General features: G+C 66.9%; 43 protein-coding genes and 3 tRNA genes (2 of these 46 running past the window's edge). 29 read left to right on the forward strand and 17 right to left on the reverse strand.

What is annotated here, in order from left to right:
* The 9 genes from folC to H165_RS0107940 all read left to right on the forward strand — a co-directional run.
* Window positions 1–836, forward strand: the 3' portion of a protein-coding gene (folC, locus tag H165_RS0107900; protein ID WP_017938384.1) for a bifunctional tetrahydrofolate synthase/dihydrofolate synthase. It extends 454 nt beyond the left edge of the window; 836 of the gene's 1,290 nt are visible here — the last part of the coding sequence; the start codon falls outside the window, past its left edge; it ends in the stop codon at window positions 834–836.
* 45 nt (window positions 837–881) lie between these two features.
* Window positions 882–1,511: an SPOR domain-containing protein gene (locus tag H165_RS0107905; protein ID WP_026146455.1), complete on the forward strand. Its 630-nt coding sequence runs from the start codon at window positions 882–884 to the stop codon at window positions 1,509–1,511.
* Between the two features lie 76 nt (window positions 1,512–1,587).
* Complete coding sequence (locus tag H165_RS0107910; protein WP_017938386.1) at window positions 1,588–2,100, forward strand: CvpA family protein; 513 nt, start codon at window positions 1,588–1,590, stop codon at window positions 2,098–2,100.
* Window positions 2,101–2,180: 80 nt separating this feature from the next.
* A complete protein-coding gene (purF, locus tag H165_RS0107915; protein ID WP_026146456.1) occupies window positions 2,181–3,689 on the forward strand; it encodes an amidophosphoribosyltransferase in 1,509 nt (502 codons plus the stop codon).
* 37 nt (window positions 3,690–3,726) lie between these two features.
* Window positions 3,727–4,938 (forward strand): O-succinylhomoserine sulfhydrylase, encoded by a 1,212-nt coding sequence (locus H165_RS0107920; RefSeq protein ID WP_017938389.1) that lies wholly within the window; start codon window positions 3,727–3,729, stop codon window positions 4,936–4,938.
* Entirely contained in the window at window positions 4,938–5,726 is a 789-nt protein-coding gene (locus H165_RS0107925) for an SDR family oxidoreductase (RefSeq protein WP_017938390.1), read from the forward strand. The genes H165_RS0107920 and H165_RS0107925 overlap by 1 nt, the downstream gene beginning before the upstream one ends.
* A 267-nt stretch (window positions 5,727–5,993) precedes the next feature.
* Window positions 5,994–6,069, forward strand: a tRNA-Val gene (locus H165_RS0107930).
* Window positions 6,070–6,103: 34 nt separating this feature from the next.
* Window positions 6,104–6,180 (forward strand) — tRNA-Asp (locus tag H165_RS0107935).
* 91 nt (window positions 6,181–6,271) lie between these two features.
* Window positions 6,272–6,348 (forward strand) — tRNA-Asp (locus tag H165_RS0107940).
* A gap of 72 nt (window positions 6,349–6,420) precedes the next feature.
* Here H165_RS0107940 and H165_RS0107945 read toward each other — a convergent pair.
* Both H165_RS0107945 and H165_RS0107950 read right to left on the reverse strand, forming a co-directional pair.
* The gene (locus tag H165_RS0107945; RefSeq protein WP_017938391.1) at window positions 6,421–7,458 is read right to left on the reverse strand and encodes an AraC family transcriptional regulator; all 1,038 of its coding nucleotides are present in this window, start codon (window positions 7,456–7,458) and stop codon (window positions 6,421–6,423) included.
* Window positions 7,458–8,507: a nitrilase-related carbon-nitrogen hydrolase gene (locus H165_RS0107950; protein WP_026146458.1), complete on the reverse strand. Its 1,050-nt coding sequence runs from the start codon at window positions 8,505–8,507 to the stop codon at window positions 7,458–7,460. The genes H165_RS0107945 and H165_RS0107950 overlap by 1 nt, the downstream gene beginning before the upstream one ends.
* A gap of 244 nt (window positions 8,508–8,751) precedes the next feature.
* Between H165_RS0107950 and H165_RS0107955 the strand changes: the two genes are divergently transcribed.
* From H165_RS0107955 to H165_RS0107970, 4 genes are all read left to right on the forward strand, one after another.
* The gene (locus H165_RS0107955; protein WP_017938393.1) at window positions 8,752–10,785 is read left to right on the forward strand and encodes an NADPH-dependent 2,4-dienoyl-CoA reductase; all 2,034 of its coding nucleotides are present in this window, start codon (window positions 8,752–8,754) and stop codon (window positions 10,783–10,785) included.
* 69 nt (window positions 10,786–10,854) lie between these two features.
* Window positions 10,855–11,283, forward strand: coding sequence for a nuclear transport factor 2 family protein (locus H165_RS0107960; RefSeq protein WP_017938394.1), 429 nt, complete (start codon window positions 10,855–10,857; stop codon window positions 11,281–11,283).
* Between the two features lie 202 nt (window positions 11,284–11,485).
* The gene (locus H165_RS0107965) at window positions 11,486–12,844 is read left to right on the forward strand and encodes a hypothetical protein (RefSeq protein ID WP_017938395.1); all 1,359 of its coding nucleotides are present in this window, start codon (window positions 11,486–11,488) and stop codon (window positions 12,842–12,844) included.
* A gap of 39 nt (window positions 12,845–12,883) precedes the next feature.
* Window positions 12,884–13,822 (forward strand): 1-aminocyclopropane-1-carboxylate deaminase/D-cysteine desulfhydrase, encoded by a 939-nt coding sequence (locus H165_RS0107970; protein WP_017938396.1) that lies wholly within the window; start codon window positions 12,884–12,886, stop codon window positions 13,820–13,822.
* Between the two features lie 202 nt (window positions 13,823–14,024).
* Here the strand turns inward: H165_RS0107970 and H165_RS0107975 are convergent, their stop codons facing one another.
* Entirely contained in the window at window positions 14,025–14,963 is a 939-nt protein-coding gene (locus H165_RS0107975; protein ID WP_017938397.1) for a DUF1853 family protein, read from the reverse strand.
* Window positions 14,964–15,084: 121 nt separating this feature from the next.
* On the opposite strand from H165_RS0107975, the gene H165_RS0107980 reads away from it, so the two are divergent.
* The 10 genes from H165_RS0107980 (at window position 15,085) to H165_RS0108025 (ending at window position 29,400) form a co-directional block, all read left to right on the forward strand.
* Window positions 15,085–15,975, forward strand: a complete 891-nt coding sequence (locus H165_RS0107980; protein ID WP_017938398.1) for an NAD(+) kinase — start codon at window positions 15,085–15,087, stop codon at window positions 15,973–15,975.
* Window positions 15,975–16,946 carry a metallophosphoesterase gene (locus tag H165_RS0107985; protein WP_017938399.1) on the forward strand — a complete coding sequence of 324 codons (972 nt, stop codon included), beginning with the start codon at window positions 15,975–15,977 and terminating at the stop codon, window positions 16,944–16,946. The genes H165_RS0107980 and H165_RS0107985 overlap by 1 nt, the downstream gene beginning before the upstream one ends.
* Window positions 16,943–17,809: a rhomboid family intramembrane serine protease gene (locus tag H165_RS0107990; protein WP_017938400.1), complete on the forward strand. Its 867-nt coding sequence runs from the start codon at window positions 16,943–16,945 to the stop codon at window positions 17,807–17,809. Before H165_RS0107985 ends, H165_RS0107990 begins: the two co-directional genes overlap by 4 nt.
* Before the next feature lie 72 nt (window positions 17,810–17,881).
* Window positions 17,882–18,142, forward strand: a complete 261-nt coding sequence (locus tag H165_RS0107995) for a YeaC family protein (RefSeq protein ID WP_017938401.1) — start codon at window positions 17,882–17,884, stop codon at window positions 18,140–18,142.
* Entirely contained in the window at window positions 18,142–18,975 is an 834-nt protein-coding gene (locus H165_RS0108000; RefSeq protein WP_017938402.1) for a DUF2797 domain-containing protein, read from the forward strand. Before H165_RS0107995 ends, H165_RS0108000 begins: the two co-directional genes overlap by 1 nt.
* Window positions 18,976–19,011: 36 nt before the next feature.
* Entirely contained in the window at window positions 19,012–21,681 is a 2,670-nt protein-coding gene (gene pepN, locus H165_RS0108005; RefSeq protein ID WP_017938403.1) for an aminopeptidase N, read from the forward strand.
* A gap of 567 nt (window positions 21,682–22,248) precedes the next feature.
* On the forward strand, window positions 22,249–24,228 hold the full coding sequence (locus H165_RS0108010) for a DUF1302 domain-containing protein (RefSeq protein ID WP_017938404.1): 1,980 nt from the start codon (window positions 22,249–22,251) through the stop codon (window positions 24,226–24,228).
* Between the two features lie 64 nt (window positions 24,229–24,292).
* Window positions 24,293–25,663: a DUF1329 domain-containing protein gene (locus tag H165_RS0108015; RefSeq protein WP_017938405.1), complete on the forward strand. Its 1,371-nt coding sequence runs from the start codon at window positions 24,293–24,295 to the stop codon at window positions 25,661–25,663.
* A 245-nt stretch (window positions 25,664–25,908) separates the two neighbouring features.
* A complete protein-coding gene (locus H165_RS0108020; RefSeq protein WP_026146459.1) occupies window positions 25,909–26,985 on the forward strand; it encodes a YCF48-related protein in 1,077 nt (358 codons plus the stop codon).
* A 33-nt stretch (window positions 26,986–27,018) separates the two neighbouring features.
* Window positions 27,019–29,400, forward strand: coding sequence for an efflux RND transporter permease subunit (locus tag H165_RS0108025; RefSeq protein WP_017938407.1), 2,382 nt, complete (start codon window positions 27,019–27,021; stop codon window positions 29,398–29,400).
* A 191-nt stretch (window positions 29,401–29,591) separates the two neighbouring features.
* On the opposite strand, the gene H165_RS0108030 is transcribed toward H165_RS0108025, so the two are convergent.
* From H165_RS0108030 to H165_RS0108055, 6 genes are all read right to left on the reverse strand, one after another.
* Window positions 29,592–31,232, reverse strand: coding sequence for a BatD family protein (locus H165_RS0108030; RefSeq protein WP_017938408.1), 1,641 nt, complete (start codon window positions 31,230–31,232; stop codon window positions 29,592–29,594).
* Entirely contained in the window at window positions 31,229–32,953 is a 1,725-nt protein-coding gene (locus H165_RS0108035; RefSeq protein WP_017938409.1) for a VWA domain-containing protein, read from the reverse strand. The genes H165_RS0108030 and H165_RS0108035 overlap by 4 nt, the downstream gene beginning before the upstream one ends.
* The gene (locus H165_RS0108040; protein ID WP_017938410.1) at window positions 32,950–33,969 is read right to left on the reverse strand and encodes a vWA domain-containing protein; all 1,020 of its coding nucleotides are present in this window, start codon (window positions 33,967–33,969) and stop codon (window positions 32,950–32,952) included. Before H165_RS0108040 ends, H165_RS0108035 begins: the two co-directional genes overlap by 4 nt.
* The gene (locus H165_RS0108045) at window positions 33,962–34,453 is read right to left on the reverse strand and encodes a DUF4381 domain-containing protein (protein ID WP_017938411.1); all 492 of its coding nucleotides are present in this window, start codon (window positions 34,451–34,453) and stop codon (window positions 33,962–33,964) included. The genes H165_RS0108040 and H165_RS0108045 overlap by 8 nt, the downstream gene beginning before the upstream one ends.
* A complete protein-coding gene (locus H165_RS0108050; RefSeq protein WP_026146460.1) occupies window positions 34,450–35,391 on the reverse strand; it encodes a DUF58 domain-containing protein in 942 nt (313 codons plus the stop codon). Before H165_RS0108050 ends, H165_RS0108045 begins: the two co-directional genes overlap by 4 nt.
* Before the next feature lie 80 nt (window positions 35,392–35,471).
* Window positions 35,472–36,431, reverse strand: a complete 960-nt coding sequence (locus tag H165_RS0108055; protein ID WP_017938413.1) for an AAA family ATPase — start codon at window positions 36,429–36,431, stop codon at window positions 35,472–35,474.
* Between the two features lie 335 nt (window positions 36,432–36,766).
* Between H165_RS0108055 and H165_RS0108060 the strand changes: the two genes are divergently transcribed.
* Window positions 36,767–41,626 (forward strand): NAD-glutamate dehydrogenase, encoded by a 4,860-nt coding sequence (locus tag H165_RS0108060; protein ID WP_017938414.1) that lies wholly within the window; start codon window positions 36,767–36,769, stop codon window positions 41,624–41,626.
* 83 nt (window positions 41,627–41,709) lie between these two features.
* Here H165_RS0108060 and fabI read toward each other — a convergent pair whose 3' ends face one another.
* The 8 genes from fabI to gloB form a co-directional block, all read right to left on the reverse strand.
* Window positions 41,710–42,507, reverse strand: coding sequence for an enoyl-ACP reductase FabI (fabI, locus tag H165_RS0108065; protein WP_017938415.1), 798 nt, complete (start codon window positions 42,505–42,507; stop codon window positions 41,710–41,712).
* An 18-nt stretch (window positions 42,508–42,525) separates the two neighbouring features.
* Window positions 42,526–44,133: an ABC transporter ATP-binding protein gene (locus H165_RS0108070; protein WP_017938416.1), complete on the reverse strand. Its 1,608-nt coding sequence runs from the start codon at window positions 44,131–44,133 to the stop codon at window positions 42,526–42,528.
* A gap of 4 nt (window positions 44,134–44,137) precedes the next feature.
* Complete coding sequence (locus H165_RS0108075; protein ID WP_017938417.1) at window positions 44,138–45,169, reverse strand: ABC transporter permease; 1,032 nt, start codon at window positions 45,167–45,169, stop codon at window positions 44,138–44,140.
* Between the two features lies 1 nt (window position 45,170).
* Window positions 45,171–46,256, reverse strand: coding sequence for a microcin C ABC transporter permease YejB (locus tag H165_RS0108080; protein WP_017938418.1), 1,086 nt, complete (start codon window positions 46,254–46,256; stop codon window positions 45,171–45,173).
* Window positions 46,257–48,098, reverse strand: coding sequence for an extracellular solute-binding protein (locus H165_RS0108085; protein ID WP_017938419.1), 1,842 nt, complete (start codon window positions 48,096–48,098; stop codon window positions 46,257–46,259).
* Window positions 48,095–49,924 carry an extracellular solute-binding protein gene (locus tag H165_RS0108090; protein WP_017938420.1) on the reverse strand — a complete coding sequence of 610 codons (1,830 nt, stop codon included), beginning with the start codon at window positions 49,922–49,924 and terminating at the stop codon, window positions 48,095–48,097. Before H165_RS0108090 ends, H165_RS0108085 begins: the two co-directional genes overlap by 4 nt.
* Before the next feature lie 115 nt (window positions 49,925–50,039).
* Window positions 50,040–51,629 carry a lytic transglycosylase gene (locus H165_RS0108095; protein ID WP_040640601.1) on the reverse strand — a complete coding sequence of 530 codons (1,590 nt, stop codon included), beginning with the start codon at window positions 51,627–51,629 and terminating at the stop codon, window positions 50,040–50,042.
* Between the two features lie 100 nt (window positions 51,630–51,729).
* Entirely contained in the window at window positions 51,730–52,509 is a 780-nt protein-coding gene (gloB, locus tag H165_RS0108100) for a hydroxyacylglutathione hydrolase (protein ID WP_017938422.1), read from the reverse strand.
* Between the two features lie 69 nt (window positions 52,510–52,578).
* Between gloB and H165_RS0108105 the strand changes: the two genes are divergently transcribed.
* The 5 genes from H165_RS0108105 to H165_RS0108125 all read left to right on the forward strand — a co-directional run.
* Window positions 52,579–53,334, forward strand: coding sequence for a class I SAM-dependent methyltransferase (locus H165_RS0108105; RefSeq protein WP_017938423.1), 756 nt, complete (start codon window positions 52,579–52,581; stop codon window positions 53,332–53,334).
* Window positions 53,335–53,351: 17 nt separating this feature from the next.
* Entirely contained in the window at window positions 53,352–53,804 is a 453-nt protein-coding gene (rnhA, locus tag H165_RS0108110) for a ribonuclease HI (RefSeq protein WP_017938424.1), read from the forward strand.
* Complete coding sequence (gene dnaQ, locus H165_RS0108115) at window positions 53,797–54,537, forward strand: DNA polymerase III subunit epsilon (RefSeq protein ID WP_017938425.1); 741 nt, start codon at window positions 53,797–53,799, stop codon at window positions 54,535–54,537. Before rnhA ends, dnaQ begins: the two co-directional genes overlap by 8 nt.
* A gap of 152 nt (window positions 54,538–54,689) precedes the next feature.
* On the forward strand, window positions 54,690–56,945 hold the full coding sequence (locus tag H165_RS0108120; RefSeq protein ID WP_017938426.1) for an Orn/Lys/Arg family decarboxylase: 2,256 nt from the start codon (window positions 54,690–54,692) through the stop codon (window positions 56,943–56,945).
* 254 nt (window positions 56,946–57,199) lie between these two features.
* Window positions 57,200–57,671, forward strand: partial view of a crotonase/enoyl-CoA hydratase family protein gene (locus H165_RS0108125; RefSeq protein ID WP_017938427.1) — the 5' portion only. 341 nt of this gene lie beyond the right edge of the window; only the first 472 of its 813 coding nucleotides appear in the window; it begins with the start codon at window positions 57,200–57,202; its stop codon lies beyond the right edge, outside the window.

Raw genomic sequence — 57,671 nt, forward strand, 5'->3', positions numbered from 1 at the left:
TCGACGCCGACCTGGCACTGATCACCAGCATCGGCCTGGATCATGCCGAGTGGCTGGGCGACAGTCGCGACTCGGTGGCCTACGAGAAGGCCGGCATCCTCCGTCCGGGACGCCCGGCGCTCTGTGGCGACCTGGAGCCGCCGCAGCCGCTGGTCGACCAGGTAGTGGCCCTGGCCGCGCCCTTCTTCCTGCGCGGGCGCGACTACGACCTGCGCATCGGCGATCAGGGCTGGAGCTGGCGCGGCCGCGACCTGCAGGGCCGGACGCTAGAGCTTGAGGGGCTGCCGCTGCTCGACCTGCCCATGGAGAACGCCGCGCTGGCCGTGCAGGCCTATGCGTTGCTGGATCTGCCGTGGAATGCCGCGGAGATCGCGGCGGCCCTGGCCGCTGCCCGGGTGACCGGCCGTCTGGAGCGGCGCCGGCTGAGCTGGAAGGGCAAGCCTCTGGACTTGCTGCTGGACGTCGGCCACAACCCCCATGCCGCCAACTACCTGGCCAGCCGGCTGCGCGAGCTGCCGGCCGGCCGCCGGCGCCGGGCGGTTTTCGGGCTGCTCGCGGACAAGGACCTGCCGGGTGTCTTGGCACCGCTGCTGGTTCAGGTGCAGGATTGGGCGGTGGCTCCATTGCCCACGCCGCGCAGTCGCCCGGCCGTCGAACTGGAAGCAGCCCTGCGCAATGTCGGGGCTTCCGTGACGGCCTATCCCGACGTGGCGGCGGCACTCATGGCACAATGCGAGCGTGCGGCGGCGGGAGACGAGATTTTGCTGTTCGGCTCCTTCTACTGTGTGGCAGAGGCCCTGGAATGGCTGGCAGGCCAGGCGGGGCAGGGTGGCTGAGGCTGGCGCGTACTGAGCGCGGGCAGGTTCGAAGTGGGGGACGGGATGGCTTTGCTAGATAGAGGACTCAAGCAGCGTATCGTGGGTGCCTTGGTCCTGGTGGCACTGGCGGTGATTTTCCTGCCGATGCTGCTGAGTCGCCAGGACGAGGTGCGCCACGTGGTGGTCGATGCTCCGCCCATGCCGCAGACGCCTGTCGTTCCCGAAATTCAGATGGATCCGGTGGCGGTGCCCGAGCCGCAGCAGCTGCCGGACGAGCCGGTGCCCGCCGACCCGGTCGAGGAGCCGATGGTCGAGCAGCCGGTTGCCGAGGCGCCGGCCCCGGCTGCTCAGCCTGCGCCCCAGCAGCCCGTCACTCCGCCGCCGGCCCGGGTGAGCGTGGCCAAGCCCGCCGCACCGGTAACCCCGCCGGTCCAGCGCCTGGATGCCAACAACCTGCCGGTCAGTTGGTCGGTGCAGTTGGCCAGTCTGTCCAATCGCGCCCGCGCCGAGGAGCTGCAGCGTTCCCTGCGCAGCCAGGGCTACAACGCCTACATCCGCACCGTGGACGGCATGAATCGGGTGTTCGTCGGTCCCGTGGTGGAGCGGGCCGAGGCCGATCGACTGCGCGACCAGCTCAATCGCCAGCAGAAGCTCAACGGCTTCGTGGTGCGCTTCCAGCCGGAGCGTGGATGAGCACGCCCACGGGCGGCTTACCGCGGGACCAGGCGTCTGCTAAAATATCGCGCCTTTCCCGTTCGTAGGCTGCACCGTGGTACTGACCTGGTTCGATTGGGCGATCATCGCCGTCATCGTGATTTCCAGTCTGATCAGCTTGAAGCGGGGCTTCGTCAAGGAAGCCCTGTCGCTGGTCACCTGGATCGTCGCCGGGGTGGTGGCCTGGATGTTCGGCGGTGCGCTGGCCGAACATCTCTCCGAATTCATCGCCACGCCGTCCGTGCGGGTGATCGCCGCCTGCGCGCTGCTGTTCATAGTCACCCTGCTGGTCGGGGGGCTGGTCAACTTCCTCATCGGCGAGCTGATTCGCGTCACCGGTCTGGACGGCACCGACCGGGTGCTCGGCATGGTTTTCGGCGCGGCGCGCGGCGCCCTGCTGGTGGTAGTGGCGGTCGGGCTGCTCAGCCTGGCGCCGGTGCAACAGGATTCCTGGTGGCAGCAGTCGGTGCTGCTGCCGCACTTCTTGATGGTTGCCGACTGGTCGAAATCCCTCATCCTGGGCTTCGCCAACCGGTGGTTTTCCAGTGGCCTGGCCACGCCTGGCTGAGCCGTCCTTGGTCAAGGAGCCGGCGCCGCGCGGCGGCCGGCTCGTCATTTAGCCTGAACTACTAGCAGGGGTTGCGTCACATGTGTGGCATCGTCGGTATCGTCGGTAAGTCGAACGTCAATCAGGCGCTGTATGACGCGCTAACCGTCCTTCAGCATCGCGGCCAGGACGCTGCCGGCATCGTCACCTGCCATGAGGGACGGCTCTATTTGCGTAAGGACAACGGTCTGGTTCGCGACGTCTTCCAGCAGCGCCACATGCAGCGCCTCATCGGGCATATGGGCATCGGTCACGTGCGCTATCCCACCGCCGGCTCCTCCAGCTCCGCCGAGGCGCAGCCGTTCTACGTCAACTCGCCCTACGGGATCACCCTGGCGCACAACGGCAACCTGACCAACGTGGAGCAGCTGGCCAAGGAGATCTACGAGTCCGATCTGCGCCACATCAACACCTCGTCCGACTCCGAGGTGCTGCTCAACGTGTTCGCCCACGAGCTGGCCCAGCGCGGCAAGCTGCAGCCCACCGAGGAGGACGTGTTCGCCGCGGTGAGCCACGTGCACCAGCGCTGCGTCGGCGGCTACGCGGTGGTGGCGATGATCACCGGCTATGGCATCGTCGGCTTCCGAGACCCCAACGGCATCCGCCCGATAGTCTTCGGCCAGCGACACACCGACGAGGGCGGCGTGGAGTACATGATCGCCTCGGAAAGCGTGGCCCTCGACGTGCTTGGCTTCACCCTGATCCGCGACCTGGCGCCGGGTGAGGCGGTGTACATCACCGACGACGGCAAACTGTATACCCGCCAGTGCGCCACCAACCCGAAATACTCGCCGTGCATCTTCGAGCACGTCTACCTGGCCCGCCCGGATTCCATCATGGATGGCGTGTCGGTCTACAAGGCGCGTCTGCGCATGGGCGAAAAGCTCGCCGAGAAGATCCTCCGCGAGCGCCCTGACCACGACATCGACGTTGTCATCCCGATCCCCGACACCAGCCGTACCGCCGCTCTGGAGCTGGCCAACCGCCTGGGTGTGAAGTTCCGTGAGGGCTTCGTGAAGAACCGCTACATCGGTCGCACCTTCATCATGCCCGGCCAGGCTGCCCGCAAGAAATCGGTGCGCCAGAAGCTCAATGCCATCGAGCTGGAGTTCCGTGGCAAGAACGTGATGCTGGTGGACGACTCCATCGTCCGCGGCACCACCTGCCGTCAGATCATCCAGATGGCCCGCGAGGCCGGCGCCAAGAAGGTCTACCTGAGCTCGGCGGCCCCGGCGGTGCGCTACCCGAACGTCTACGGCATCGACATGCCGAGTGCCCGCGAACTGATCGCCCACGGCCGCACCACCGAAGAGGTATGCGAGCTGATCGGCGCCGACTGGCTGGTCTACCAGGATCTGCCGGACCTGATCGAGGCGGTCGGCGGCGGCAAGGTGAAGATCGAGAACTTCGACTGTGCGGTCTTCGACGGCAACTATGTGACCGGCGACGTCAACGAGGCCTATCTGAACAAGATCGAACAGGCCCGCAACGACGCCAGCAAGGCCAAGGCTCAGGCGGTGAACGAGATCATCGACCTGTACAATAACTGAGCCCTGGCCAACCCGTAAGGCGATAGAGGATTGCACCATGACGATCGAATGGGATGCCGGCAGGCTGGACAGTGACCTCGAGGGTGCCTCCTTCGATACCCTGGCGGTACGTGCCGGCCAGCAGCGTACCCCGGAAGGCGAACACGGCGAGCCGCTGTTCTTCACCTCCAGCTATGTGTTCCGCACCGCTGCCGATGCCGCCGCGCGCTTCGCCGGCCAGGTGCCGGGCAACGTCTACTCCCGCTACACCAACCCCACGGTGCGCATGTTCGAAGAGCGCATCGCCGCCCTTGAGGGCGCCGAGCAGGCGGTGGCCACCGCCTCCGGCATGTCGGCGGTGCTCGCCACCGTGATGTCGCTGTGCAGCGCCGGCGACCACGTGCTGGTGTCGCGCAGCGTGTTCGGCTCGACCATCAGCCTGTTCGAGAAGTACTTCAAGCGCTTCGGCGTGCAGGTGGACTACCCGGCGCTGTCCGACGTCGACGGCTGGCGCGCGGCCTGCAAGCCCAACACCAAGTTGTTCTTCGTCGAGTCGCCGTCTAACCCGCTGGCCGAGCTGGTGGACATCGCCGCGCTGGCCGAGGTGGCCCACGCCAACGGTGCTCTGCTGGTGGTGGACAACTGCTTCTGCACCCCGGCGCTGCAGCAGCCGCTGAAGCTGGGCGCGGACATCGTAGTGCACTCGGCGACCAAGTACATCGACGGCCAGGGCCGCTGCCTGGGCGGTGTGGTGGCCGGGCGCAGCAAGGAGATGCAGGAGGTGGTCGGTTTCCTGCGCACCGCTGGGCCGACCCTCAGTCCCTTCAACGCCTGGGTGTTCCTCAAGGGCCTGGAGACCCTGCGCATCCGCATGCAGGCCCACAGTGCCAACGCCCTGGCCCTCGCCGAGTGGCTGGAGCAGCAGCCGGGCATCGAGCGCGTGCACTACGCCGGTCTGCCCAGCCATCCGCAGCACGAGCTGGCCAAGCGTCAGCAGTCGGCCTTCGGTGCGGTGGTCAGCTTCGAGGTCTCCGGTGGCAAGGAGGCGGCCTGGCGCTTTATCGACGCCACCCGGATGATTTCCATCACCACCAACCTGGGGGACACCAAGACCACCATCGCCCATCCGGCGACCACCTCCCACGGTCGCCTGTCTCCCGAGGAGCGCGCCAACGCCGGGATCGGCGACAACCTGATCCGCGTGGCGGTCGGCCTTGAGGACCTCGAGGACCTCAAGGCCGACCTGGCGCGCGGTCTGGCGGCGCTCTGATGACCGAGCCGACCCTCGACTGGCAGGCCGGGGACATCCTGGCCAGCAACGGCAAGGTGGCGTTGGTCACTGGCGCTGCCCGCGGCATCGGCCTGGGCATCGCTGCTTGGCTGATCGCCGAGGGCTGGCGGGTGGTACTCGCCGACGTGGACCGCGAGCGGGGGTCCCGGGTGGCCAAGGCGCTGGGCGGCAACGCCTGGTTCGTGGCCATGGACGTGGCCCAGGAAAGCCAGGTGATGGTCGGGGTGGCCGAAGTGCTCGGCCAGTTCGGTCGGCTGGATGCGCTGATCAACAATGCCGCCATTGCGGAGCCCCATGGCACGCCGCTGGAAAGCCTGGATCTGGCTCGCTGGCAGCGTACCCTTGCGGTCAACCTGACCGGGCCCATGCTGTTGGCCAAATACTGCGCGCCCTATCTGCGCGCCCACTGCGGCTCGATCGTCAACATCTGCTCGACTCGTGCCCACCAGTCCGAGCCGCACAGCGAGGCCTACGCGGCCAGCAAGGGTGGCCTGCTGGCGCTGACCCACGCCCTGGCCCTGAGCCTGGGACCGGACATCCGCGTCAACGCGGTGAGCCCCGGCTGGATCGATTCCCGCGATCCTCGCGAGCGCCGGGCCGAGCCGTTGAGCGAGGCGGATCACGTCCAGCACCCGGCCGGACGGGTCGGCACTGTGGAGGACGTGGCGGCGCTGGTCGGCTGGCTGCTGTCCGGCTGTGCCGGCTTCGTCACCGGCCAGGAGTTCGTGGTCGATGGCGGCATGACCCGCAAGATGATCTACGTCTAGTTTGCAGACCTTTTCCCCTATGCGGAGCCGGGGAGCATCCCGGTTCCGCGACGGCTGTTGTCTTGGTTCCCGAGCGTTTCGGCCGTTTCCGGGGGAGGCGGTTGCGTTCGCGACTTCCCGTCGCTTGTCGTCGGCACCCAGTAGCGGGCAGGCCCTCGCAGGTCTAGACGGCGCTGGCCGGAAACCTGATTTCAAGAAAATTTCCAGGCAGGGTATTGACTTAGCTTCAGGCTCTGCGTAAATTGCGCGCCTCGCAAGGCAAGCAATGGCTGATTAGCTCAGCTGGGAGAGCACCTGCATCACACGCAGGGGGTCGGCGGTTCGATCCCGTCATCAGCCACCAAACCTTGCCCTTTGGACATCAGTCCAGCCGACACGCAGCGGTAGTTCAGTCGGTTAGAATACCGGCCTGTCACGCCGGGGGTCGCGGGTTCGAGTCCCGTCCGCTGCGCCATCTTCCCATGCCCCACCTTTGGCATGAGGAGGCTTGGAAACGAGCCTCCAGACGTTGTGAATGCTTCACCGGACGCCAGTCCAGCCGACATGCAGCGGTAGTTCAGTCGGTTAGAATACCGGCCTGTCACGCCGGGGGTCGCGGGTTCGAGTCCCGTCCGCTGCGCCATACACCGAAAGCCCCGAGTCTCACGACTCGGGGCTTTTCGTTTAGGCTCCGCAGAGCCTGGCGTCGCCGCGCTCAGGTACCTTGCCGCTGGGTGCGGCGGTAGTCGCCCGGGGTCTGCTCGCTCCAGCGCTTGAAGGCACGCTGGAAGGCCTCGGCGGAGGCGAAGCCGAGCAGGTAGGCGATCTCCCCGAAGGTCAGGTCGGTGTCGCGGATGTAGGTCATCGCCAGGTCGCGGCGGGTATCGTTGAGGATGCTGCGAAAGCCCGTGCCTTCCTCGGCCAGCTTGCGGCGCAGGGTCCAGCTGGGCATCTGCAGGCGCGTGGCGACTTCCTCTAGGTCGGGCTCGCGGCCGTGCAACAGTGGGCCGAGCAGATGCACCACTCGCTCGCGCAGGCTGCGGGTGCGGGTCAGCCGCTCCAGCTCACGTTCGCAGATCTCCAGCAACTGCCGCCAGGTGCCCGGGCTGTGCTCGGGGTTGCGCAGGGCCAGGTTGGCCTGGTCGAGGCGCAACTGGTTGGTGGTGGCAGCGAATTCCACCGGGCAGCCGAAGACTTCCTGATAGCGCTCGCCGTAGCCGGGATCGGGGAACTCGATCTGGACCCGCTCCAAGCGCAGTTGGCCACCGCACAGGCGGTTAAGCTGGCAGAACCAGCCGGTCAGGACAGCATCCACCACGAAGCGGTTGTAGGCGTTGTAGGGACTGATCGAGTAAAAGCGCAGCCAGGCGCCGCGGCTGTCCTCCAGCAGGCTCGACTGGCCCCGGTAGTTCTGTGCGTAGAGCGGCTCGAAGCGGGTCAGCAGGCGTGCCGCCTCGCGTACCGTGGGCGCCTGCTGCGCGGTTACGCCAGCCAGTCCCAGGCGGTTGAGCAGGCCGAGCTGGCCCATGCGCAAGCCCAGGGCGGGGTCGCCAGTGAACTGGATGGCGGCGTGGCCGAGCCGCATGTAGCGGGGGATCGACAGGCGCGCGCGCGGTTCGGCACGGCGCGCGGCGTCCAGACCGTACTCTTCGAGCAGAGGGCAGGGGTCGAGGCCGTGGCTGCGCACGGCATCGGCCAGGTTGTCGACGAAGGCGACGCTGAGGTCGCCGAGACGCACGCGCTGGGAGTTCATCACAGCCACAGGTTGATCAGGCGGGCTCCGGAGCCGACCTCGGCGTGCTGTGCCTCCAGCGGAGTGACGACCAGGCTGCGTCCCCCGCAGCCCAGTTCCCAGAGCCGGCAGCCCATGAACACGGCGATCGCCGGCGCCGGGGCGTTTTCCGCCAGCCTCTCCAGCGTGCTGTCGTCCTGTGGAGGATGATGCGGATTGGCGGCCAGGAAGGCGGGCACCGCAAGCAGCTGCACGCCTTGCCGGCGGAGCAGGGCGTGCAGCTGCGGCTGATCGGCATCGGCACCGATCAGCACGCCCAGACGGCCGGCGGGGGTCTCCAGGGGCTGCAGCTCGTCATCCGCCGCGGCGGCGAGGAAGGGCCGTTCGGCATTCGTCGGGCGGTGTTTGCGCTGCGGCTGGCCGAGCGGTTCGCCGTCACTGCCGAACACCAGGCTGACGTTGTATAGCGGTCCCTGGCCGACCCGCAGCTGACCAGCCTCCAGGCGCGGCTCGGGAAGGATGATGGAGCCGGCCACCAAGGTCACTCCGAAGCGCCGGGCCAGGCCGCCGAACAGCGTCTGGTAGTCGTTGGCCATGCGCCTGGCCTTCATGCGCAGCAGGGCGTCGGTCAGGCGGTCGTCGCCTCGTGCGGCGAGCCAGGCGAGGCCGAGGCGCAGAGGGTTGCTGGCGGCCATCCAGGTCATCGCCTCGCGCAGACTGCTCGCCTGGTAGACCTCCGGCTTCTCGCCGCTGAGCAGCAGCCAGGTGCCGACGTGCTCGGGCAGCACCACCACCGTCCGGGCATTGAGCAGACCGGCAGCGCGGGCCTTCTCCAGGTAGGCGGCGAACTTCAGCTCCAGGCGGTCGCGGCTCTGGTAGTCGCCGGCGAACAGCTCCGGCTGGATACCCAGCAGGTTGCCCCTGGCGCCGGGCTCGCCACGGTCTAGGGCGAGCTCGCTGCGCAGGTCGGACAGGTAGTGGCCGCTCGGGCGCAACTGGGTCCACAGCAGATAGCTGCCGAGCAGGGCGAGGAACAGGACGAAGGTGAGTAGGCGAAGGAGTCTGCGCATCGGACGGGCCATGGCAAAAGAGGTATGCCGCGCCCGGCGAATCTGCAAGGTCGTGCGGCAGCTTGCGGGCACCCTAGCGTCGATCGGGCGTCTTGCCAAGCCGTGCTGTGCATTTCGATCAGTAACTAGTCATTTTCGATCATTGAGTGCCGAGCCTCGGCTCCTTATCGTCGGCGCCACAACCGACCGTGGCCCGAGGTGAGGCTGCGGCATTTCCGTGAATCAGCCTGCATGGAGTCATCCCATGAGCGCTCTTTACCCACACCTGCTGGCCCCTCTCGATTTGGGCTTCACCACGCTCAAGAACCGTACCCTGATGGGCTCGATGCACACCGGCCTGGAAGAGCGGCCGGGCGGCTTCGAGCGCATGGCGGCCTATTTCGCCGAGCGCGCCCGCGGTGGCGTCGGCCTGATGGTCACCGGCGGCATCGGTCCGAACGAGGAAGGCAGTGTCTACGCCGGGGCGGCCAAGCTGACCACCGAGGAAGAGGCCGAGAAGCACAGGATCGTCACCCGCGCGGTACACGAGGCGGATGGCAAGATCTGCATGCAGATCCTCCACGCCGGCCGCTACGCCTACAGCCCGAAGTCGGTGGCGCCGAGCGCTATCCAGGCGCCGATCAACCCCTTCAAACCGCGCGAGCTGGACGAGGAGGGCATCCAGAAGCAGATCGACGACTTCGTGAACTGCGCCCGTCTGGCCCAGCAGGCCGAGTACGACGGGGTGGAGATCATGGGGTCCGAGGGCTACTTCATCAACCAGTTCCTGGTCGCCCACACCAACCACCGCACCGACCGCTGGGGCGGCAGCTACGAGAACCGCATGCGCTTGCCGGTGGAGATCGTCCGCCGGGTGCGCGAGGCGGTGGGGCCGAACTTCATCATCATCTACCGCCTGTCGATGCTCGACCTGGTCGAGGGCGGCAGCACTTGGGACGAGATCGTCATGCTCGCCAAGGCCATCGAGCAGGCCGGCGCCACCATCATCAACACCGGTATTGGCTGGCACGAGGCACGCATCCCGACCATCGCCACCAAGGTGCCGCGCGCGGCCTTCACCAAGGTCACCGCCAAACTGCGCGGAGAGGTGGGCATCCCGCTGTGCACCACCAACCGCATCAACACTCCGGAAGTCGCCGAGCAGGTGCTGGCCGAGGGCGATGCCGACATGGTGTCCATGGCGCGTCCCTTCCTGGCCGACCCGGAGTTCGTCATCAAGGCCGCCGAGGGTCGCGCCGACGAGATCAACACCTGCATCGGCTGCAACCAGGCCTGCCTGGACCACACCTTCAGCGGCAAGCTGACCAGTTGCCTGGTCAACCCGCGCGCTTGCCACGAGACCGAGCTGAACTACATCCCGGTCCACCAGGCGAAGAGGATCGCCGTGGTCGGTGCCGGACCTGCCGGTCTGGCCGCCGCCACCGTGGCGGCCGAGCGCGGTCACCGGGTGACCCTGTTCGAGGCCGGCGGCGAGATCGGCGGCCAGTTCAACGTCGCCAAGCGGGTGCCGGGCAAGGAGGAGTTCCACGAAACCCTGCGCTATTTCCGCAAGAAGCTGGAGCGCAGCGGGGTGGAGCTGCGCTTGAACACCAGGGTCGGCGTCGACGAGCTGGTCTCGGGCGGTTTCGACGAAATCGTCCTGGCCACCGGCATCGTGCCGCGCACCCCGGACATCCCCGGTATCGATCATCCCAAGGTGATCGGCTACCTGGACGCCATCCTCGAGCGCAAGCCGGTGGGGCGGAAGGTGGCGGTAATCGGCGCGGGCGGCATTGGTTTCGACGTCTCCGAGTACATCACCCATGCCGGCCCCGCCACCAGCCTGGATCGCGAGGCGTTCTGGAAGGAGTGGGGCATCGACCCGAACCTCGAGGCCCGCGGCGGCATCGCCGGGATCCGGCCCGAGGTGCACCCGGCGGCCCGTGAGGTGTACCTGCTGCAGCGCAAGAAGACCAAGGTGGGCGACGGCCTCGGCAAGACCACCGGCTGGATCCATCGCACCAGCCTGAAGAACAAACAGGTGCAGATGCTCAACGCGGTGGAGTACCTGAAGATCGACGACGACGGCCTGCACATCCGCGTGGCCGACGGCGAGCCGCAGGTGCTGCCGGTGGACACGGTGATCATCTGCGCCGGTCAGGAGCCGCTGCGCGACCTCTACGACGGCCTGCTCGCCGCCGGCCAGAAGGTCCACCTGATCGGTGGCGCCGACGTGGCCGCCGAGCTGGATGCCAAGCGCGCCATTAACCAGGGTTCGCGGCTGGCCGCAGAGCTCTGAGGGACCGGTCTCCCTGCCGTGGCGGGGAGGCCGCTGCCCGGTTCGTGGACCTTCGAGGAGGAGCTTCCCATGTCCGCACTGCAACTGCACGCCAATGCCGCCGCTACCCTGGAACGCTGGCACCAACTGGTGGCCGCTCGCGATTTCGGCCCGCTGCCCGAGCTGCTGCACCCGGCGGCGGTGTTCCGCTCGCCAATGGCCTTCAGACCCTACGAGGGCGCGCCCATGGTCGCGCTGATCCTCAATACGGTGATCAAGGTCTTCGAGGACTTCGCCTACCACCGTCAGCTGGTTGCGGCCGACGGTCTCAACGTGGTGCTGGAGTTCAGCGCGCGGGTCGGTGACCGCCAGCTCAAGGGTATCGACATGATCCGCTTCGACGAAGCCGGCAGGATCATCGACTTCGAGGTGATGATCCGCCCGCTGAGCGGCCTGCAGGCCCTGGGCGAGGAAATGGGCCGGCGCCTGGCGCCATTCCTGACCGCCAAGTCACGCTGATTCCTTCGAGTCCGTCACAGTTCCCCGCCGTGGCCCGCCCAGCGGTTGGCCGCGGCCGGGTGACTGCCAACCCAGTCACATTGCCCGGCTTCCCTTTTCTCCTAGACTTAGCCGCACTACGGCGCGGCCCTCGTCCGCCAGGGCCGCGCCGCTGACAGCCTTGCACGCCTCGGTTCCAGAGGCGGCCTGAGAGGGGAAGCCGATGAGCCTGCACAACAAGCCGCAGATGGTGGAAGCCGTGATGTTCTACAACGAACGCGGCATCTGCAAGGAAATGCTCTTCCCCGAGTTCGAGGCCCTGCTCGACGGCGTGGTCAACATGCCCGAGTTCGCCGACCAACAGGTCCGCGCGGTCTATGCGCTGATCAATCCACGCCTGTTGGTGCGCGCGGCGGTGTTCTTCTACCTGGACTTCGACGAGAACGGCCGGCCCGACAGCGGCTGGAACATTCCCCTGCGCCATCTGGCCGAGCGCTCCGGGCGCGGCCCGGACCTGGGCGCTGGGCCGATCCGCCTGGCCTGCCGCAGCCAGTGTCCGGTGTCCTGGCACCAGATGCACCTCTGGGATCCCGGCCTGGCGCCGGGCAAGAACGACCTGGTGCTGCTGCGCGATGCGGTCAAGCGCAACCAGCTCGGCCTGCTGATCGAGGAGGAGGTCGCCCCGCTGGTCTCCCCGGAACGCCTGCAGGTGGTGCCTGAGGACAAGTGGTACGCCCCCGAGCCGGCCAAGGCACCGGAGAGGCCCTCGCGGATGGACCAGGAGGAACGCCTCAAGGCCGCCCAGCTGATCAAGCAGCAGCGCCTGCGCATCAGTAGCCTGACTCGCCAGCACGGGGAGGAACTGGCCCGCCTCAGGCTGGCTGCCGAGGAGCAGCAGAAGACCCTGCTGGGCGAAATCGAGCAACTGCGTCAGTCCCTGCGCCAGCAGCAGGAGCTGAACGCCAGCCTCAAGGCCCAACTGAACGAGCAGGTGGAGAACTTCCAGAAGATGCGTGCGGAGCTTGGCGAGCAGTTGCGTGCTCTGGAGCAGCACAGCCAGTCCGAGGCCGACGTGCTGCGCGCGCAGTTCGACAGCGAGCTGCAGGCGCGGGTAACCGCCGCGGTGGCGGAGTTCCGCGAGCAGATCGCTATCCGCGACGTGGAACTGGCCTACCGTAACGAGCTGGACCAGCAGCTGCAGCAGGAGATCCAGCAGCTCAAGCAGGAGCGCGAGACCCTGCTGGCCCAGTCCGGCGACCAGGTGCTGGAGCGCCTGGCGCGGCTCGGCATGGTCTTCGTGGTCTACCATCCGGGCGCCGGCCACCTGACCATTCCCTTGCAGGACATCGCCCGCTACCAGGACAATCCCCAGGCCTACGCGGCGGCCAAGTGCCTGGTTTCGGAAGAGCAGTACCGGCAGTGGCTGGCCCACTACCAGCAGCCGGTCTGCGAGGCCCTGCAGGCCAGCGGCGAGCGCTGCGGCATTCCCATCGACCGGGTGGAGACGCCGAGTCGCTTCGTTCCCGACGAATCCAACTGCTGCGCCCGCCACAAGGCTTCCAGTCGCCTGCGCACTGGCTGATGCCTGTGCGGGGCAGAACATGCTGACATTCCTCGTACCTTGCCACTCGTCATTCCCCATTGGGCGCCCGAGGCGCCCCTGCAAGCGCTACGGCTGGCCTGGCTGGAACGGGCCGGCGTCGAGGTAGCGGTCCTGCGCCTGGACCAGATCGACACGCTGGTCTCCGGCAACAAATGGTTCAAGCTGATCGGTCACCTGCAGGAAGCCGTGGCGCGGGGCGCCGAAGGGCTGATCAGCCTGGGAGGTGCCCATTCCAATCATCTGCACGCCTTGGCCGCGGCGGGACGGCGGTTCGGCTTCCCCACCGTAGGCCTGCTTCGCGGCCATGCCCGGGAGACGCCCACGGTGGTCGAGCTGCGGACCTTCGGCATGCAGCTGCACTGGCTCGGCTATGCCGGCTATCGGGCCCGTCACCAGGTGGACTTCTGGACGCCGTGGCGCGAGCGCTATCCCGCGCTGCACCCGGTGCCCGAGGGCGGCGGCGGTTTGCCCGGCACTCGCGGCTGTGCGGCGTTGGTGGCGATGGTGCGGGCCCAGTTGCCCAGACTGGGCTGGCGTGACTACCACGCCTGGTGGCTGGCCGTCGGCACGGGCACCACCCTGGCCGGACTGGTGCTGGCCGAGGACGCTGACGTTCCCGTGCATGGGGCCCTGGCGGTACCCGCCGACCATGGCGTGGCCGATCAGGTGCGAGCACTCCTCGCGCAAGCCGGGAACCGCGAAGCCGGCTACCGGCTGATCGAAGCCAGCCGGGGCGGTTTCGCCAGGATGGATGCGGAGCTGCTGACCTTCATGCAGGCCTCCGAGGAGGAGAGCGGCGTGCCGCTGGAGCCGCTGTATACCGCCAAGGCGCTGCTGGCTCTGCGCCGGGCTGTGGAGGCCGGCGAATTCGCTGCAGGCAGCCGGCTGATCTTCGTGCATACCGGCGGCTTGCAGGGACGGGCCGCGGCCATGGCGGCCTGCCGGGAGTCGGGATGAAGCGGCCGTTGTCTTTCCGCGCCTGCGCAGCCCAATATCCCTCAACCAGTTGGCCGAGCCTCAGTGGCGGCAGTTGCGCGACCAGCCGGTACCTCAGCCGCTGCTGGCCGGGCAGGTACTGGCGCGGGGCCGAGGATCCGGCGAAGGGGCTGACTACCTGCTGCATTCGGGCGGCCGCGTCTGCCCAGTCGCTGGGCCGTGCTCAGCGGGGCCAGCTGTCGCGTACCAGGAACAGCCGTTCGCGCTCCAGCCAGGCGCCGTCGCCGGCTTCTTCGAGGCGCACCAGCATCTGCGCCGGCGCCTGCTGATCCAGCTGCGTCAGCCAGGCGTCCAAGGCCTCGTCGTCCCACAGCTGCAGGTCGGTCAGACGTGCCGGGGCCAGCCAGGCATGACGGGGCAGGGGCTGCCAGATGCCGGTTCGTTGCTCGCGGTATGCCGGCCAGGCGGAGAGCGGCAGCCAGCGGCCCTGCAGATGCTCGGGGTGGGCACCGCGCGGCGCCTCGCAGGCGCCGGGCCAGGGATAGAACAGGTAGCCGCCCATCCAGAAGGCCGAGTGCACTTCGACTTCCTTCAGGCCCAGCTCCTCCAGGGCCTCACGGGCCTCCGGGCGGGCTGGCAGCGGCAGCTGGTGACCGCTCAGGTGGGCCAGCTTGAGGTCCAGGCGGTCGTGACTGCCGGGGCCCAGCCAGTGGCGCGGGTCGAGGCCGTCGCCGTCGCCTGGGCCCAGGTACAGCTTGATCGCCAGCTCCAGGTGGTGCACGCCCTCGGCATCGCGCAGCAGCAGGTCGAGTTCGCCCAGGGTATGGCCTTCCTGGCGGATCGGCAGGTTGGTGGCGAGCAGTTCGACGCCCGGTGCGGCCCGCAGTGCGAACTGCCAGAGGCGTTCGTAGTAGAGACCGAGGCGGCGTTCCAGGTGGCTGTTCAGCCAGCCCTCCAGCTCGCGGTCGTCGGCGGCCAGGGCGCGCAGCCAGTCGGCCAGGCGTTCCGGCTGGCGGGCCCAGTCGCTGGAGGCCAGGGGATGGCGCTGCGGCCAGGGGGCGTGTTCCAGCAGCGGCGGGGCGGTCAGCACCCAGGCTAGGTCGCGCACTCGCGGCTGGCGCAGTTGGCGGGGCAGGTCGGTTAGCTGGCTGAAGGGTGTCATGTTCCGAGCATAGTCTGCGGAGCCGTAGAGCGGGGTACCGGCCGGCCTCCGGTTTGCCGCTGCCGCCGGCTTTCCCCCATAATTTCTTTCCTTCCGTCCCAGATAGCCGTGCAGGGGTTCCATGGAGCAGTTTCGTAATATTGGCATCATCGGCCGTCTGGGCAGTTCCCAGGCGCTCGATACCATCCGGCGTCTGAAACGCTTCCTGCTCGACCGTCACCTGCATGTGATCCTTGAGGACACCATCGCCGAGGCTCTGCCGGGGCACGGTCTGCAGACCTCCTCGCGGCGCAACCTCGGCGAGGTCTGCGACCTGGTCATCGTGGTCGGCGGTGACGGCAGCCTGCTCGGCGCGGCACGTGCGCTGGCCCGCCACAAGGTTCCGGTGCTCGGTATCAACCGCGGCAGCCTGGGCTTTCTCACCGACATCATGCCGGACGAGCTGGAGGTCAAGGTCGCCGAGGTGCTCGACGGCCACTACCTGGTGGAGAGCCGCTTCCTGCTGGAGGCCGAGGTGCGCCGCCACGGCGAGGCGATCGGCCAGGGCGACGCCCTCAACGACGTGGTGCTGCACCCTGGCAAGTCCACCAAGATGATCGAGTTCGAGCTGTTCATCGACGGCCAGTTCGTCTGCAGCCAGAAGGCCGACGGTCTGATCGTCGCCACCCCCACTGGCTCAACCGCCTATTCGCTGTCCGCAGGCGGGCCGATCATGCATCCCAAGCTGGATGCCATCGTGGTGGTGCCCATGTACCCACACACCCTGTCCAGCCGACCGATCGTGGTGGACGGCAGCAGCGAGCTGAAGATCGTGGTGGCCAAGGACATGCAGATCTATCCGCTGGTCTCCTGCGACGGCCAGAACCACTTCACCTGCGCGCCGGGCGACACCATCACGGTGGCCAAGAAGGTGCAGAAGCTGAGCCTGATCCACCCGCTGGACCACAACTACTACGAGGTCTGCCGGACCAAGCTGGGGTGGGGCAGTCGCCTCGGCAACGGAGGGGACTGATGCTCGATCCCCAGCGTGGCTATGACCTGATCGGCGACGTGCATGGCTGCGCGCATACCCTCGAGCGCCTGCTGGAGCGCCTCGGCTACCGGCGCCAGGGCGGCGTCTGGAAGCACCCGCAGCGCATGGCCCTGTTCCTTGGCGACATCGTCGACCGCGGCCCGCGGATCCGCGAGGCGCTGCATCTGGTGCACGACATGGTGGAGGCCGGCCAGGCCCGCTGCATCATGGGCAACCACGAGTTCTACGCCTTGGGCTGGAGCACCCCGGCGCCGCCCGGCAGCGGCCGGCAGTTCGTCCGCGAGCACAGCCCGCGGCATGCCCGGCTGATCCGTCAGACCTTGCAGCAGTTCGAGGACCATCCGGGCGACTGGCACGATTTCCTCGGCTGGTTCCAGGAACTGCCGCTGCTGCTCGACGGTGGGCACTTCCGTCTGGTGCATGCCTGCTGGGACGCAGCGCTGATCGAGGCGTTACGCGCCCAGTACCCGGATGCCCGGGTCGATCTGGAGTTCGTCCAGGCCTCGGCCGTGCCCGGCAGCTTCGCCTCGCGGGTGTTCAACCGCCTGTTGCGCGGCACCGACATGCGCCTGCCCGACGGCCTGACCCTGACCAGCGAGGACGGCTTCATCCGTGGCTCCTTCCGCACCAAATTCTGGGAGGATGACCCCAAGACCTACGGTGACATCGTCTTCCAGCCCGATGCTCTGCCGGAGTGGGTGGCGCGCATGCCGCTCAGCGAGGAGGAGCGCCGCCAGCTGCTGCGCTATGGCGAGGACGAGCCGCTGTTGTTCGTCGGCCACTACTGGTGCAGCGGCACCCCGGCGCCGATCCGAGCCAATCTGGCCTGTCTGGACTACAGCGCGGTGCTTTACGGCAAGCTGGTGGCCTATCGGTTGGATCAGGAAACCCGACTCGACCCGCACAAGTTCGTGTGGGTCGAGGTGGAACGCCCGGAGGCACTGCAATGACCCCCGTCGCCGCCCTGCGTTTGCCCGTCCAGCAGGATCTCAGCGGCTTCATCACCCTGCTGCAGCGCCTCGGTGTGCCGCACCGGGTCAGCGAGGAGCGCGGTGAGCAGGTGCTCTGGGTGCCCGGCGAACAGCTGGCGATCCAGGTGCGCGAGCTCTACGCCCTGCACCCGGAAGGGGATCCGCTGGGCGAGCTGGAGGCTCCGCCTCCGCCGCGCCCGTCCGTGCCCGGCGTCCTCGACCGCCTGCGCGATGCCCCGCTGACCGCCCTGGTGCTGCTGGTCACCCTGCTGGTCGCCGGGGTGACCCTGCTCGGCGACAACTTTGTGGCGATCCGCTGGCTGAGCTTCCAGGACTTCCATATCCAGGGCGACTACATCTACTTCGCGCCGTTCGCCGAGAGTCTCGGGGGCGGGCAGTGGTGGCGGCTGTTCAGCCCCATGCTGATCCACTTCGGCCTGCTGCACCTGGCGATGAACGCCCTCTGGTACTGGGAGCTGGGGCGGCGCATCGAGGCACGCCAGGGCGGTCTGGCGCTGCTCGGCCTGACCCTGCTGTTCAGTCTGGTGTCCAATCTGGTGCAGTTCCTGTGGAGCGGCCCCTCGCTGTTCGGTGGCCTGTCCGGGGTACTGTTCGGCCTGCTCGGCCACTGCTGGATCTTCCAGAAGCTGGCGCCGAACGCGGCCTACCAGTTGCCCCGCGGGGTGGTGGGGATGATGCTGGTCTGGCTGGTGGTCTGCCTGTCCGGGCTGATCACCGCTCTGGGGTTCGGCAGCATCGCCAACGGCGCCCACGTCGGCGGGCTGCTGATCGGCTGCACCACCGGGTTGGTCGGTGGTGCCCTGGCGCGGCAGCGGGGTTGATCTCGGCCGGTACCCCGGGCCTTCGCCGTCAGAGCCTGTTAAACTGCCCGCTTCGCTGTTGGAGGCCCGTCCATGTCGTCCTTTCTGGAAATGATCGAGAACATCACCCCCGAAATCTACGAAAGCCTCAAACTGGCGGTGGAGATCGGCAAGTGGCCGGACGGCCGCAAGCTGACCCAGGAGCAGAAGGAGCTGTCGCTGCAGGCGCTGATCGCCTGGGAGATCAAGAACCTACCCGAGGAGCAGCGCATCGGCTACATGGGCCCGCAGGAGTGTCACTCCAAGTCCGCGCCGGTCCCCAACCTGCTGTTCAGCTCGGGAAGCCTGCACTGATGCTCGAACTGGCCCGCGGCTCGCTGAGCAAGATGGCGGCGCAGCTGGACGAACCGGTGCGCTACGCGTTCCGCAGCGGTGAGGTGGAGGTGCCAGTCAACCCGCTAATCGGCCGCCATCTGCGCCTCGAATACCTGGGCGCCATCCACTGCATCCACTGCGGACGTCGCACCAAAACCAGCTTCAGCCAAGGATACTGCTACCCCTGCATGCAGAAGCTGGCGCAGTGCGACCTGTGCATCATGAGCCCGGAGCGCTGCCACTACGACGCCGGCACCTGCCGCGAACCGGCCTGGGGTGAGCGGTTCTGCATGACCGACCATGTGGTCTACCTGGCCAACTCCTCGGGCATCAAGGTGGGCATCACCCGTGCCAGCCAGGTGCCGACCCGCTGGCTCGACCAGGGCGCCAGCCAGGCGCTACCGATCCTTCGCGTGGCGACTCGCCAGCAAGCCGGCTTCGTCGAGGACCTGCTGCGCAGCCAGGTGCCGGACCGTACCAACTGGCGCGCGCTGCTCAAGGGCGATGCCGAGCCGCTCGACCTGCCGGCCATCCGTGACGAGCTGTTCGAGCGCTGCGCCGAGGGCCTAGAGGCGCTGCAGCGGCGCTTCGGCCTGCAGGCCATCCAGCCCCTGGCCGATGCCCGGCCGTTGGAGATCCGTTATCCGGTCGAGGCCTACCCGGCCAAGATCAGTACCTTCAATCTGGACAAGAGCCCGGTCGCCGAGGGCACGCTGCTCGGCGTCAAGGGTCAGTACCTGCTGTTCGACAGCGGCGTAATCAACGTCCGCAAGTACACCGCTTACCAAATCGCCATCAGTTGCGCGGGCTGAGGCTCTCCGCCCGCCGCCGTTCCGGAGAAGGCTCCTATGCGTACCGAACAACCGAAGACCATCTACCTCAAGGACTACCAGGCGCCCGAGTACCTGATCGACGAGACGCACCTGAACTTCGAGCTGTTCGAGGACCATACCCTGGTGCATGCCCGGCTGGTCATGCGCCGCAACCCGGAGCGCCAGGCCGCGACCGGCGTGGCGCTGCCGCCGCTGGTGCTCGACGGCCAGCAGCTGGAACTGCTGGCCGTCGCCCTGGATGACGTGGCGCTGAGCCCGGCCGACTACCAGCTCGACGACAGCCACCTGACCCTGCAGCCGAAATCCGAGAGCTTCGTGGTCAGCAGCTCGGTGCGCATCCACCCCGAGCTCAATACCGCGCTGGAAGGCCTGTACAAGTCCGGCAAGATGTTCTGCACCCAGTGCGAGGCCGAGGGCTTCCGCAAGATCACCTACTACCTTGACCGCCCGGACGTCATGAGCCGCTTCACCACCACGCTGTCCGGCGAGAAGCTCAAATACCCGGTGCTGCTCTCCAACGGCAACCTGATTGCCAGTGGCGCGGGGGAGGGTGGGCGCCACTGGGCGACCTGGGAGGACCCGTTCAAGAAGCCGGCCTACCTGTTCGCCCTGGTCGCCGGCGACCTCTGGTGCGTGGAGGACAGCTTCACCACCATGAGCGGCCGCGAGGTGACCCTGCGCATCTACGTCGAGCCGGAGAACATCGACAAGTGCCAGCACGCCATGGACAGCCTCAAGCGCGCCATGAAGTGGGACGAGGAGGTCTATGGCCGCGAGTACGATCTGGACATCTTCATGATCGTCGCGGTGAACGACTTCAACATGGGCGCCATGGAGAACAAGGGCCTCAACATCTTCAACTCCAGCTGCGTGCTGGCCCGCGCCGAGACCGCCACCGACGCCGCCCACCAGCGCGTCGAGGGGGTGGTGGCCCATGAGTACTTCCACAACTGGTCGGGCAACCGGGTGACCTGTCGCGACTGGTTCCAGCTGTCCCTCAAGGAAGGCTTCACGGTATTCCGCGACGCCTCCTTCTCCGCCGACATGAACTCGCGCACCGTCAAGCGCATCGAGGACGTGGCCTTCCTGCGCACCCACCAGTTCGCCGAGGATGCCGGCCCCATGGCCCACCCGGTGCGCCCGGACTCCTACATGGAGATTTCCAACTTCTACACCCTGACCGTCTATGAGAAGGGCGCCGAAGTGCTGCGCATGATCCACACCCTGCTCGGTGCGGAAACCTTCCGCAAGGGCTCGGATCTGTACTTCGAACGGCATGACGGGCAGGCGGTGACCTGCGACGACTTCGTCAAGGCCATGGAGGATGCCAGCGGTCTCGACCTGACCCAGTTCAAGCGCTGGTACACCCAGTCCGGCACCCCGCGCCTGGCGGTCAGTGAGTCCTACGACGCGGCGGCTGGAACTTACAGCCTGACCTTCCGGCAGAGTTGCCCGCCGACTCCGGGCCAGCCGAGCAAGCTGCCGTTCGTGATCCCCGTGGAGATGGGCCTGCTGGATGCCAGGGGCCAGGATCTGCCGCTGCGCCTGCAGGGAGAGGCTGCCGCCGTGGGCACCAACCGGGTGCTCTCGGTGACCGAGGAGGAGCAGACCTTCACCTTCGTGGACATCCCCGAGAAGCCGCTGCCCTCGCTGCTGCGCGGCTTTTCCGCGCCAGTCAAGCTGAGCTTCCCCTATGACCGCGACCAACTGATGTTCCTGATGCAGCATGACAGCGACGGCTTCAACCGCTGGGAGGCCGGCCAGCAGTTGGCTGTGCAGGTGCTGCAGGAGCTGATCGGCCAGCAGCAGCGCGGCGAGCCGCTGGTGGTGGATGCGCGCCTGGTGCAGGCCCTGCGCAGCGTGCTGGAGAACGAGGCGCTGGACCAGGCGATGGTCGCCGAGATGCTTTCCCTGCCCAGCGAGGCCTATCTCACCGAGATCAGCGAGGTGGCCGACGTGGAAGCCATCCACGCGGCCCGCGAGTTCGCCCGCCGGCAGTTGGCCGAGGCACTCTTCGAGCCGCTCTGGAAGCGCTACCAGGCCAACCGCGAAGTCTCCCGGCAGACTCCCTACGTGGCCGAGGCGGCACACTTCGCGCGGCGCAGCCTGCAGAACATCGCGCTGTCCTACCTGATGCTCAGCGAGCGTCCCGAGGTGCTCGCCGCCTGCCAGGAACAGTTCGAGGCCTGCGACAACATGACCGAGCGCCTGGCCGCTCTGGCGGTGCTGGTCAACTCGCCGTTCGCCCAGGAACGGGACAAGGCCCTGGCGGCGTTCGCCGAGCGCTTCAAGGAGGATCCGCTGGTCATGGACCAGTGGTTCAGCGTGCAGGCCGCTTGCCCCCTGCCGGGCGGTCTGGAGCGGGTCAAGGCGCTGATGGAGCACCCGGCCTTCAACCTGAAGAACCCCAACAAGGTGCGCGCGCTGATCGGCGCCTTCGCCGGGCAGAACCTCATCAACTTCCACCAGGCCGACGGTTCCGGCTATCGCTTCCTGGCCGACATCGTCATCCGCCTGAACGTCCTCAATCCGCAGATCGCCGCCCGCCAGCTGGCGCCGCTGACCCGCTGGCGCAAGTACGACAGTGCCCGCCAGGCGCTGATGCGCGGCGAGCTGGAGCGCATCCTGGCCTCCGGCGAGCTGTCCAGCGACGTCTACGAGGTGGTGAGCAAGAGCCTGGCCTGATCGGGCGCTCGCCGGGAAGCGGCCTGATGCCGCTTCCTCGTCTCTCCAGGCCCGCCGGTAGCCGATGCCGACGGGCCTTTTCGTTCAGCCCCAAAGAACGGTCCTGCCTTTCTTAGTGTTACCGGAAATTGTAGGTAACACCCTTTGTTACCTATTGGAATATCCATTCTCCACCTAGTAGATTCGCCAGCCCTAGGTTGGGGGCTTCGGCCGTTCGTCCGGCACTTCGGCTTTCCCTTGGTTGGGCTAGAGAGTGACAAATCGGGCCATGTTGTCGGACAGGATTGGCTTTTGGTTGGGGGTCTTGCAGTGATTTTGATCGATGGCTGATCAGTCACGAAGTGGCCGGAAAGCCTTGCTGGGTGGTCGCCAGGAATTGTCGGACAACTGGCAATTTGGCATCCAGGTTGCAGGCCTCGCTGCGATGCAGGCCCTTGGGTGTCAGCAAAGCGCCGAGGTAGACGCGTTGCGTCGTGCCCGATTCAACCAAGTCGCATCCGCGCGGTGCACAGCGGGTCCGGCGACCGGACTTGCGATAAGAACAACGATCTGTCCACGGAGTAAGTCATGGAATTGCAGTTCCATAGTCCCATGCGTTTCGCACCGACCAAGGCGGGGTTTGCCCTGGCCGGTCTTCTGCCTCTGCTGGTGGCCGCCCAGGCCCAGGCTGTCGAGTTCAGCTTCGCTGATGGCGAGATCAGCGGTTCCCTCGACACCACCCTGTCCTACGGCCAGCTGTGGCGCGTACAGGGGCGCGACAAGAGCAACGACGACATCAACACCAATGACGGCAACCGCAACTTCGACACCGGGCTGGTTTCCGAGGTGTACAAGGTGACTTCCGACCTGGAAGCCACCTGGCGCAACTATGGTCTGTTCGTGCGCGGCACGGCGTTCTACGACACCCAGATCATGGACAAGCGCAACGACTACCTGAACAACAACAGCCCGCGCCAGCCGAGCCAGAGCTTCCCGCGCGACGACAGCTTCACCTACGAAACCCGCCACAAGGCCGGTCGCGACGCGCAGATCCTCGACGCCTACCTGTACGGCAACTGGGAAGTGGCCGGCATGCCGGTGACCGGCCGCGTCGGTCGCCAGGTGTTCAACTGGGGTGAGGGCCTGTTCTACCGCGGCGGCATCAACACCACCAACCCGATCGACGCAGCCCGTTTCCGCCTGCCGGGCTCGGAGCTGAAGGAAGTGCTGGTGCCGGTGGAGGCGTTGAGCTTCAACTTCGGCCTGACCGACAACCTGTCGATGGAAGCCTTCTACCAGTGGAACTGGAAGGAGAGCGCGCTGGACCCGGTCGGCACCTTCTTCGCCGAGACCGACCTGTTCGCCGATGGCGGCAACACCGCCTACACCACGGTTGCCGCGCTGAGCAACCCGCTGTTCCAGTCGCTCTATCCGAGCCTGTCCGGCGCCCACTTTGCGGGCCTGCAGGGCACCGAGTATCTGGACGGCAACGGCGTGTTCAAGGTCGCCCGGATTGGCACTGACCTCAATGCCAAGAATGACGGTCAGTTTGGTGTGGCTTTCCGATACATCGCCGAGGAGCTGAACTCCACCGAGTTCGGTTTCTACTTCGTGAACTACCACGCCAAGGAGCCGACCATCTACGCCGACCTGAACCGCAGCTACGCTGGTCTGGATATCGACCAGATGGCTGCTCTGGGTGCCACCCAGGGGGTAAGCGCCGGCAGCTACGACGATCTGGTCGCCCAGGCCGCTGCCGGCAATGCTGCTGCCGCCCAGGTGCTCAGCCTGGTCAATGGCGCCGCTGCCGTGGACGTGGCCAACCAGGTCAACGCCCGTCGCGAGTATGTCGAGGACATCCGCATGTACGGCGTGAGCTTCAACACCACCATCGGCGAGGCCTCGGTGTTCGGTGAACTGGCCTATCGACCGAACCTGCCGATCGGCATCAGCACCACCAACGACCTGCTCGGCGACCTGCTTGGCCAGGCTGCGCAGCTCGCCGACGGTCGTACCGTCAACCTCGCCGGCAAGGACCTGCGGATTACCGATCAGGTCCACAACTACGAACGCGTGGAAATCTTCAATGCCTCGCTGGGCACCATCTACAACTTCGGCCCGGCGCTGGGCTTCGACTCGCTGTTCGGCGTCGCCGAGCTGGCTTCCGAGCACCTGCGTGGCAGCAGTCTGAAGTATCGGGCCTGGAACGGCACCACCCGCTACTACTCCGGCCGCCCCAACAACTCCTACGTGTCCGGCTACGACCGCGACGCCCAGGTCAACCGCAATGCCTACGGCTACACCCTGGTGCTCTCCGGTACCTGGAACGACGTGCTGGCCGGTGTGAACCTCTCGCCCTTCGTGGTCTACAAGGACGACTTTGAGGGCAACTCGCACCAGACCGGCAACTTCATCGAGGGCCGCAAGGCCTACACCCTGGGCATCAAGGCCAGCTACCTGAACAGCCTGGAAGCCGAGCTGCAGTACACCGAGTTCTATGGCGGCGGCCGCAACAACAGCGCGCGTGACCGCGACAACATCGGCCTCAGCGTCAAGTACTCGTTCTGATCACGAATAAGAAGCAGCCGGGCGCCCGCTGGCGTCCGGCCAGAAAACATCACGGAGAATCACAATGCTGAAGAAGCACATCCTGACCGGTGTGGCGGTGGCTCTCGCGCTGTCCACGGGTTCAGCGCAGGCGGCGGTGTCGGCTGCTGAGGCGGCCAAGCTGGGCACCACCCTGACCCCGTTCGGCGCCGAGAAGGCTGGCAACGCGGCCGGCACCATCCCCGCGTGGACCGGCGGTATCACCCAGGCGCCGGCCGAATACAAGGGGCCGGGCCAGCACCATCCGGATCCGTTCCCCGGTGACCAGCCGCTGTTTACCATCACCAAGGGCAACCTGGAACAGTACAAGGCCAACCTGACTCCCGGCCAGATCGCCCTGTTCCAGGCCTACCCGGACACCTACCAGATGCCGGTGTACCAGACCCGCCGCTCGGGTTCGGCGCCCAAGTGGGTGTACGACAACACCATCAAGAATGCCACCAGTGCGAGGCTGGTCGATGGCGGCAACGGTTTCGCCGACGCCTACGGCGGCATCCCGTTCCCGATTCCGCAGAACGGCGTGGAAGCGGTATGGAACCACATCGCCCGCTACCGCGGCACCTACATCGTGCGGCGTGCCTCGGAAGTGGCGGTGCAGCGTAACGGCAGCTTCAGTCTGGTGACCTCCCAGCAGGAAGCGCTGTTCAAGTACTACCTGCCCAAGGGTAGCTACGCCGACCTGAACAACATCATGTTCTACTACCTGTCCTTCACCAAGAGCCCGGCCCGCCTGGCAGGTGGCGCGACCCTGGTGCACGAGACCCTGGATCAGGTGAAGGAGCCGCGTCAGGCCTGGGGGTACAACGCCGGCCAGCGCCGCGTGCGTCGTGCGCCGAACCTGGCCTACGACACCCCGATCGCCGCCGCCGACGGCCTGCGCACCGCCGACGACACCGACATGTTCAACGGCGCGCCGGACCGCTACGACTGGAAGCTGGTGGGCAAGAAGGAGATCTACATCCCCTACAACAACTACAAGGTGACCAGCGACAAGGTGAAGTACGCGGACCTGCTCAAGGTCGGCCACATCAACCCGGCATACACCCGCAACGAGCTGCATCGCGTGTGGGTGGTGGAGGGCACTCTGAAGCCGGGCGCTCGCCACATCTACTCCAAGCGCACCATGTACCTCGACGAGGACAGCTGGCAGGCCGCGGTGCTCGACCAGTACGACGGTCGCGGCGAGCTGTGGCGCGTGTCCATCGCCTACCTGAAGAACTACTACGAGCTGCCGACCACCTGGTCCGCGCTGGACGTGTTCCACGATCTGCAGTCGCGTCGCTACTACGTGCAGAACCTGGACAACGAGGAGCCGAGCACCATCGACTTCAGCCAGCCGATTCCGGATGACGGTTACTTCAAGCCGGCCGCGCTGCGCCGTCGCGGCACCCGCTAAGGCGTGAACGAAGGCATCGTCACTCTCCCGCGACGGGGAGGGGCGATGCCTTCTTCATTATTGATGGAGAAGGCTCGCCATTCGCCTGTTGGCGGCCACCGGCATGCGCCGCTCTGACAGCGTGGCAAAACCGCGCGGATGCTTAACAAAACATAACGGAGCGTCGATTGTCAGTGGTTTCCAAAGCTGGCTAGGATACGCTGCCAGTGAGCCAGCCATATCAATAACAAGAAGGGGAAGGTTTTATGAGTGAGCCCGTTTCGCGGCGCACCCCGTCTACTCACATCGTGCCGTCGTATCGCACGCCGCTGGCGAGGATACTGTCTCTGTGCAGCCTGCTGTCCGTCTTCGCCCTGGCCCCCGTTCCGGCTCATGCCGAGCTCGGCGAATCCTCCGCCCCCGTGTATTCCATCGAGTCGGCCCGTGCCGCTCACAGCCTGCTGATCGACATCGCCCTGGCCGGCAAGCGCCTGGTGGCGGTCGGTGAGCGTGGACACATCCTCTATTCCGACGACGACGGCCAGACCTGGGTGCAGGCTCGCGTACCGACCCGCCAGTTGCTGACCGCCGTGCATTTCGTCGATGACAAGCAGGGCTGGGCCGTCGGCCATGATGCGCAGATCCTCGTCAGCAAGGATGGCGGCGCCACCTGGGCCCAGCAGTACATCGACGTCGAGCGCGAGGAGGGCGCCCCCTTCCTCGACGTGCTGTTCACCGATGCCCAGAACGGCTTCGTGGTTGGCTCCTACGGCGCTCTGTTTGTCACCCGCGACGGCGGAGAGACCTGGGAGGACGCCTCCGACCTGGTCGACAACCCGGACGGCTACCACCTCAATTCCATCGCCCAGATCAAGGATTCCGGCCTGTTCATCGTCGGCGAGATGGGCGTGATGTTCCGCTCCGCCGACAACGGCGAAACCTGGGAAACCCTCGAAGGCCCCTACGAAGGCTCGCTGTTCGGCGTGCTCGGCACCCGCGAGCCTGGTGTGGTGCTGGCCTTCGGTCTGCGCGGCAACCTGTACCGCTCCGCGGACTTCGGTTCGAGCTGGGAGAAGGTTGAGCTGAAAGCGGCCAGCGGCAACGATCTGGAGTATGGCCTGGCCGGTGGCAACCTGCTGCCGGACGGCAGCATCGTCCTGGTCGGTCATGGCGGCAGCGTCCTCAAGAGCAGCGACGACGGGCGTAGCTTCGTCGTGATCAATCGACCCGATCGCCTGTCGCTGTCCTCGGTGGCGGCGACCGCAAACGGCAACCTGATTCTGGTGGGGCAGGCGGGGGCACAACTCGCTTCGCCGACTGGCGCCAAGTTGGGCCAACAATAACGACAAGCCTGGGTTCTATGGGATATGACATCGATGACTAACCACCACCAGGACAAGGCGACCTTTCTCGAGCGCCTGATCTTCAACAACCGGCCCGTGGTGATCGCTCTCTGCCTGCTGGTCAGCGTGTTCCTGTTCTACCAGGCCCTGCAGGTGCGCCCCTCGACCAGCTTCGAGAAGATGATCCCGCTGCACCATCCGTTCATCGAGAACATGATGGAGCACCGCAACGACCTGGCGAATCTGGGCGGCAACACCATCCGCATCGCCGTGGAGGCGAAGGACGGCGACATCTTCACCAAGGAATACATGGAGACCCTGCGGCAGGTGCACGACGAGGTCTTCTACATTCCCGGCGTCGACCGCTCCGGCCTGAAATCCCTGTGGAGCCCGAGCATCCGCTGGACCGAGGTGACCGAGGAGGGTTTCTCCGGCGGCGAGGTGATCCCGCAAACCTACGACGGCTCCGAGGCCAGCCTCGAGGAGCTGCGCAACAACGTGCTGAAGTCTGGGCAGATCGGCCGTCTGGTAGCCAACAACTTCAAGTCGAGTATCGTCGACGTGCCCTTGCTCGAGGTCTATCCGGACCCCGAGGACCAGGGGCGGCTGCTCAATCTGGACTACCGCGAATTCTCCCACCAACTGGAGGAGAAGATCCGCGACAAGTACCAGGCGCAGAACCCCAACGTGCAGATCCACATCGTCGGCTTCGCCAAGAAGGTGGGCGACCTGATCGACGGCCTGCTGATGGTGGTCGGCTTCTTCGGCATCTGCTTCGTGACCACCATGATCCTGCTCTACCTGTTCACCTGGTGCGTCCGCAGCACCATCTCGGTGCTGATCACCACCCTAGTGGCGGTGATCTGGCAGCTGGGCCTGGTCAACCTGATCGGCTACGGGCTGGACCCCTATTCGATGCTGGTGCCCTTCCTGGTGTTCGCCATCGGCATCTCCCACGGGGTGCAGAAGATCAACGGCATTGCCCTGCAGTCCAGCGACGCGGACAACGCCCTGACCGCCGCGCGGCGTACCTTCCGCCAGCTGTTCCTGCCCGGGATGATCGCCATCCTCGCCGACGCCGTGGGCTTCATCACTCTGCTGATCATCGACATCGGGGTGATCCGCGAGCTGGCCGTGGCCGCCTCCATCGGCGTAGCGGTGATCGTCTTCACCAACCTGATCCTGCTGCCGGTGGCCATCTCCTACATCGGTATCAGCAAGCGCGCCATCGAGCGCAGCAAGCGCGACGCCCACCGCGACCATCCGTTCTGGCGGCTGATGTCCAACTTCGCCCATCCGGCGGTGGCTCCGCTGTCGGTGGTGATCGCCCTGGCCCTGGGGATTTCCGGTTTCTTCTACCAGAAGGCCAACCTGCAGATCGGTGACCTCGACCAGGGCGCGCCCGAGCTGCGTCCGGACTCCCGCTACAACCAGGACAATGACTTCATCATCCGCAACTACTCGACCAGCTCCGACGTGTTGGTGGTGATGGTGAAGACCGCCGCGGAAGGCTGCTCGGTGTACGACACCATGGAGCCCATCGACCGCCTGATGTGGAAGATGAACAACACCGAGGGCGTGCAGTCGGCCATCTCTCTGGTCACCGTCTCCAAGCAGATGATCAAGGGCATGAACGAGGGCAGCCTGAAGTGGGAGGCGCTGTCCCGCAACAAGGACGTGCTGAACAACTCCATCGCCCGCGCCGAAGGCCTGTACAACACCGACTGCTCGCTGGCGCCGGTGCTGGTGTTCCTCAACGACCACAAGGCCGAGACCCTCAAGCGCGCGGTCAAGGCGGTGGAGGAGTTCGCCGCGGAGAACAATCGCGACGACCTGCAGTTCCTCCTCGCCGCCGGCAACGCCGGCATCGAGGCGGCCACCAACGAGGTGATCGCCACCTCCGAGCTGACCATCCTGATCCTGGTCTATATCTGCGTGGGCGGCATGTGCCTGATCACCTTCCGTTCCGTGGCGGCGACCATCTGCATCCTGATTCCGCTGATCCTCACCTCGATCCTCGGCAACGCCCTGATGGCCTTCCTCGGCATCGGCGTGAAGGTCGCCACCCTGCCGGTGGTCGCCCTGGGCGTGGGCATCGGTGTGGACTACGGCATCTACATCTACAGCCGGCTGGAAAGCTTCCTGCGCGCCGGTCTGCCGCTCCAGGAGGCCTACTACGAGACCCTCAAGTCCACCGGCCGTGCGGTGCTGTTCACCGGTCTGTGCCTGGCCCTTGGTGTGGCCACCTGGATCTTCTCGGCGATCAAGTTCCAGGCCGACATGGGGCTGATGCTGACCTTCATGTTCCTGCTCAACATGTGGGGCGCCCTGTGGCTGCTGCCGGCCCTGGCGCGCTTCCTGATCCGTCCGGAGAAGCTGGCCGGCAAGGTCGGCGGTTCGCTCTTAGCGCACTGATCCATTCGTCGGACAGGAAAGACCGCGGCCTCGCCGCGGTCTTTCGTTGTGGGCCTGGTCTTCGAGGGCAGCGCAGGGCGGGCCCAGCCATCGCGGCGAGGCTCGATCCACGTCTACGGATGCGCTCGCTGGCCTCGTTGCACGGAGAGCGCGGTCTGCTGGGCTGAATGTGGTCCGATGACCGCGGCGGTTCAGCGCGGATACAGCGGCGGCAGGGCGCCGGGCTCGCCGCTGCCGGCGGCCGGCTGTTCGGCGGGCGGCAGGGAGCGGATCGCCCGCCACAGGTCCTCGCCCTGCCAGTGCTGGCCGGTCTCGCTGTAGAGCGCACCGTTCAGACCGTCCAGGGCATCGGAGAGGGGCACGAAGCGGGCGGCCATGTCGGCGAGGGTTTCCGGCTGCTGGCGAGCCCAGGCGTCGAGGGCCTGGCGGGTGGCCTGCGGGTCGTTGGCCTGGCAGGCGCGGCGCAGGTCGTCCAGCAGGGTGCGTGGATTGGGACTGCTCTGCGGGCTGGGCAGGATCGCCGGCTGCCGGCGCGCCCGCCACCAGAGGCCGAAGCCGAGCAGGGTGGTGAGGGCGAGCAGCGCGCAGGCCAGCTGCCAGGGCCACAGCGGCGGACCTTCCAGGATCTGGGGCTGGGCCGCCGTAACCGGTGCGGCGCTTTCCTCGGCCAGCTCCGGATTGTCCGCCACCTCCAGGCTACGGGCCGGTAGGAAAGCGCGCTCCAGGCGGTCCTCGCGGGTATTCCACCAGAGCACTTCCACCTCCGGCAGCTCGAAGCGGCCGCTGCGTTCGGGAACCAGCGCCTCGCTTTCCTCGCGGCTGCCGATCAGCCCGCGCTCGCTGGTCTGGTTGGCCAGCTTGGGCTGGTCCGGATAGCGGCGCAGGCCGTCCACCTTGGTGGCCGGAATGGGCGGTAGCTGGGCGCTGGACAGTCCGTCCACCTTGAGCAACAGGTGGCGGGTCAGGGAGTCGCCGACCTGTACCTGCGTCGGTTCCGGGGTCCAGCTCTCGTTCAGGCTCAGGGCGCGGGCCGGAAGCCAGGGCACGTCGGCCGGGTAGCTGGCGGGCTTGGCCTTGACGGTGAGCGGGATCTCCGGCGAGCGCACCCGTACCAGCTTGCCCGGGCGCGGGCCGAACGGCTGGAAGTCGCCGGCGCGGCCGGGCTCCACGGTGGTGGCGCTGAACAAGAGCGCGGGAATCCGTAGCTGGCCACTGCGCTGCGGGTAAATGGCGAAGCGCACCTCGATGACCCCGTGGCGCACGCCACCGATGTCCTTCTCGTAGGTGCGTGCTTGGCCGAGCTGTTCGACTCGCGCATCGGCGATCTGCAGCGGGCTCAGGCTGCTGTCGTCGAACAGTGACACCGAGTGGTAGATTCGCAGGGTGAGGATGGCCTGGGCCTGCACGTAGACGCTGTCCTGGTCGAGGCTGGCGTCGATGAACACTGGGGCCACCTGGGTCGGCGCGTCCGGACTGGCCTCCAGCACCTGCAGAGTGATCGGCTGGGTCGCCAGCTCGCCCAGCTGCAGCGGCGGGATCACCACGTAGCCGCTGTGTCTGGGCTGCAGGGTGATGATCCAGCGGGTGGTGGCGCTGGTCTGGCCGTCGCGGGTGGTGATGCGATTGAGCTGGCGGGTGCCGAGCACCTCAAACAGCGGCTCCAGGGGGCTCAGGTCGGGCTTGCCGAATTGCGTGGGGTCGTCTGACTCGATGGTCAGCTCCACGGTTTCGCTGATGCTCAACCGGCTGCGGTCGACGCTGGCCGTCAGGCTGGCTGCCTGGGCCGGGAGGACCAGGAGGCAGAGCAGTAGGGCGCAGAACGGACGGATCATCGTTGGCTTTCCTGAAGCTGTTGTTGTTCGTACCAGAATTTGCGGCGTAGCAGTTCGCCCGGATCATCGGGGATCTGCCGCAGCCACTGTTCCAGCTCCTGGCGCTGCTCGCCGTCCGGCTGCAGTCCTTCCTCGGTCGAAGCGGCGGCCAGTTGCTCGGCGTCGTCGGCTTCGCTGCCGTCACCGGACTGTCGCATGCCGCCGTTCTCGCCGTTTTCGGCGTTATCGTCCTGGGCCTTGTCCCGGCCCCCGGCCGGTTCCTCGCTGTGGTTGCCGTTGCTCTGCCCGGTGCTGCCTGGCATGGCGTCGGCATGCTCGGCGTCGTCGGTCTGCTCGGACTCGCCCTGGCTGGCGGATTGCTGTTGGCGCTGGCGCAGCAGTTCTTCCACCAGGGCCTTGTTGGTCAGCGCCGGCTGCAGGTCGGGCTGGCGTTCCAGGGCCTGCTCATAGGCGTCCACGGCCGCTTCCAGCTCGCCAGCCCTGGCCAGGGCGTTACCGCGATTGTAATGGGCGGCAGCCGTGTCGCTCAGGGCGAAGCGGTGGGCCGCTTCGGCATAGTCGCCGGCTTCGTAAAGGGCGTAGCCCTGCCACTGTGGATCGCTGAAGCGCCGGGCCGCCTCGGCGGGACGCTGCTCTGCGAGCAGGCGCTGGCCCTGCTGGTCGGCGCGCAGCCAGAGATCGGCGAATTCCAGGGCCTGGGCCGGTGGCGGCTGGACCAGAAGCAGCAGGGGCAGGCAGAACAGCCAGCCACGGCGTCCGGCGCAGGCGGCCAGGAGCAGCAGGGGCAGCAGCAGCCAGTGACCTTGGTCGATCCACAGCGACAGCTGCGTCGCTTCGCCGTTGCGCAGGCTATCGGGGGGGGCGAGCAGGCCGAGGCTGGCCAGGTCGCGCTCGTCGAGGCGGATATTGGCGTAGCGACCGCCGAGTTCCTGGGCGAAGCGCGCCAGGCTGGCGCTGTCGCGGCGCGGCAGGAGGATGGCGCCCTCGGTGTCCTTGAGCAGGGTGCCGTCCTCCTGCTGGATGGGCGCGCCGCGCTCGCTGCCAACCCCGAGGATGAGCAGTGGGGTGGCGTGGCCCTTGAGGGCTTGGCGGATCCCCTCGCGCTCCTGCTCGTCTAGGGCCGAGCCGATCAGCAGGATGCGCCCGGCGCCCTGTTCGGCCTGCTCCAGCAGAGCTTGGGCGCGGGCTACGGCCAGGTCGGCGCGCTGCCCGGGCACCGGCATGATGGAGGGGGCGAGGGCTTCCAGCAGGTTGCGGCTGGTGGCCATGTCGTCGGACAGCGGTACCAGGGTGTGGGCGCTGCCGGCGTAGACCACGATGGCGGTCTGCGCCTCGCGGCGTGCCTCGAGCAGGTCGAGGAGCTTGTGCCGGGCCTGCTCCAGGCGGGTCGGCGAGCCGTCCCCGGCGAGCATTTCCGGGGTTAGCTGGAGGACCACCACCAGCGGATCGGCGCTCTTCTGCCCGATCACCTCGAGGCGCTGCCAGCTGGGGCCGAGCAGGGCCAGCAGGGCCAGCAGCCAGGCCAGCTCCAGGGCGATCCACGGTAGGCGGCTGCCCCTGTGCTCGCCGCCCTTGAGCAGGGCGCTGTGGAATGCCGGCGGGAGCAGTAGCTGCCAGCGCCCGATGCGCTGCTGACGATGCCAGAGTCGCCACAGCAGCCAGGCCAGCAGCGGCAGTAGAAGCAGCCAGAGGGGGCGCTGCCAGTGGGGCCAGAGGCTCATGGGCGCCTCCTGAAGCGCCGCTGCGGCAGCTCGAGAAGCAGCCGTGGCCAGGCGCCGTGTACGGTGAGGATCAGGCTGAGCAGCAGGGCGGCGGCCAGCGGCCAGGGGTACAGGGGCACGGCAGGGCGCGCCTGGGTGGGAGCCTGTTCCACCGGCTCCAGACGGTCCAGGGTGGCGCCGATGGCGCGCAGCTCGTCGCGGTCGCGGGCACGGAAGTACTCGCCGCCGGTGCGCTCGGCGATGGCCCGCAGGGTGGGCTCGTCGAGGTCCAGGCCGGCGCCGAAGGTCAGGCTGCTGAAGGGCGCCTGGCGTGGATCGGCACCGATGCCGATGGTGTAGATTCTCACCCCTTCCTCGGCGGCCAGGCGCGCGGCGGTCATGGGCTCCAGCTCGCCGCCGGTGTTGGCGCCGTCGGTGACCAGCACCAGCACACGGCTCTGCGCCGGGCGCAGGCGCAGGCGCTTGAGGGCCAGGCCGATGGCGTCGCCGATGGCGGTGTTCTTGCCGGCGATGCCGACCACTGCCTCGTCCAGCCAGGTGCGCACGGTGCGCCGGTCGAAGGTCAGCGGGGCCTGCAGGTAGGCCTGACTGCCGAACAGGATCAGCCCGACCCGGTCACCCTGGCGGCCCTCGACGAAGTCGCCGAGCAGGCGCTTGACCAGGGTCAGGCGGCTGACCTCTTCGCCCTCCCAGCGCATGTCGGCGTAGTCCATGGAGCCGGAGACGTCCACGGCAAGCAGCAGGTCGCGACCGCTGGTGGGTACCGGTAGCGGTTCGCCGACCCACTGCGGGCGGGCCGCGGCGAGCAGCAGGAGGAGCCAGAGCACCACGAAACGCAGTTGACGGCGCCAGCCAGGCAGCTGGCTGCGCGCCCGCTGGCCGGCCAGGCCTTCCAGTTCGGCGAGGAAGCTGACCCGCAGCGCCGCCTCGCCGCTGGGGGCCGGCGGCAGCAGGCGGCGCAGCAGCCAGGGCAGCGGCGCGAGGAGGAAGATCCAGGGCCAGGCGAACTCAAACATGGTGCTTGCGTATCCAGATTTCGACCGCCTGGTAGAGACCGTCCACGGCCTTGTCGTCGAGGCGGCACTGGGGGCGGTAGGCGCCTTCCACCAGCACCATCCAGCGGGTCAGTCCGGCGGCCGGGCAGCGGGTGTCGAGGAAGGCCAGCCAGGCGCGGCCGCTGAGGGTATGGCAGGGATCGTTGGGGTAGTGGCTGCGGCAGAGGCGCTTGAGCAGCTCGTTGAGCTGCTGCAGCCAGGGGCCGGCCGGCTCGTCGTAGGGCCGGCGTAGCCGGGCCAGCTCGTCCAGGGCAGCCTGGCGCAGCGGGTCCAGCTCGGGCGCCGCAGCCTTGGTCTGGCGTCGCGGCAGGCGCGTGCGTCGGCGCCACAGCAGCCAGGCGAGCAGCGGTAGCAGGGCGACCAGCAGCCACCAGCCGGGAGCCGGCGGCCACCAGGAGACCGGCGGCGGGGCGATCAGCGGTTCCAGTCGGTCGAGCGGGTTCATGGCTGCTTCCGGGGGTGCAGGGACTGCAATTGGTCGCGCAATTGGTCGATCAGTTCGTCCTGGGTGCTGAGCGGCAAGAGCGGCACGCCGAGCTTCTGGGCCAGGCGCTGCCAGCGCTGCTCGCGGATTTCGGCGAGACGCCGGTAGGCCTGGCGCAGCTCGTTGTCGTGGGTGTCCAGCTCGAGCAGCGCGCCGCGCTCGGTGAAGTTGAGCAGGCCGGCGGCGGGCAGGGCGTGGTCGAGCGGGTCGGAGATCGGTAGCAGGACCAGATCGGTATGTCGGGCGAGCAGGGCGAGTTGCTGTTCGCTGCTGTCGGTCAGGGTGCGCTCGTCGCAGAGGATGATCACCAGGCTGCCCGGGCGCAGTACCTCGCGGGCGCGGCGCAGGGCCTGGCCGAAGGCGTCGCGGTTCGGCTGGGCGTCGGGGTGCAGGGCCTGGTTGGCGCGCACCAGGCGGTTGAGCAGCTGCAGCAGGCTCTGCTTGCTGCGCCTGGGCTTGATCTCGTGGTGCTCGGTGTCGCCGAACACCAGGCCGCCGACCCGGTCGTTGTGCTCCAGGGCGGCCCAGCCGATCAGTGCGGCGGCCTGGGCGGCGAGCACCGACTTGAACAGCCGCCCGCTGCCGAAGAACAGCCGGCTGCTCTGTTCCACCATGATGAAGATGGGGCGTTCACGCTCCTCGTGGAACAGCTTGGTGTGCGGCTCCTGGGTGCGCGCGGTGACCCGCCAGTCGATGGTCCGCACGTCGTCGCCGGCCTGATAGACGCGCACCTGGTCGAAGTCCATGCCGCGGCCGCGCAGTCGCGAGTGGTGCAGGCCGATCAGCGGGCTGCGGCGTCCCGGGCGGGAGAAGATCTGCACTTCCTGGACGTGGTGGCGCATCTCGATCAGCTCGCTGAGCTGGGTGCGCACACCGTATTGGCTGGGTAGAGGGAGCATGGCTCAGTCGCAGGCGGGCACGGGCCGCACCGTCACCCACAAGTCTAGCCGGCGCACCGGCCGCACGGCCTGCTCGCGCATCAGGCCACCGCCACCACGTCGAGGACCCGCTGGATCACCCGGTCCTGGTCGATGCCAGCGGCTTCCGCCTCGAAGGAGAGGATGATGCGGTGGCGCAGCACGTCGAACAGCACCGCCTGGATGTCTTCCGGGCTGACGAAGTCACGACCGGCCAGCCAGGCATGGGCGCGGGCGCAGCGGTCGAGGGCGATGGAGCCGCGCGGGCTGGCGCCGTAGGAGATCCACTCGGCCAGCTCGACGTCGAACTTGGCCGGGGTGCGGGTGGCCATCACCAGCTGCACCAGGTATTCCTCCACCGCGTCGGCCATGTACAGGCCGAGGATTTCCTGGCGCGCGGCGAGGATCGCCTGCTGGCTGACCCGCCGCTCCGGCTTCAGCTCGCCGTTGAGGGCGTCGCCGCGGGCCTGCTGGAGGATTTTGCGTTCCACCGAGGCGTCCGGGTAGCCGATCTTCACGTGCAGTAGGAAGCGGTCGAGCTGTGCCTCGGGCAGCGGGTAGGTGCCTTCCTGTTCGATGGGGTTCTGGGTGGCCATGACCATGAACAGCGCCGGCAGCTCGTAGGTGGAGCGGCCGATGGACACCTGACGCTCGGCCATGCCCTCGAGCAGAGCTGACTGCACCTTGGCCGGGGCGCGGTTGATCTCGTCGGCCAGCACCAGATTGTGGAAGATCGGCCCCTGCTGGAACACGAAGCTGCCGGTCTCCGGGCGATAGATCTCGGTGCCGGTGATGTCCGCGGGGAGCAGGTCGGGGGTGAACTGGATGCGATGGAACTCCGCCTCGATGCCTTCGGCCAGCTCCTTGATCGCCTTGGTCTTGGCCAGGCCCGGCGCGCCCTCCACCAGCAGATGGCCGTCGGCGAGCAGGGCGATCAGTAGACGGTCGATGAGCCGTTCCTGGCCGAGGATCTGTGAGGACAGGAAATTGCGCAGGCTGACGAGGGCTTCACGGTGTTCCATCGGGCGATCCAGAAGAGCGGCCGAAGCCGGGGCGGTTACTTTAATCCATTGCATCGGCGCCGCCTAATCGCCATGCCAGACAGGTTGACTGGTTCACGCAACCGACCGGTCGGCACGGGGGAACGGCGATGAACGAATATGTCGCAGCCTTGCAATTCCGCAGCCTGGGTCCCTCGTTAAGCTGTGCGTGACCATCCGGTCGCCTCGCGTACCAGCGGTTCCACCGTCGCCTAGACTGCTCGAGGCACCGGCACGGCGGGTAGGGGGCACCAGGGGCGCCGGCAGCCCGTCACGCAGTACTTCCCAGAACAACACCAGCCCAGCGGAGTATCAGCATGTCGTTCTTCACCGCAGCCAGCAAAGCTGACTTCCAGCATCAGCTCCAGGCAGCCCTGGCGCAGCACGTCAGCGAACAGCTGTTGCCACAGGTGGCGCTGTTCGCCGAGCAGTTCTTCGGCATCGCCTCCCTCGACGAACTCACCCAGCGACGTATGTCCGACCTGGTCGGCTGCACTCTGTCGGGCTGGCGGCTGCTCGAGCGCTTCGAGGCCGACAAGCCGCTGGTGCGGGTGTTCAACCCGGACTACGAGAAGCACGGCTGGCAGTCCACCCACACGGCGATTCTGGTGTTGCACCCGGACATTCCCTTCCTGGTGGACTCGGTGCGCATCGAGGTGAACCGCCGCGGGCACAGCATCCACACCCTGCAGAACAGCGTGCTCAGCGTGCGTCGCGACAAGCGCGGCGAGCTGCTGGAGATCCTCCCCAAAGGCAGCAGCGGCAAGGGCGTCACCCAGGAATCGCTGATCTTCATGGAGATCGACCGCTGCGCCTCCAGTGGCGAGATGCGCGCCCTGGAGAACAGCCTGCTGGACGTGCTCGCCGACGTGCGCCTGGCGGTGGGCGACTTCGAGCCGATGAAGGCCAAGGTCGAGGAGCTGCTGGCCTGGCTGGGCAAGGCCAGGCTCAAGGTGGACAAGGCCGAGCTGGCCGAGGTCAAGGTGTTCCTCGAATGGCTGCTGGACAACCACTTCACCTTCCTCGGCTACGAGGAGTTCACCGTCCGCGACGAGACCGACGGCGGCGCCATCCACTACGACGAAGGTTCCCTGCTGGGCCTCTCCAGGCGCCTGCGCACCGGCCTCAGCGAGGAGGAACTGCACATCGAGGACTACGCGCTGAACTATCTGCGCGAGCCGGTGCTGCTGTCCTTCGCCAAGGCGGCCATGCCCAGCCGGGTACATCGCCCGGCGTATCCGGACTTCGTGTCGATCCGCTTCCTCGACGGCAAGGGCCAGGTGGTCAAGGAGTGCCGCTTCCTCGGCATCTACACCTCCTCGGTGTACGCCGAGAGCGTCAAGCGCATCCCCTACATCCGCCGCAAGGTGGAGGAGGTGTTCCGTCGCTCCGGGTTCAGTCCCAAGGGCCATCTCGGCAAGGAGCTGGAGCAGGTGCTCGAGGTGCTGCCGCGCGACGACCTGTTCCAGACCCCGGTCGATGACCTGTTCAGCACCGCCATTGCCATCGTGCAGATCCAGGAGCGCAACAAGCTGCGCGTGTTCCTGCGCCGCGACCCCTACGGGCGCTTCGTCTATGCCTTGGCTTACGTGCCGCGCGACGTCTATTCCACCGAGACCCGCCTGCGCATCCAGCAGGTCCTGGTGGAGCGCCTGCAGGCCATCGACTGCGAGTTCTGGACTTACTTCTCCGAGTCGGTGCTGGCCCGCGTGCAGTTCATCCTCCGCGTCGATCCGAAGAACCGCGTGGACATCGACCCGCAGCAGCTGGAGCGCGAGGTGATCCAGGCCTGCCGTTCCTGGCAGGACGACTACGCCAGCCTGGTCATCGAGGCCTTTGGCGAGGCCAAGGGCACGCGCATCCTCGCCGACTTCCCGCGCAGCTTCCCGGCCGGCTACCGCGAGCGCTTCCCGGCGCCCTCGGCGGTGGTGGACATGAAGCACCTACTCAGCCTGTCCGACTCCCGCCCGCTGGTGATGAGCTTCTACCAGCCGCTGTCTGGCGACGGCCAGCAGCTGCGCTGCAAGCTGTACCACGCCGACACGCCGCTGGCGCTCTCCGACGTGTTGCCGATCCTCGAGAACCTCGGCCTGCGGGTGCTCGGCGAGTTTCCCTACCGTCTGCAGCAGAAGAACGGCCGCGAGTTCTGGATCCATGACTTCGCCTTCACCCACGCCGAGGGCCTGACTCTCGACCTGCAGCAGCTCAACGACACCTTCCAGGAAGCCTTCGTGCAGACCGTCGCCGGTGCCGCCGAGAACGACGGCTTCAACCGTCTGGTGCTCACCGCGGCGATGAACTGGCGCGACGTCGCCCTGCTGCGTGCCTATGCCCGCTACCTCAAGCAAATCCGCCTGGGTTTCGATCTCGGCTACATCGCCAGCACCCTGGTCAACCATGCCGACATCGCCCGTGAGCTGGTCCGTCTGTTCCGCACCCGCTTCTACCTGGCGCGCAAGCTCAGCGCCGAGGACCTGGCGGACAAGCAGCAGAAGCTCGAACAGGCGATCCTCGCCGCCCTGGACAACGTCGCGGTGCTCAACGAGGACCGCATCCTGCGTCGCTACCTGGACCTGATCAAGGCCACCCTGCGCACCAACTTCTACCAGACCGGCGCCGACGGCGAGCCCAAGCCCTACATCAGCTTCAAGCTCAATCCGCGGGCCATCCCGGACATCCCTCGGCCGGTGCCTAAGTTCGAGATCTTCGTCTACAGCCCGCGGGTCGAGGGCGTGCACCTGCGCTTCGGCGACGTAGCGCGCGGCGGCCTGCGCTGGTCGGACCGCGAGGAGGACTACCGCACCGAGGTGCTCGGCCTGGTCAAGGCCCAGCAGGTGAAAAACGCGGTGATCGTCCCGGTCGGCGCCAAGGGCGGCTTCATCCCGCGGCGCCTGCCGGCCGGCGGCAGCCGTGACGAGATCCAGGCCGAGGCCATCGCCTGCTACCGGCTGTTCATCAGCGGCCTGCTGGACATCACCGACAACCTGCGCGAGGGCCAGGTGGTGCCGCCGGCCAACGTGGTGCGCTACGACGCCGACGATCCCTACCTGGTGGTGGCCGCCGACAAGGGCACCGCGACCTTCTCCGACATCGCCAACGGCATCGCCCGCGATTACGGTTTCTGGCTCGGCGACGCCTTCGCCTCCGGCGGCTCGGCCGGCTACGACCACAAGGGCATGGGGATCACCGCGCGCGGCGCCTGGGTTTCGGTGCAGCGCCATTTCCGCGAGCACGGCATCGACGTGCAGAAGGAGCCGATCACGGTGATCGGCATCGGCGACATGGCCGGCGACGTGTTCGGCAACGGCATGCTGCTGTCCGAGTCGCTGCAGCTGGTGGCGGCCTTCAACCACCTGCACATCTTCATCGACCCCAACCCCGATCCGGCGAAGAGCTTCGCCGAACGCAAGCGCTTGTTCGAGCTGCCGCGCTCCTCCTGGGCGGACTACGACGCCAGCCTGATCTCCCCCGGCGGCGGGGTGTTCCCGCGCAGCGCCAAGAGCATCGCCATCACCCCGGAGATGCGCGAGCGTTTCGCCATCGAGGCCGACAGGCTGACTCCCACCGAGTTGATCCATGCGCTGCTCAAGGCGCCGGTGGACCTGATCTGGAACGGCGGCATCGGCACCTACGTGAAGTCCAGCCGGGAAAGCCACGCGGACGTCGGCGACAAGGCCAACGACGCCTTGCGGGTCAACGGCAACGAGCTGCGTGCCAGGGTGGTGGGCGAGGGCGGCAACCTGGGCATGACCCAGCTCGGCCGCGTCGAGTACTGCCTGAACGGCGGCGCCTGCAACACCGACTTCATCGACAACGCCGGCGGCGTGGACTGCTCCGACCACGAGGTCAACATCAAGATCCTGCTCAACGAGATAGTCGCCAGCGGCGACATGACCGAGAAGCAGCGCAACCAGTTGCTCGCCGAGATGACCGACGCGGTGGCTGGTCTGGTGCTGGCCAACAACTACAAGCAGACCCAGGCGCTGTCCCTGGCCCAGCGCCGCGCCCGCGAGCGCATGGGCGAGTACAAGCGGCTGATCGCCGCGCTGGAGGCTGCCGGCAAGCTGGACCGCGCCTTGGAGTTTCTGCCCAGCGACGAGGAGCTCAACGAGCGTGCCGCCAACGGCCAGGGCCTGACCCGGCCGGAGCTGTCGGTGCTGATTTCCTACAGCAAGATTGACCTCAAGGAGGCGCTGCTCAAGTCCCAGGTGCCGGACGACGCCTACCTGCTGCGCGACATGGAGACCGCGTTCCCGGCACTGCTCGTCCAGAAGTATGGCGCCGCCATGCGGCAGCACCGTCTGAAGCGCGAGATCGTCAGCACCCAGATCGCCAACGACCTGGTCAACCACATGGGCATCACCTTCGTGCAGCGCCTCAAGGAGTCCACTGGACAGAGCGCCGCCAACGTCGCCGGGGCTTACGTGATCGTCCGCGACATCTTCCACCTGCCACACTGGTTCCGGCAGATCGAGGCGCTGGACTCCAAGGTGCCGGCCGACGTGCAGCTGCAGCTGATGGAGGAGCTGATGCGTCTGGGCCGCCGCGCCACCCGCTGGTTCCTGCGCAGCCGCCGCGACGATCTGGATGCCGGGCGCGACGTCGCCCACTTCGGCCCGCAGGTGGCGACCCTCGGCCTGAAGCTCAACGAACTACTGGAAGGCCCGACCCTGGAGCAGTGGCGGGCGCGCTACCAGGGCTTCGTCGAGGCCGGGGTGCCGGAGCTGCTGGCGCGTATGGTGGCCGGAGTCAGTCACCTCTACACCCTGCTGCCGATCATCGAGGCGGCGGACGTCACCGGCCAGCCGGCGGATGTGGTGGCCAGGGCCTTCTTCGCGGTGGGCAGCGCCCTGGAGCTGAGCTGGTACCTGCAGCAGATCACCAGCCTGCCGGTGGACAACAACTGGCAGGCGCTGGCCCGCGAGGGCTTCCGCGACGAGCTGGACTGGCAGCAGCGGGCGATCACCATCTCGGTGCTGCAGATGGCCGACGGCCCGGCGGCGATCGACGAGCGGGTGGCCTACTGGATGGAGCTGCACAAGCCGCTGGTCGAGCGCTGGCGGCTGATGCTCAACGAGCTGCGCGCCACCAGCGGTACCGACTACGCCATGTATGCGGTGGCCAACCGCGAGCTGCTCGATCTGGCGCAGAGCCCGCATCGCGGCGCCGTGGCCTGAATGGGGCGGCTGCCCCAGCAGCCTGCCCGGGAAAGCAAAAGGCCGCTGCAAGCAGCGGCCTTTTGGCGTGGCGGCGTCTGGGATCACTCGTCGCCGAGCGGACCCATGGCGGTGGTGTTGAAGCCGCCGTCGACGTAGAGGATCTCGCCGCTGATCCCCGAGGCCAGGTCGGAGCACAGGAAGGCCGCGGCGTTGCCGACTTCCTCGATGGTCACGTTGCGGCGCAGCGGGGTCTGACGCTCGTTGGCGGACAGCATCTTGCGGAAGCTGGCGATGCCGCTGGCAGCCAGGGTGCGGATCGGACCGGCGGAGATGGCGTTGACGCGAGTGCCTTCCGGGCCGAGGCTGGAGGCCAGGTAGCGCACGCCGGCTTCCAGGCTGGCCTTGGCCATGCCCATCACGTTGTAGTTGGGCATGGTGCGCTCGGCGCCCAGGTAGGAGAGGGTCAGCAGGCTACCGTTGCGGCCCTGCATCATCTCGCGGCCGGCCTTGGCCAGGGCCACGAAGCTGTAGGCGCTGATGTCGTGGGCGATGCGGAAGCCCTCGCGGGTGGTGACGGTGGTGAAGTCGCCATTCAATTGGTCGCCCGGGGCGTAGCCCACGGAGTGCACGATGCAGTCCAGACCGTCCCAGCGCTTGCCCAGCTCCTCGAACACTTTGGCAATGTCCTCGTCGCTGGCCACGTCGCAGGGGAAGCACAGGTCGGCGCTGGAACCCCAGCCGGCGGCGAACTCCTCGACGCGGCCCTTGAGCTTGTCGTTCTGATAGGTGAAGGCAAGTTGCGCGCCCTCGCGGTGCATGGCGGCGGCGATGCCGGACGCGATGGACAGTTTACTGGCGACACCCACGATCAGGACGCGCTTACCGGCGAGAAAACCCATGTCTTCTTCCTCTTCTGGTTAATCGACAGTCGCGGGAGCCAAGAAGGAGGCTTCCAGCAACTGCTGTGTGTAAGGGTGTTGCGGGGCGGAGAAGATCTCTTCCGCCGGGCCTTGTTCGACCACCTGACCGTGACGCATCACCATCAACTGGTGACTGAGCGCCTTGACCACCGCCAGATCATGGCTGATGAACAGGTAGGTCAGGTTGTACTTGGCCTGCAACGAACGTAGCAGCTCTACAACCTGGCGCTGGACCGTCCGGTCGAGCGCGGAAGTCGGCTCGTCCAGCAGGATCAGCTCCGGCTTTAGGACCAAGGCCCGGGCAATGGCAATACGCTGCCGCTGCCCACCGGAAAACTCGTGGGGGTAGCGGTGCCGGGTTTCCGGATCCAGCCCTACCTCCTTGAGTGCGTCGATGATCATTCGTTCCCGCTCCGCCTCGTTCCCGATGCGGTGCACTTCCAGCCCCTCGCCGACGATCTGGCCGACCGACATGCGCGGACTCAGGCTGCCGTAGGGGTCCTGGAAGACCACCTGCATCTGCCGGCGCAGCGGACGCACGGCACGCTGCGTGAGGCCGTCCAGCGCCTGGCCCTGAAAGCGGATGGTACCCCGGCTGGCGATCAGCCTGAGGATCGCCAGACCTAGGGTGGACTTGCCGGAGCCGCTCTCGCCGACGAGGCCCAGGGTCTGGCCCTTGGGCAGGCTGAAGCGGATGCCGTCCACGGCCTTCACGTGATCGACGGTGCGGCGCAGCAGCCCCTTCTTGATCGGGAACCACACGCGCAGGTCGTCGACCTCCAGGAGCGGCGGGCCCGCCGGGTTGTCGGCCGGGGCGCCGCTGGGCTCGGCGCCGAGCAGTTCCCGGGTATAGGGATGCTGCGGAGCCTGGAACAATTCATCACACGACGCCTGTTCGACGATCCGACCGCGCTGCATGACACATATGCGATGGGCGATTCTGCGTACCAGGTTGAGATCGTGGCTGATCAGCAGCAGCGCCATGCCCAGTCGACTCTGTAGATCTTTGAGCAGTTGGAGGATCTTCAGCTGCACGGTGACGTCCAGGGCGGTGGTCGGTTCGTCGGCGATCAGCAGCTCCGGTTCGTTGGCCAGGGCCATGGCGATCATCACCCGCTGGCGCTGGCCGCCGGACAGCTCGTGGGGGTAGGCCCTGAGGCGCTTGGCCGGCTCCGGGATGCCGACCATCTCCAGCAGCTCCAGGGTCCGCGCGGTGGCCGCCTTGCCGGTCAGCCCCTTGTGCAGGGCGAGCACCTCGTTGAGCTGCTTCTCGATGGTGTGCAGCGGGTTCAGCGAGGTCATCGGCTCCTGGAAGACCATGGCGATGCGGTTGCCGCGGATGGTGCGCAGGGTCTTCTCGTCGGCCTTGAGCAGGTCCTGTCCGGCGTAGCGGATGCTGCCGGACGGGTGGCGGGCCTGCGGGTAGGGCAGCAGACGCAGAATGGAGTGCGCGGTCACCGACTTGCCGGAGCCGCTCTCGCCGACCAGGGCCAGGGTCTCGCCCTTGCGGATGTCGAAGCTGACGCCCTCGACCACCCGCTGGGCCTTGTCGCCGGTGACGAACTCCACGGCCAGGTCGCGTACTTCGATGAGGTTCTCGTTCATTGGCTCACTTCCTCGGGTCGAAGGCATCGCGGGCGGCCTCACCGATGAACACCAGCAGGCTGAGCATCACGCCGAGCACCAGGAAGGCGGTGATCCCCAGCCAGGGGGCCTGGCGGTTGGCCTTGGCCTGGGCGACCAGCTCGCCCAGCGAGGGCGCGCCGGGCGGCAGGCCGAAGCCGAGGAAGTCCAGGGCGGTGAGGGTGCCGATCGCGCCGGTGAGGATGAACGGCATGAAAGTCATGGTGGAGATCATTGCGTTGGGCAGGATGTGGCGGAACATGATGGCGCCGTTGCCCATGCCCAGGGCTCGGGCGGCACGCACGTACTCCAGGTTGCGGCCGCGCAGGAATTCGGCGCGCACCACGTCCACCAGGCTCATCCAGGAGAACAGCAGCATGATGCCGAGCAGCCACCAGAAGTTCGGCTGCACGAAGCTGGCCAGGATGATCAGCAGGTAGAGCACTGGCAGGCCGGACCAGACCTCCAGGAAGCGCTGGCCGAGCAGGTCCACCCAGCCGCCGTAGAAGCCCTGCAGGGCACCGGCGACTACGCCGATCAGCGAGCTGAGCAGGGTCAGTACCAGGGCGAACAGCACCGAGATGCGGAAGCCGTAGATCACCCGCGCCAGCACGTCGCGGCCCTGGTCGTCGGTGCCCAGCCAGTTCTCCGCGGAGGGCGGCGAGGGCGCCGGCACGGTCAGCTCGTAGTTGATGGTCGAGTAGCTGTAGGGGATCGGCGGCCAGAGCATCCAGCCGTCCTTCTCGGCGATCAGCTCGCGCATGTAGGGGCTCTTGTAGTTGGCCTCCAGGGGGAACTCGCCGCCGAAGGTGGTCTCCGGATAGCGCTTGAACACCGGGAAGTACCACTGGCCGTCGTAGCGGACCACCAGCGGCTTGTCGTTGGCGATCAGCTCGGCACCGAGGCTTAGGCCGAACAGCACGAGGAACAGCCACAGCGACCACCAGCCGCGCTTGTGCGCCTTGAAGCGTTCGAAGCGGCGGCGGTTGAGCGGCGACAACTTGTCTGCGAAGCCCATCTCAGCCCTCCCGGCTCTCGAAGTCGATGCGCGGATCGACCAGGGTGTAGGTGATGTCGCCGATCAGCTTCACCAGCAGACCCACCAGGGTGAAGATGAACAGGGTGCCGAACACCACCGGGTAGTCGCGGTTGATCGCCGCCTCGAAGCTCATCAGGCCCAGGCCGTCGAGGGAGAAGATCACCTCGATGAGCAGCGAGCCGGTGAAGAAGATGCCGATGAAGGCGGCCGGGAAGCCGGCGATGATGATCAGCATGGCGTTGCGGAACACGTGGCCGTAGAGCACCCGGCGTTCGGTGAGGCCCTTGGCGCGCGCGGTGATCACATACTGCTTGTTGATCTCGTCGAGGAAGCTGTTCTTGGTCAGCAGGGTGAGGGTGGCGAAGTTGCCGATTACCAGGGCTGTCACCGGCAGGGTCAGGTGCCAGAAGTAGTCGAGGATCTTGCCGCCCAGGCTCAGCTCGTCGAAGTTGCTGGAGGTCAGGCCGCGCAGCGGGAACCAGTCCCAGTAGCTGCCGCCGGCGAACAGCACGATCAGCAGGATGGCGAAGAGGAATGCCGGGATGGCGTAGCCGATGATGATCGCCGTGCTGGTCCAGAGGTCGAAGGTGCTGCCGTGGCGGGTGGCCTTGGCGATGCCCAGGGGGATGGACACCAGATACATGATCAGGGTGCTCCACAGCCCCAGAGAGATGGACACCGGCATCTTCTCGAGGATCAGGTCGGTGACCTTGGCGTCGCGGAAGAAGCTGCTGCCGAAGTCCAGGTGCAGGTAGTTGTTGAGCATGATCCAGAAGCGCTGGTGGGCCGGCTTGTCGAAGCCGTACATGCGCTCGATCTCCTTGATCAGCTCGGGGTCCAGGCCCTGGGCGCCGCGGTAGTTGGAGCCGGCCACCGAAACCTCGCCGCCACCGCCGGAAATTCGTCCGGTGGCGCCGCCGGAGGCTGCGTCGAAGCCCTCCAGCTTGGCGATCATCTGTTCCACGGGACCGCCCGGCGCAGCCTGGACGATGATGAAGTTGATCAGCAGGATGCCGAACAGGGTGGGGATGATGAGCAGCAGGCGCCGCAAGATGTAGGCAAGCATCTATCGGGCGTCCTCCTTGGCGGCCGCTTCCTCGTCGCGGCGCAGCGGCCTGTCGCTCTTCAGCCACCAGGTCATCAGGCCGTAGTCGTACAGCGGCGTTTTCGCCGGGCGGCCGAATTTGTTCCAGTAGGCGACCCGCCAGGTATCCACGTAGTAGTTGGGGATCACGTAGAAGCCCCATTGCAGGGCGCGGTCCAGGGCCCGGGCGTGGGCCACCAGGCTCTTCCTCGAGTCGGCGCGGATCAGCCCCTCCACCAGCTTGTCGATGGCCGGGTCGCGCAGGCCGATGAGGTTGCGGCTGCCCGGGTTGTCGGCGCTGCTCGAGTGCCAGAATTCGCGCTGCTCGTTGCCCGGCGAGTTGGACTGGCCCCAGATGGCGCTGGTCATGTCGAAGTCCCGGTTGCGCATGCGGTTGATGAACTGCGAGGTGTCGACGCGGCGGATCTGCATGTCGATGCCGAGTTCGCTGAGGTTGCGCTTGTAGGGAAGCAGGATGCGCTCCAGGTTGGTCTGGTGGAGCATGAACTCGAAGCTCAACGGCTGGCCGTCGGGGCCGACCATGCGGTCGTTCTCGATGCGGTAGCCGGCCTCCTGGAGCAACTGGTAGGCGCGCCGCTGCTGGTCGCGGATGATGCCGTCGCCGCGGGTCACCGGCGGACGGTAGACCTCGGTGAAGACCTCCGGCGGCAGCTGCTCGCGCAGCGGCTCGAGGATCTTCAGCTCGTCCGCGTCGGGCAGTTGGTGGGCAGCCATCTCGGAGTTCTCGAAGAAGCTGCTGGTGCGCTTGTAGGCGCCGAAGAACAGCTGCTTGTTGGACCACTCGAAGTCGAACAGCAGGCCGAGGGCCTCGCGTACCCGGCGATCCTGGAACACCGGGCGGCGCAGGTTGAAGACGAAGCCCTGCATGCCCACCGGATTATGGTTGGGGATGGCCTCCTTGATGATTCGTCCGTCGCGCAGCGCCTCGGATTCGTAGCCGGTGGCCCAGTCTTTGGCGGAGTACTCGAGGTTGACGTCGAACTGGCCGCCCTTGAAGCCTTCCAGGGCCACCGACATGTCGCGGTAGTAGTCGATGACGATGGCATCGAAGTTGTACTGGCCACGGGCCACCGGCAGGTCCTTGGCCCACCAGTCCTTGACCCGCTCGTAGCGGATCGAGCGGCCGGATTCCAGCTTGGCGACCCGGTACGGGCCGCTGCCCAGCGGCGGCTCCAGGCTGGTCCTGGTGAAGTCGCGGCCTTCCCACCAGTGTTTGGGGAGGATCTGCAGCTGGCCGAGGATCAGCGGCAGCTCGCGGTTCTCGGTGTGCTTGAAGTCGAAGCGCACCTTCAGCGGATCTTCCACCACCACTTCGGCCACGTCCGCGTAGTAGTTGCGGTACATGGGGTCGCCGTGCTGGATCAGGGTTTCGAAGGTGAACTTGACGTCCTCGGCGGTGACCGGCTGGCCGTCGTGGAAGCGCGCCTCCGGGCGCAGGTAGAAGCGCACGTAGCTGTTGTCCGTGGCGCGCTCGATCTTCTCGGCGAGCAGGCCGTACTCGGTGAACGGCTCGTCCAGGGAGTGGAAGGTCAGGCTGTCGTAGATCAGGCCGATGCGCCTTTCCACGTTGCCCTTGGAGATGAACGGGTTGAGGCTGTCGAAGCCGCCGTAGTCGGCCAGGCGTAGGGTACCGCCCTTGGGAGCGTCCGGGTTGACGAACTCGAAGTGCGGGAAGTTGGCCGGATACTTGGGCGGCTCGCCGTAGAGGGTCAGGGCGTGCTGTGGCTCGGCACGAACCAGGCTGGCGAAACCTAACAGCAGCAGACCGGCGCCCTGCAGCAGGGTGCGCAGAGGATGACTCATGGGGTGTTCTCCGTGGTCTTCAGCCACCAGGCGCGCAGCCCCAGGGTGTAGGGCGGCGTGGTGACGAAGGCGAACCGGTTGCGGTACGCCAGGCGGTGATTGTTGAGGTGCCAGTTGGGAATGCTGTAGTGCTCCCAGAGCAGCACGCGGTCCAGGGCGCGGGCGGCGGCGATCTGTTCGTCGCGGCTTTGGGCGGCGAGCAGGTGGTTGAGCAACTGGTCGACCACCGGGTTGGCGATGCCAGCGTAGTTCTTGCTGCCCCTGACCTGCACCTGGCTGGAATGGAAGTACTGCCACTGTTCCAGGCCGGGGCTGAGAGTCTGCGGCAGGGTCATCAGCACCATGTCGTAGTCGAAGTTGTCGAGGCGCTGCTTGTACTGGGCGCGGTCCACGGTACGCAGGCTGGCCTGGATGCCGATGCTCGCCAGGTTGGCGCTGTAGGGGCGGAGGATGCGCTCCAGGCTGGGGTTGACAAGAAGGATCTCGAAGCGCAGCGGCTCGCCGCGCTTGTTCAGCAGGCGCTGGCCGGACAGCGTCCAGCCCGCCTCGCGCAGCAGGCCTAGGGCCTGGCGCAGGGTTTCCCGAGGAATGCCGCGGCCGTCGGTGGCCGGCAGGCGGAAGGGCTCGGTGAACAGGCTCGCCGGCAGCTGCTTGCGGAACGGCGAGAGCAGCAGCCATTCGCGGCCTTCGGGCTTGCCGGTGGCGCTGAACTCGCTGTTCGGGTAGTAGCTGGCGCTGCGCACGTAGGCGTCATTGAACAGCGCGCGGTTGGTCCACTCGAAGTCGAACATCAGCCCCAGCGCCTCGCGTACCCGGCGGTCGGTGAACGGCTCGCGGCGGGTGTTCATGAACAGCGCCTGGGTCTGGGTGGGGATCTGGTGGGGGATCTCGGCGCGGATCACATCGCCGCGCAGCACGGCGGGGAAGCGGTAGCCGCTCGCCCAGTTCTTCGCCCGGTGCTCGATGTAGATGTCGAATTCGCCGGCCTTGAAGGCTTCGAAGGCGATGTCGTTGTCGCGGTAGAACTCCACCTCGACACGGTCGAAGTTGTACTTGCCGCGATTGACCGGCAGGTCCTTGCCCCACCAGTCCCTGACGCGCTCGAACACCAGTTGGCGGCCGGGCACCACCCTGGTGATCCGGTAGGGGCCGCTGCCCAGAGGCGGCTCGAAGGTGGTGGCCTTGAAGTCGCGGTCCTTCCAGTAGTGCTGCGGCAGCACCGGCAGCTCGCCGAGACGCAGGATCAGCAGTGGGTTGCCGGCGCGCTTGAACACGAAGCGGATGCGGTGGCGGTTCAGGATGTCGACGCGCTGCACCTCCTGCAGGCTGGTGCGGTACTGCGGGTGGCCCTCCTTGAGCAGCAGGCGGTAGGAGAAGGCCACGTCGTAGGCGGTGATCGGCGTGCCGTCGTGGAAGCGTGCCTCGGGGCGCAGGTTGAACACCACCCAGCTGCGGTCCTCGGTGTATTCCACGCTTTTGGCGATCAGCCCGTAGCTGGAGGTCGGTTCGTCGCCAGATGGGTCGTACAGGCCGGTACCGACCATTAGCGGCTCGTTCAGCTCGTTGACCCCGTACTGCAGGAAGTCGCCGGTGGCGATCGGGCTGGTGCCCTTGAGGGTGTAGGGATTGAGGGTGTCGAAGGTGCCCTGGGCCATCAGGCGCAGGGTGCCGCCCTTGGGCGCGTCGGGGTTGACCCAGGCGAAGTGGGTGAAGCTGGCCGGGTACTTCAGCTCGCCGAACTGGGCATAGCCGTGGCGTTCGGTGATGGAGGCCAAGGCGTCGAGACTGGAAACCAGACTGAGGAGCAACAGGAGCAGGGCACGCATCTGGCGAGGAATTCCGATCCTTAGCGGCTTGGCGTTTTGATCCGCGAGAGTAACAGCTTGTCCGGGCAGGAAAAAGCTGGCCTCGCCCGGGAGGCTGGTCCCGACCGCTTCCCGCTCAGCGGGTGGACAGGTACAGGGTCAGGGTCTGCCCGGGCTTGAGCAGCTTGCCGCTGTGCGGATTCCAGGCCTGCAGCCGCTTGACCTCGACGCCGAAGCGCTTGGCGATCTGCGACAGGGAATCGCCCTTGCGGACCTTGTAATAGGTGACATTCTGGCGCTGGCCCTTGCGGCCGGTCTTGCCATCGGCGCTGGCCAGGCTGCTGGCGGCGGACGGCAGGGTGAGTACCTGGCCGACCTTGAGGGCATGGCCGGACAGCTTGTTGCGGCTCTTCAGCTCGGCCACGGAAACACCGTTGGCCTTGGCGATCTGCCAGAGATTGTCGCCGGGCTTGATCTTGTAGGTGTGCGGCTTGGCGATCGGCGCCTTCTGAGTGACGGTCTGGCGGGCGACCTGGATGGGGGCCGGTTGCGCCTGCTCGCCGGCTCGCAGCGGCAGGGTGAGCACCTGGCCGACCTGCAGGCGGTTGCTGGACAGGTGATTGAACCTCTTCAGCTCGTCCACCGAGAGCTGGTGGCGCTTGGCGATGGCGTGCAGGTTGTCGCCGCTGCGCACCTGGTATTCCTGCCATCTGGCCTTGAGGTCCCGGGCGGGCAGGGTGGCGAGGCTGGCGGTGAACTGCTCGACCTTGTCGGCCGGAACCAGCAGGCGCTGCGGGCCGCCGTAGGTGATGCGCTTCTTGAAGGCGGGATTGAGCTGGTAGAGCTCTTCGGCATCCATGTCCACCAGCTCGGCGAGGCGGTCCAGGTCCATGTGCTGCTTGAACTCGACCACCTCGAAGTAGGGCTCGTTGGCGATCGGGTGCAGGTTGATGCCGTAGGCTTCGGGGGCGTTGACCAGCTGCGACAGGGCCAGCAGCTTGGGCACGTAGTCCTGGGTTTCCTGTGGCAGTGGCAGGTTCCAGTAGTCGGTCGGCAGGCCGAGCTTCTGGTTGCGCTCGATAGCCCGGCTGACGGTGCCCTCGCCGGCGTTGTAGGCGGCCAGGGCGAGCAGCCAGTCGCCATTGAACATCTCGTGCAGGCGGCCCAGGTAGTCGAGCGCGGCGCTGGTGGAGGCGGTGATGTCGCGCCGCCCGTCGTACCAGGTGGTTTGGTGCAGGTTGTAGTTGCGTCCAGTGGAGGGGATGAACTGCCAGAGCCCGGCGGCATGACTGCGCGAATAGGCGAAGGGGTTGTAGGAGCTCTCGATCACCGGCAGCAGGGCCAGCTCTAGCGGCATGTCGCGCTGTTCCAGGCTCTCCACCACGTAGTGGATGTACAGGCTGCCGCGACTGCTGACCGTCTGCAGGTAGGACGGCCGGCTGGCGAACCACAGGCGCTGGCGCTCGATGCGCGGGTTGGTGTCGATCTGGTCCTGCAACTTGAAGCCGGCGCGCATGCGCTCCCAGATGTCTTCCGGTTCTTCCGGCTCGCTGACCGGCGGTTCGATCTGTCGGGGGGCGGGGTGGTGGCTGACCCGGGTATCGTCGCCCTTCTGGGCCATGTTGTTCTGACAGCCTGCCAGCACCAGCGCGAAGGCGGCCAGCAGCATCCGGAACGCCCATGTCGAGGCCACTGAACTCCGTTTTTTATAAGCAGATGACCACATGGGCTGGGCGGTTATTCCAGACGAAAATCCGGGCGATTCTAGGAACCGCCCCAAGGGTGGTCAAGTTTTGAGCGGCGCTTCCGTGCGCTACTGTGCATGCTCAGAAACGGTCCTTCCAGGCCCGCAGGCTGGCGAACACCGCACTGGGCGCCGGCTCCAGCGGACCGTCCCGCTCGTCGACTTTTTTCGCCACGGCCGGTTCATGGCTGCGCAGGAAGGGGTTGGTGGCCAGTTCCAGGGCGATGGTGGAGGGCAGGCTGATGCGCCCGGCGGCGCGCCACTGGCTGACCTCGGCGAGGCGGCGGGCGACGTCCGGGTTGTCCGGCTCCACCGCCTGGGCGAAGCGCAGGTTGGACAGCGTATATTCGTGGGCGCAGTACACCCCGGTGTTGCCCGGCAGGGCTGCGAGGCGGCGTAGCGACTCGTACATCTGCGCCGCAGTGCCCTCGAAGATCCGCCCGCAGCCGGCGGCGAACAGGGTGTCACCGCAGAACAGGAGCGGCCGCTCGGCGGACGGGTGGTAATAGGCGATATGTCCGAGGGTGTGCCCGGGCACGGCGAGCACATCGAAGGGCAGGCCGAGCGCCTCGACCCGTTCGCCGCCGTCCAGGGCCAGGTCGCGGGCCGGGATGCGCTCTTTGGCTGGCCCCAGCACCCGGGCGCCGGTGGCCCGCTTGAGTTGCTCCACGCCGCCGACGTGGTCGGCATGATGGTGGGTGACCAGGATGTCGCAGAGCTGCCAGCCGGGATGGGCGGCCAGCCAGGCGAGCACCGGCGCGGCATCGCCCGGATCGACCACCGCGCAGTGGCGGCTGGTGGGATCCTGTAACAACCACAGGTAGTTGTCGCTGAAGGCGGGCAGGGCGTCGATCTGTATCATGGCGGGAATCGCTAAGCTGTAAACCGAGTGACGCATCTTAGGCGTAATGCACGCCGGGCGGGTATACCCATGACCGATCACCTCTTTTCTGGAGCCGATGCCGAGCGACTGGCCCTGATCCGGGGCGCGCGAGCCTGGCTGGCCGGGCCGCTCGGCCAGCAGTTGCTGGAACAGGAGCGCCTGATGCTGGAGGAAGAGCTGTCCCAGCTGTTCGGCGGCTACCTGGTGCACTATGGGCCGAGCCCTGAGCGCTCGGTGGGGGCGGGGCAGATCAAGCGCCGCGTCCACCTGGGCGCCGATCTGCCGGGGGTGGAGATCGTCTGCGACGAGCAGTCCTGGCCGCTCGGCGAGCACTGCGCCGACGCGGTGCTGCTGCAGCACGGCCTGGATTTCTGCCTGTCGCCCCACGGCCTGCTCCGTGAGGCGGCGCGTTGCGTGCGGGCCGGGGGGCACCTGCTGGTGCTCGGCATCAACCCCTGGAGCGCCTGGGGCGTGCGCCACTGGTTCGCCCGCGACGGCTTCCGCGACGCCCGCTGCATCTCGCCGGCGCGGGTGGGCGACTGGCTCAACCTGCTCGGTTTCGCGCTGGAGAAACGCCGCTTCGGATGCTATCGTCCGCCGCTTTCCTCGGCCGTCTGGCAGTCGCGCCTGGCCCGTCTCGAGCACTGGGGCGGGCGCTGGCAGCCCTTCGGGGCCGGCTTCTACCTGCTGGTGGCGCGCAAGATCGTGGTGGGGCTGCGACCGCTGCGCCAGCCGCAGCGAGTGCTCAGGGGCCAGTTGGTACCGATGCCGGTGGCCAAGATCAGTCGACGGGAATCCGAATAGAGAACCGAACCGCGAGAATGTCCGAATTGGTCGAAATCTTCACCGACGGTGCCTGCAAGGGCAATCCCGGCCCCGGAGGCTGGGGCGCGTTGCTGATCTACAAAGGCGTGGAGAAGGAGCTCTGGGGCGGCGAGCCGGAGACCACCAACAACCGCATGGAGTTGACCGCGGCGATCCGCGGCCTGGCCGAGCTGAAGCGGCCATGTCAGGTGCGCCTGGTAACCGATTCCGAATACGTGATGCGTGGCATCACCGAGTGGCTGCCGAACTGGAAGAAGCGCGGCTGGAAGACCGCTGCCAAGCAGCCGGTGAAGAATGCCGACCTCTGGCAGCAGCTGGACGAGCAGGTCGGCCGCCATCAGGTGACCTGGGAATGGGTGCGCGGGCACACCGGCCATCACGGCAACGAGCGCGCCGACCAACTGGCCAACCGTGGCGTGGAAGAAGTGAGGAGCAGAAAGCATGCGTAGCGTGGTACTGGATACCGAAACGACCGGTATGCCGGTCACCGAGGGGCACCGGATCATCGAGATCGGCTGCGTCGAGCTGATGGGCCGGCGCCTCACCGGTCGGCATTTCCACGTCTATCTGCAGCCGGACCGCGAGGTCGACGAAGGTGCGGTGGCGGTGCACGGCATCACCAACGAGTTCCTTGCCGACAAGCCACGTTTCAAGGACATCGCCGACGAGTTCTTCGAGTTCATCAACGGCGCCCAGCTGATCATCCACAACGCGGCGTTCGACGTCGGCTTCATCAACAACGAGTTCGCCCTGCTGGGCCAGGCCGAGCGCGCCGACGTCAACAACTACTGCACGGTGCTGGACACCCTGCTGCTGGCCCGCGAGCGCCATCCCGGTCAGCGCAACAACTTGGACGCCCTGTGCAAGCGCTACGGGGTGGACAACTCCGGTCGCGACCTCCACGGCGCGCTGCTCGACGCCGAGATCCTCGCCGACGTCTATCTGGCGATGACCGGCGGCCAGACCACCCTGTCGTTGGCCGGCAGTGGTGTCGATGGCTCCGCCACGGGGGGGGGCCAGGTCAGCGAGATCCGCCGCCTGCCGGCCGATCGTCCGCGCACCCGGGTGATCCAGGCCACTGCCGAGGAACTGGAAGCCCATGCCACGCGCCTGGCGGTGATCGAGAAGTCCGCCGGCGGTCCGCCGTTGTGGGTCCAGTTGGAGTCCGGCGCCCATCAGTAAGCTCTCCCGGGCGGGACTGCCGCCCCGTCAGAGGGCGGAATTGCGACCTTTTCTTACAGGCGCAAGCCGAGGGGGTTCCGTCCGTCGCCTCCGCCGCTCTACCCTGAAGCATCGGCAGCCTGGATCGCGGCTGCCTGATTCAGGGGCAAACAATGTACAAAGACCTCCAATTCCCCATTCTCATCGTCCATCGCGACATCAAGGCCGATACCGTGGCCGGCAACCGCGTCCGTGAGATCGCCCGCGAACTGGAACAGGACGGCTTCGCCATCCTCTCCACGGCAAGTGCCAGCGAAGGGCGCATCGTCGCTTCCACCCACCATGGTCTGGCCTGCATCCTGGTCGCCGCCGAGGGAGCGGGAGAGAATCGAAGCCTGCTGCAGGACGTGGTGGAGCTGATCCGCGTGGCCAGGGTCCGTGCGCCGCAGCTGCCGATCTTCGCTCTCGGCGAGCAGGTGACCATCGAGAACGCTCCGGCCGAGGCCATGGCCGACCTCAACCAACTGCGCGGGCTGCTCTACCTGTTCGAGGACACCGTGCCCTTCCTCGCCCGTCAGGTGGCGCGGGCCGCGCGTGGCTACCTGGAGGGGCTGCTGCCGCCGTTCTTCCGCGCCCTGGTGGAGCACACCGCGCAGTCCAACTATTCCTGGCACACCCCGGGGCACGGCGGCGGTGTGGCTTACCGCAAGAGCCCGGTGGGGCAGGCCTTTCACCAGTTCTTCGGCGAGAACACCCTGCGCTCCGACTTGTCGGTTTCCGTACCGGAGCTGGGTTCGCTGCTGGATCACACCGGGCCGCTGGCCGAGGCGGAAACCCGCGCGGCGCGCAACTTCGGCGCCGACCATACCTATTTCGTGATCAACGGCACCTCGACGGCCAACAAGATCGTCTGGCACTCCATGGTCGGCCGCGACGATCTGGTGTTGGTGGACCGCAACTGCCACAAGTCGATCCTCCACGCCATCATCATGACCGGTGCCATCCCCCTGTACCTGTGCCCGGAGCGCAACGAGCTGGGCATCATCGGGCCGATTCCGCTCTCCGAGTTCAGCAAGGAGGCGATCCAGGCGAAGATCGCCGCCAGCCCGCTGGCCAGAGGGCGCGAGCCGCGGGTCAAGCTGGCGGTGGTGACCAATTCCACCTACGACGGCCTCTGTTACAACGCCGAGATGGTCAAGCAGGCCCTCGGCGACAGCGTCGAGGTGCTGCACTTCGACGAGGCCTGGTACGCCTACGCGGCCTTCCACGAGTTCTACGCGGGGCGTTACGGCATGGGCACTCGCCTGGAGGCGGACTCGCCTCTGGTCTTTGCCACCCATTCCACCCACAAGCTGCTGGCTGCCTTCAGCCAGGCCTCGATGATTCACGTGCGCGACGGCGGTAGCCGCAAGCTGGACCGGTACCGCTTCAACGAGGCCTTCATGATGCACATCTCCACCTCGCCGCAGTACAGCATCCTCGCCTCGCTGGACGTGGCCTCGGCGATGATGGAGGGACCGGCCGGGCGCTCGCTGATCCAGGAAACCTTCGATGAAGCGCTGAGCTTCCGCCGTGCTCTGGCCAACCTGCGCCAGAACCTGCCGGCGGACGACTGGTGGTTCGACATCTGGCAGCCGCCGCGCGCTGCTGGTGTCGAGGAGGTGGCGACCCGCGACTGGCTGCTGGAGCCGAATGCCGAGTGGCACGGCTTCGGCGAGGTGAACGACGACTACGTGCTGCTCGATCCGGTCAAGGTCACCCTGGTCACCCCGGGGCTGAGCGCCGGCGGGCGCCTGGACGAGCACGGCATTCCCGCCGCGGTGGTCAGCAAGTTCCTCTGGGAACGCGGCCTGGTGGTGGAGAAGACCGGCCTGTACTCCTTCCTGGTGTTGTTCTCCATGGGGATCACCAAGGGCAAGTGGAGCACCCTGCTCACCGAGCTGCTGGAGTTCAAGCGCCTCTACGACGCCAACGTGGCGCTTGCCGAGGCGTTGCCGAGCATCGCCCGCGCCGGTGGCACCCGCTATGCCGGCATGGGCCTGCGCGACCTGTGCGACGAGCTGCACGCCTGCTACCGGGAGAACGCCACCGCCAAGGCCCTCAAGCGCATGTACACCACGCTCCCCGAGGTGGTGATGAAGCCTGCCGATGCCTACGACCGGCTGGTCCGCGGAGAGGTGGAGGCGGTGCCCATCGACCGTCTGGAAGGACGAATCGCCGCGGTGATGCTGGTGCCCTATCCGCCGGGCATTCCGCTGATCATGCCGGGCGAGCGCTTCACCCAGGCGACCCGTTCGATCATCGACTACCTGGGTTTCGCCCGCGATTTCGATCGCCGCTTCCCCGGCTTCGACGCGGACGTGCACGGCCTGCAGAGCGAGGAGCGCGGCGGCGAGCGATGCTACACGGTGGACTGCATCAAGATCTGAGTCCGGGGCGGAGCAGGGCCGCCGTCGCCACAGCAGGGGGGGCGGCGCCTTGCGCTGCGGTGCGCTGGTCGGATGGCAAATTGCCGCCCAATAGATCAAGCAGTTAAGGCACGAAATGGAAGTTGTGCATGAATTGCGGAGCGTGCCCCAGGTCACAGTCATCGGCTTCGACATTTAGGACGCGCTTGTTATAGTTGGGCCGCTCTGGCCTTAGAAAAATCGTCTATCGCGCCTGCGCTGTCCGAGGATGCGTCATGCCTGAATACAAAGCCTTCCGTGTCGAGCTCAAGGACAAGATCGCCCATGTGCAGATCAACCGTCCGGACAAGCTCAACGCCATGAATGCCGATTTCTGGACAGAAATCATCGACGTGTTCCGCTGGGCGGACGAAACTGATGAGGTCCGGGTGGTCGTCCTCTCCGGCGCAGGCAAGCATTTCTCCGCTGGCATCGACCTCGCCATGCTCGGCCAGTTGGCCAGCCAGATGGGGCCGGATCCGGCCCGCAACGCCGATCTGATGCGCCGGCGTATCAGCGAGCTGCAGGCCTCCTTCAACGCCGTGGACAACTGCCGCAAACCGGTACTCGCCGCGGTGCACGGCTACTGCCTGGGTGGCGGCATCGACCTGATCACTGCCTGCGACATGCGCTACGCCACCGCCGATGCCCAGCTGTCGATCCGCGAAGTGGACATGGGCCTGGCCGCCGACGTCGGCACCCTGCAGC

The sequence above is a fragment of the Pseudomonas thermotolerans DSM 14292 genome, assembly GCF_000364625.1.
Classification (GTDB): domain Bacteria; phylum Pseudomonadota; class Gammaproteobacteria; order Pseudomonadales; family Pseudomonadaceae; genus Aquipseudomonas; species Aquipseudomonas thermotolerans.

Excerpts from the sequence above, each read along its gene's own strand:
- H165_RS0108075 (WP_017938417.1), bottom strand. The coding sequence starts at position 45,169 with ATGGGCTTCGCAGACAAGTTGTCGCCGCTCAACCGCCGCCGCTTCGAA.
- H165_RS0108095 (WP_040640601.1), bottom strand. The coding sequence starts at position 51,629 with ATGTGGTCATCTGCTTATAAAAAACGGAGTTCAGTGGCCTCGACATGG.
- H165_RS0108085 (WP_017938419.1), bottom strand. The coding sequence starts at position 48,098 with ATGAGTCATCCTCTGCGCACCCTGCTGCAGGGCGCCGGTCTGCTGCTG.
- dnaQ (WP_017938425.1), top strand. The coding sequence starts at position 53,797 with ATGCGTAGCGTGGTACTGGATACCGAAACGACCGGTATGCCGGTCACC.
- H165_RS0108080 (WP_017938418.1), bottom strand. The coding sequence starts at position 46,256 with ATGCTTGCCTACATCTTGCGGCGCCTGCTGCTCATCATCCCCACCCTG.
- H165_RS0108045 (WP_017938411.1), bottom strand. The coding sequence starts at position 34,453 with ATGAACCCGCTCGACCGACTGGAACCGCTGATCGCCCCGCCGCCGGTC.
- gloB (WP_017938422.1), bottom strand. The coding sequence starts at position 52,509 with ATGATACAGATCGACGCCCTGCCCGCCTTCAGCGACAACTACCTGTGG.
- H165_RS0108060 (WP_017938414.1), top strand. The coding sequence starts at position 36,767 with ATGTCGTTCTTCACCGCAGCCAGCAAAGCTGACTTCCAGCATCAGCTC.
- H165_RS0108010 (WP_017938404.1), top strand. The coding sequence starts at position 22,249 with ATGGAATTGCAGTTCCATAGTCCCATGCGTTTCGCACCGACCAAGGCG.
- pepN (WP_017938403.1), top strand. The coding sequence starts at position 19,012 with ATGCGTACCGAACAACCGAAGACCATCTACCTCAAGGACTACCAGGCG.
- H165_RS0108015 (WP_017938405.1), top strand. The coding sequence starts at position 24,293 with ATGCTGAAGAAGCACATCCTGACCGGTGTGGCGGTGGCTCTCGCGCTG.
- H165_RS0108030 (WP_017938408.1), bottom strand. The coding sequence starts at position 31,232 with ATGATCCGTCCGTTCTGCGCCCTACTGCTCTGCCTCCTGGTCCTCCCG.
- rnhA (WP_017938424.1), top strand. The coding sequence starts at position 53,352 with ATGTCCGAATTGGTCGAAATCTTCACCGACGGTGCCTGCAAGGGCAAT.
- H165_RS0108025 (WP_017938407.1), top strand. The coding sequence starts at position 27,019 with ATGACTAACCACCACCAGGACAAGGCGACCTTTCTCGAGCGCCTGATC.
- H165_RS0108105 (WP_017938423.1), top strand. The coding sequence starts at position 52,579 with ATGACCGATCACCTCTTTTCTGGAGCCGATGCCGAGCGACTGGCCCTG.
- H165_RS0107985 (WP_017938399.1), top strand. The coding sequence starts at position 15,975 with ATGCTCGATCCCCAGCGTGGCTATGACCTGATCGGCGACGTGCATGGC.
- H165_RS0107925 (WP_017938390.1), top strand. The coding sequence starts at position 4,938 with ATGACCGAGCCGACCCTCGACTGGCAGGCCGGGGACATCCTGGCCAGC.
- H165_RS0108050 (WP_026146460.1), bottom strand. The coding sequence starts at position 35,391 with ATGCTCCCTCTACCCAGCCAATACGGTGTGCGCACCCAGCTCAGCGAG.
- H165_RS0108035 (WP_017938409.1), bottom strand. The coding sequence starts at position 32,953 with ATGAGCCTCTGGCCCCACTGGCAGCGCCCCCTCTGGCTGCTTCTACTG.
- H165_RS0107990 (WP_017938400.1), top strand. The coding sequence starts at position 16,943 with ATGACCCCCGTCGCCGCCCTGCGTTTGCCCGTCCAGCAGGATCTCAGC.
- H165_RS0108090 (WP_017938420.1), bottom strand. The coding sequence starts at position 49,924 with ATGCGTGCCCTGCTCCTGTTGCTCCTCAGTCTGGTTTCCAGTCTCGAC.
- H165_RS0107950 (WP_026146458.1), bottom strand. The coding sequence starts at position 8,507 with ATGCGCAGACTCCTTCGCCTACTCACCTTCGTCCTGTTCCTCGCCCTG.
- H165_RS0108055 (WP_017938413.1), bottom strand. The coding sequence starts at position 36,431 with ATGGAACACCGTGAAGCCCTCGTCAGCCTGCGCAATTTCCTGTCCTCA.
- H165_RS0107945 (WP_017938391.1), bottom strand. The coding sequence starts at position 7,458 with ATGAACTCCCAGCGCGTGCGTCTCGGCGACCTCAGCGTCGCCTTCGTC.
- H165_RS0107980 (WP_017938398.1), top strand. The coding sequence starts at position 15,085 with ATGGAGCAGTTTCGTAATATTGGCATCATCGGCCGTCTGGGCAGTTCC.
- H165_RS0108070 (WP_017938416.1), bottom strand. The coding sequence starts at position 44,133 with ATGAACGAGAACCTCATCGAAGTACGCGACCTGGCCGTGGAGTTCGTC.
- H165_RS0108040 (WP_017938410.1), bottom strand. The coding sequence starts at position 33,969 with ATGTTTGAGTTCGCCTGGCCCTGGATCTTCCTCCTCGCGCCGCTGCCC.
- H165_RS0107920 (WP_017938389.1), top strand. The coding sequence starts at position 3,727 with ATGACGATCGAATGGGATGCCGGCAGGCTGGACAGTGACCTCGAGGGT.
- purF (WP_026146456.1), top strand. The coding sequence starts at position 2,181 with ATGTGTGGCATCGTCGGTATCGTCGGTAAGTCGAACGTCAATCAGGCG.
- H165_RS0107975 (WP_017938397.1), bottom strand. The coding sequence starts at position 14,963 with ATGACACCCTTCAGCCAGCTAACCGACCTGCCCCGCCAACTGCGCCAG.
- H165_RS0108000 (WP_017938402.1), top strand. The coding sequence starts at position 18,142 with ATGCTCGAACTGGCCCGCGGCTCGCTGAGCAAGATGGCGGCGCAGCTG.
- H165_RS0107960 (WP_017938394.1), top strand. The coding sequence starts at position 10,855 with ATGTCCGCACTGCAACTGCACGCCAATGCCGCCGCTACCCTGGAACGC.
- H165_RS0107955 (WP_017938393.1), top strand. The coding sequence starts at position 8,752 with ATGAGCGCTCTTTACCCACACCTGCTGGCCCCTCTCGATTTGGGCTTC.
- fabI (WP_017938415.1), bottom strand. The coding sequence starts at position 42,507 with ATGGGTTTTCTCGCCGGTAAGCGCGTCCTGATCGTGGGTGTCGCCAGT.
- H165_RS0107995 (WP_017938401.1), top strand. The coding sequence starts at position 17,882 with ATGTCGTCCTTTCTGGAAATGATCGAGAACATCACCCCCGAAATCTAC.
- H165_RS0108120 (WP_017938426.1), top strand. The coding sequence starts at position 54,690 with ATGTACAAAGACCTCCAATTCCCCATTCTCATCGTCCATCGCGACATC.
- H165_RS0108020 (WP_026146459.1), top strand. The coding sequence starts at position 25,909 with ATGAGTGAGCCCGTTTCGCGGCGCACCCCGTCTACTCACATCGTGCCG.
- H165_RS0107905 (WP_026146455.1), top strand. The coding sequence starts at position 882 with ATGGCTTTGCTAGATAGAGGACTCAAGCAGCGTATCGTGGGTGCCTTG.
- H165_RS0107965 (WP_017938395.1), top strand. The coding sequence starts at position 11,486 with ATGAGCCTGCACAACAAGCCGCAGATGGTGGAAGCCGTGATGTTCTAC.